This window comes from Anaerotignum lactatifermentans DSM 14214, from assembly GCF_900142265.1.
Taxonomy (GTDB): domain Bacteria; phylum Bacillota; class Clostridia; order Lachnospirales; family Anaerotignaceae; genus Anaerotignum; species Anaerotignum lactatifermentans.
This window is the reverse complement of record NZ_FRAH01000010.1, coordinates 1-57,671: the sequence shown is the minus strand read 5'-3', so window position 1 is coordinate 57,671 and position 57,671 is coordinate 1. Positions and strand designations below refer to the sequence as shown.

Sequence of the window (57,671 nt, the reverse complement as noted above, 5' to 3'; positions counted from 1 at the left end):
GGTTGCCAGAGCCTTTGGCATGAACGACGCAGCTTACAGAAAAGCTTTGACAGCACTTAGAGCCAAAATACATATCATTGAGAATCACTTGCGTGAAAAAGATTATACCTTCGATTATGAACAGCAGCCCTGTAAAGCGCTGTTCAAATACAAAATGGCTTTCTGGCGGAACGACAGGGAAAGATATCAAGCTTTTCTCTCCAAAGCAAGTACTGGAGATGCAAAGCTCCATGCAGATCATGTGGCACCCTATGAGTTGGTTGAATCTTATCTGAATACAAGATGGAATAGCACTTTTTCGGAAGAAAAGGCATCGCTGAATGCGACATGGGCTGCTTTGCCAGATTTTGGCGGAGAAGAAAATGCCCTTGCTGTCATTGATACTTCCGGGTCTATGTATTGCGGTAGAAACCCCATTCCTGCGGCAGTGGCACTGTCCTTGGGACTTTACTTCGCAGAACGGAATAAAGGGGTTTTCCGCAATCATTTTATTGAGTTTTCTGAAAGACCGCAGCTGATTGAAATCAAAGGGGAAACCTTTGTTGACAAACTGCAATATCTAACAACATTTGAAGAAATTGCGGATACCAATCTGGAAGCAGTTTTTGATCTGATTCTGCGGGCAGCGGTGAAAAATCAGGTTCCCCAGGAAGAATTGCCTGCAAAACTGATTATTATTTCAGATATGGAATTTAATGCCTGTGTCAATAAGGCTTCTAAAACGGTTTTCAAAAACGCCAAGAGAAGATACAAGGAAAAAGGATACCGCTTGCCGGAAGTTGTCTTTTGGAATGTAGCCAGCAGAAACCGCCAGCAGCCCGTAACCAAAAATGAACAGGGAGTTGTATTGGTTTCCGGCGCGACACCAAGGATATTTTCTATGGTAGCAAGGGGAAATCTCTCACCTTATACATTTATGATGGAAGTGCTGCAGAGTGAGCGTTATGCGCCCATTGCAGCATAGCTTCAAAAGGAGGGAAGCAGTATGTTAGAAATCAAAGGAAAAGTAAATACAGCTATTTGTTATGCGAAAGTCATTGAGGATGTTGCCATTGAACAGATTCGCCGGATGTGCGACTATGGTCTGACCGAAGGCAGCAAAATCAGAATTATGCCTGACGTTCATGCAGGAAAGGGCTGTACCGTTGGTACAACCATGACAGTCAAAGACAAGGCATGCCCCAATATTGTAGGGGTAGATATTGGATGTGGGATGTATACCGTAAAACTAGCGGAAAAAGAAGTGGACTTTGCGAAACTGGATGAAGCCTGTCATTATATTCCTTCTGGCAGAAACGTGTGGGAAGGCAGAATGGAACGGTTTAACCTGACAAAACTGCGTTGTTATCGCTCTTTGCGGGATGCAAAAAGACTGGAACGCTCTCTGGGAACATTAGGCGGCGGAAACCATTTTATCTTGCGCCCAAGATGGGCGGTAGTCATTGCGTAATAGGACACGACATCTCAAGAAAACTGGGATGATGTCACCGACCTTATCTGGAATCGAAAGTGAACAGGGAGTGTAGCATGGTCGGAAAGGTACAAGTCGGTTAGTTGGAAAACCGCGACTGAGTATCGAGACATAACATTCGTATGAGGATTAAGACTGTTCTGTTTGAATGTCGAACGCAAGTAGTGCTATGGTTCACCAACAGGAAACCAACTGAAACCTGTTGTTTCTCTTTGCCAAAGGACAACTATAAATTCCAATGGTATGGCAAACTGATATCGATGAAGTCAGAATGCTGGTTTTCGCATAAGAGAAATACACTTGTAGATACAAGGAAAGCGCTAAAGACAAATCCGACAACGAATACCCTATGGCTATCGTACTAACTGGGGATTACCTAAACAGGAATGCCTTTCATGAGGCTATGAGCATAGACTCTGAATATCCTGCATGGTAACGGAGCAACCGTAGTAGTTAGAGACGGAGAAAGACCGTTACAAGGCGAAGGGTTGCAGTTTACTCTGTTCATATAACAAAAGAAAGGAGCGAAATGCTTTATGCAAAATTCAGAAGTTATTTTGAACAATCTCGCAAAACAGGCAGAAAAGCCTGAGTTCAAGTTCAATAGGCTCTATAGAATTCTGTATAATCCAGATATCTATGTAAAAGCCTACAGTAATATTTACAGCAATAAAGGTAGTTCCACGAGTGGAGTTGATGAAAAAAATGCTGATGGTTTCAGCAAAGATAAAGTAGAAAAAATTATTGCTACTATTAGAGATGAAAGCTATCAGCCAAACCCATCAAAAAGAACCTACATCCCTAAGAAAAATGGTACAAAGCGCCCCCTGGGAATACCCAGCTTCACAGATAGACTTGTACAAGAGGCTTGTCGAATGATAATGGAAGCAATCTACGAACCCTCATTTACCAATACTTCTCACGGATTTAGACCTAATAGAAGTTGCCATACAGCTCTCACGGTCATAAATAAAACTTTTACAGGAGTAAATTGGTTTATCGAGGGAGATATTAAGGGGTTCTTTGATAATATTGACCACCATGTGCTTATTGGAATTCTGAGAAAGAAAATTGTAGACGAAAAGTTTATTCGCCTAATGTGGAAATTTCTGCGAGCTGGTTATGTTGAGGATTTTAAATTCAACAAAACCTATAGTGGGACACCACAAGGGGGCATCATTAGCCCTATTTTAGCAAATATCTATCTCAATGAGTTCGACCTGTTTATGGAAAAGCTGAAAAAGGAATTCGATAATGGAAATCCAAAGCAACAACAGAGAAATCCCCAATATCGAAATCTGGAATACAGGCTTAGTAAAGTCAGAAAGCAAATGGACAAGTGTGAGGATGATGACAAGGAGGGTTTGCTATCAGAATATAAACAGCTACGTAAAGAAATGATGACAACTCCACATATCAGCGACCACAATGGATATAAAAGTCTAAAATATGTCAGATATGCAGATGATTTTCTAATCGGTGTGAATGGTAGTAAAAAAGATTGCAAACAAATCAAGGAGCAAATCCACGATTTTATGCAAAAAGAATTGAAATTAGAACTCTCAATTGACAAAACACTGATTACCAACAGTAGTGATTATGCGAAATTCCTTGGCTATGAAATTACCATTGGTGGCAATGAACGAACATATCAAGTAGGAAAAACACAATGTCGTAGTGCAAGGCGAAATATTCGTCTGTTTATGCCTAAAGATGTAATTATCAAGGCAATCAATGAAAAAAATATGGTCATGGATATAAACGCAAACAAGTGGAAAATGAATGCAAGACCTTTACTCATAAACTTGAGTGAACTCGAAATTGTAAGCATCTACAATGCTGAAATTAGAGGGCTGTATAATTATTATCAATTAGCAGAAAATGTCACGCATAAAATGTGGCAATATCGATATGTAGCAGAATATAGTTGTCTTAAAACATTGGCTGCCAAACATAAAAGTAGTGTACGCAAGATGATTAAAAAACTACGTATTGATAAATACTGGGGAGTTAAATATCAAACCCAAAATGGAGAAAGAATCTGTTATTTCTACAGAGATGGTTTTCGACGGAAGAAAATTCCATTCAAAGGCGACCCAGACCCTATCACCAATATAATGATGTACATGGGTAGAACAGAACTTGAACAAAGAATTAATGCTAATGTTTGTGAATGGTGTGGAAAACATGATGACCACTGTGAAGTACATCATGTCAAAATGCTAAAAGACCTCAAAGGAAAAACATTCTGGGAAAAATTAATGATTGAACGTAACAGGAAAACATTAGTATTGTGCCATGAGTGTCATAACAAAATAGCCCACCCACATCTATAAGATTGAGTAAATGGAGAGCCGTGTACATGGAGACATGTAAGCACGGTTCGGGAGGGGGTTATTGGAAACCTAATAGAGTAATCTACCAAGGCGCCGATAGCCTACCTCACGAAGTCGATCAGGCAGCAGACGGAACTTGCTATCTGGTGATTCATTCCGGCAGCCGCAATCTGGGAAAACAGGTGGCTGAAGTATATCAGCAGCTTGCCATTGACCTGCATATGGGAAAAGAGGATTATTTCCGTCAAAGAGAAGAAATCATTCGTACATACAAGGCAGAAGGCAGACGAGCAGAGATTCAGGATGCTTTGAAAGAATTGAAAAACAATTATGAAACGCAGGAACTTTTGGTTCCAGAAGATATTTGCTGGCTTTATGGAACATTCCTGGATGATTATTTGTATGACGTAGAAATCTGCCAGCGTTTTGCAAAGAGGAACAGGGAAAGAATGGCAGAAATCATTCTGGAGAGAACGGGTATGACTGCTGTGGAATCTTTCCATACCATTCATAACTATATTGATATGGATGAAATGATTCTCCGCAAAGGTGCCATTGCGGCTCACGCTGGAGAAAAGGTTCTCATTCCCATCAATATGCGGGATGGTTCTATCATTGCAGTGGGAAAAGGCAATCCAGAATGGAATGATTCTGCGCCCCATGGAGCAGGGCGTGTCATGTCCAGAGCAAAAGCAAGAGAAACTCTGAATATGGAATCTTACAAGGAAGCCATGGCAGGGATTTACACAACTTCTGTTAACGAGGACACACTGGACGAAGCGCCTATGGCTTACAAATCATTGGAAGATATTCTGGATGTCATCGGCGAAACAGTGGAAGTCATGGATGTGATGAAGCCCATTTATAATTTCAAAGCATCCAATGAAGACGCACCTTGGATGAAAAAGAAGGAGGAAACCGATGGAACAGACGATTGTCAGAAAACTCCGTGAAATTGAGAAAAATGAACATGTTCGCATCCTTCTTGCAGTGGAATCCGGCAGCCGCGCATGGGGATTTCCTTCTACTGACAGCGACTATGATGTACGGTTCATTTATATTCGTCAGAAAGAGGACTATTTGCGTTTAGAAAAAACGCGGGATGTCATTGAATTGCCCTTGGATGACGTTTTAGATATCAATGGATGGGATTTACAGAAAACATTGCGGCTTTTCCGAAAATCGAATCCTACGCTGTTTGAATGGTTTTCTTCACCCATTGTATACATGGAAACACCTTTTGCAGAAACGTTCAGAACCATGATGGGAAATTACTTTTCCACAAAGAGAAGTCTTTATCATTACATCCATATGGCAGAGAAAAACAGACGAGAGTATCTGGAAGGAGACATGGTCAAAGTCAAAAAATATTTTTATGTACTTAGACCTGTATTGGCATGTCGATGGATTCTGGAGAAGAAAACACCGCCTCCCATGCTTTTTTCAGAACTGATGGAGGCAGAACTTCCAGATACATTGCTGGCAGATGTGAACAGGCTTCTGGATTTAAAACAAAATTCACCGGAAGTCAAAATGACTGCGAAAGTGGATAAAATCAATACATATCTGGAAGATTCCATTGCAGATATCCAAAATATTTTAAAATCTTTGGAAGAAACAAAACTGGTTGATTGGCAGGAATTGGATGATTTATTTTTGCAGCAATTGCAGACTATGTAGTAAAACGGCACAAGAAGTATTTTCTGTGCCGGTTTTTTATATGTTCTTGACAAATGACAAAAATTCAGCTAAGATATGTCGTAAGCGACGGATTAGGGGGTCATGATATGGATATCATCGAATTTAAGATTCTGAACACAGCCATTGAAAGAGTGCTGAATCAGGAGTTAGCTGAACTGGATATTACATATATGCAGGCATATGTGATTGGTTATTTGAACATGAACCGTACACAGGAAATATGCCAGAAAAACATTGAACATAGTTTGGGTTTGACACATCCAACGGTAAGCAGTATTTTAAATCGTCTGGAAGAGAAAAAACTGATTATGACAGAACCTTTGGAAAGTGACAGACGCTATAAAAAAATTGTTCTTACAGATAAAAGTTCGGCAATGACAACTGCTATTGAGGAGAAGATCGGCAAAATTACAGAACGTATCTTTGCAGGGCTGTCTATGGATGAAATCGAATCTCTTTCCGGCGTGATAAAAAAATTAACCAAAAACATCAAATAAAAAAATTTACATTAATAGGTCGCAAGCGACTTAAAAAGGAGGAATATTTATGAAATATTTGGTTACAGGTGCAGATGGCAAACTGGCAGGCAGAGTGGCAAACAATATGTTGGAAGCAGTTGCAGGAACAGATTTGATTTTTACATGTCCGAATCTTGCCAGAGTGCCTATGGAAAAGAAAACTGCTTGGGAGGAAAAGGAGTAACTGTAAAAGAAGCCAATTATGATGATGTGGAACAAATGACAAAGGCTTTTGAGGGAGCAGACAGACTATTCTTTATTTCCAGCATTATCAATGGACCCAAAAGAGTGGAACAGCATAGAAAAGTCATTGAGGCATGCAAAAAAGCCGGTGTGAAACATATTACTTATACATCCTTTTTTGGCGCAGATAGAGAAGGCTATAACCAGTATGTGCTGCCAGACCATAGAGCCACAGAGAAAATGCTGAGAGAAAGCGGCATTGAACACAACATTATGAGAAATAATCTTTATATGGAAAATTATTTGACCACTTCTGTTATGCTGGCAATGTTGAGTGGAAACGTATGGGGTACTACCGCTGGAGAAGGAAAGGTCACAAGTATTGCAAAAGACGACAGTGCAAGATGCGGTGCGGCTCTGCTTCTTGGAAAAGGCGAACCTAATCGAGCATATGACCTGACCAGTACCATTCCCTTAAGTCAGAGAGAAATTTGTAACATGATTGCAGAAAAATCAGGGATTCCTTTTGAATATAAGCCAATGACAGAAGAAGAATTCAGAGCATATCTGGAAGCACTGCATATTCCAAGAACAACAGACGGGGATTTTTCTCAGGCGCCGGTTCCTTTTTGCAGTAACGATATGATCACCAATGAAGCAGGTATTTCCGAAGGACAGATGGGCGTTGTCACCCATGATGTGGAACTTCTGACAGGCAGAAAACCTTTGGAAGTATACGATTTGCAGGATCAGTATAGTTATGTATGGAAAAACAAAGTGCGTCATTGGAAAGATTTGATTTAAAAAATATTTTTTTGAGCAAATAGGTCGTAAGCGACGGAAAGGAGGACAAAATGCAGAATCAGAAAGTGTTGCAGAATCCACTGGCAGTGGATTCTGTATGGAAGTTACTTGGCAAATATGCCATTCCGTGCGTCATTTCCCTGTTGGTGAATTCCCTTTATAACATGGTCGATCAGATTTTTATCGGGCAGGGCGTAGGGTATCTTGGAAATGGCGCAACAAATATCATATATCCGCTGACAGTGATTGTGCTGTCCATCGCATTGATGCTGGGCGATGGCGGTGCATCTTTTTTAAGTCTACGCCTTGGAGAAGGAAAAAAAGAAGAAGGGGCAAAAGGGATTGGCAGTGTCATCACATTTTCTGTTGTGGTGGGGATTATCATTGCTGTTCTGATGGCTGTTTTTCTGGAGGATCTTGTTTATCTGTTTGGGTGCACAGAAACCCTTTATCCCTATGCCATGGATTACGGCAGGATTATCATCATCGGTTTGCCTTTTGTTTTGGTCGGAACGGTTTTTACTGCCATTGAACGAGCAGACGGCAGTCCCCAGTATTCCATGGTTTCATTATTGGTTGGCGCAGTGACCAATACCATTTTAGACCCGATTTTCATTTTTGTTTTTCAGTGGGGTGTCAAAGGTGCGGCATTGGCAACAATCATCGGGCAGATTTTTACTTTTTTGATGGGGCTGAATTATATCAGACGCTTCCGCTCTATTCATCTCAAAAAATCGGATTATAAGATTCATTTTCATTCCTGCAAAAAAAGTAATGGGATTGGGTATTTCCAGTTTTATTACACAAATGTCTATTGTCATTGTGATGGCTGTCATCAATAACCTGCTGACAAAATATGGCGCTCTTTCGGAATACGGTTCTGAAATTCCCATAGCTGTTGTAGGTATCGTCATCAAAGTCAATCAGCTGGTTATTGCAGCAACAGTCGGGATTGCTTCCGGTGCACAGCCCATTATTGGATTTAACTATGGCGCAGGCAATATCAAACGGGTGAAACAGACATTCCGATGTGTTGTGATTGTGGCAGAAATACTGGCAGTGATTGCTTTTGCGGCATATCAGCTTGTACCCGTTCAGATTATTTCCATTTTTGGTAAGGAAAGTGGATTGTATAACCAGTTTGCGGAATTATGTTTCCGTATATTTTTGCTGGCAACTATTTTCAATGGTTTTCAGACAGTGGCAGCATTGTTCATGCAGTCCATTGGCAGAGCAGTAAAATCTGCGGTCATTTCTTTGTCCAGACAGATTATCTTTTTGCTGCCGGCAGAATTTATTCTTAGCAGTATTCTTGGAATTTTAGGTGTGTTGTGGGCAGGACCTGTGGCTGATACCCTTGCCTTTATACTGGCAGTAGCGATTGTAAGCAGAGAACTGAAAAAATTAGAGAAAGAGGTGTAACCATATGCAGTACAAGATTATTACCATCAGCAGAGAATTGGGAAGCGGAGGAAGAATCATCGGAAAAAAGGTGGCAGATCAGTTAGGTTATCATTTCTATGACCGTGAAATTATTGACCAGACTGCAAAAATTTCCGGTTTTTCCAAGGAACAGATACTCCATTCAGAAGAAAAAATCACAAATAGTTTTCTGTACAATGTTGCAATGGGAACAGGTTACGGATTAGGCGTTTTAAGTGGAAACGGCAAAGAATCCCTGCCATTAAATGCGCAGATTTATTTGGCACAGCGTCAGGCAATCCAAGCATTAGCCAAGAAGGGACCTTGCGTCATTGTTGGCAGATGTGCAGATTATATCCTGAAAGACGAACCGGGAGTACTCAGCTGCTTTGTCTATGCGGAACTGCAAAATCGGGTCAACAGAGCAGTCAATGAATATGGCATGGACGCAGAAAATGCAGAAAAACAGATTTTGCAGACAGATAAATCAAGGGCTGTATACTACAATGCGGTAACTGACCAGAAATGGGGAGATTACAGCAATTATGACTTAATGATAAATAGTGAAAAAGTCGGCATCGATATGGCTGCCAAATTGATTGCGTTTCTGGCAATCGGCAGCAATCAGGATACATGATAGCTAAGAAAATTTTGGAAAACAAGAAATCTGGTGAAGTAATTCAAATACGAAATGAATGAGAATCAAAAAATAATCGCAAATTTAGGGATTATGCATCATACCATTCGAAAATTTGCAGATACAAAATTTATGGAAATACAGAATGGATTATCAGGCATGTATGTTTTTGTCCTATTGTATTTAGCACAGCAGGAACAGGCGTACAAAAAAGTCTTTCAAAAAGATCTGGAACAGTAATTTCAAATTTCCAAAGCCACTGTGTCACGCATGCTTTCCAGAATGGAGCAGAAGAATCTCGTAAGAAGAAAGGGAAATGCGGAAGATGCACGGTTTAAATGGATTATTATGACAGCGTATTCCAGAAAAATGATTCCTGACCTCAAAAAGGCAGAAGAACAGTTAGAGTGTACCGTTCTGGATGGGTTTTCTAAAAAAGACAAAGATGTACTGCTAAGCTGTATTGCAAAAATGGAGCATAATCTCTTGAAATCTAATAAATAAAGGAGTGTCACTATGCTGAAATCCTTATTGAAAAGCGTAAGGCAGTATAAAACTGCATCCTTGCTTACGCCCATACTGGTTGCAGCTGAAGTCGTTTTGGAATGCCTGCTGCCCTTTATCATGGCAGAGTTAATCGACGAAATGACAGGAGCTTCCATGACGCCGATTATCAAATATGGCAGTGTACTGATCATCATGGCGATACTGTCATTGATTTTTGGGGTATTGTCCGGGAAGACAGCGGCGACAGCTTCCTGTGGGTTTGCAAGGAACTTAAGACAGGATATGTATTTTAGAATACAGGAATTTTCTTTTGCGGATATTGATCAGTTTTCGACATCCTCTCTTGTCACAAGAATGACGACGGACGTAACGAATATACAAAATGCCTACCAAATGAGTATACGAATTGCGGTCAGAACACCTTTGATGCTGATCTTTTCGATTATCATGAGTATGAACATCAATGTTCGCATGGCAGTGATTTTTGTAATCATGTTTCCTATTCTTGGGGCAGTATTGTTGGGAATTTCCATGTATGTATATCCAATATTCAAACGAATTTTTAAGAAATATGACGCAATGAATAATTCCGTGCAGGAAAATATTGCCGGAATCCTTGTTGTCAAATCCTTTGTGCGGGAGGATTATGAAAAAAGAAAATTTGAGCATGCTTCGGAAGAAGTGCGGAAGGACTTTACCAGAGCAGAAAAAATTCTGGCTCTGAACAATCCTTTCATGATGTTTTGTATTTATATTGCCATGCTTCTGGTTAGCTATTTTGGGGCAAATATTATCATAAGTACGGTTTCTGTAGACTTAACAACAGGTGAGTTATCCTCTCTCATCAGTTATGGCATCCAGATTCTGGCGTCCATGATGATGCTGTCTATGGTATTTGTTATGACTTCCATGGCGACGGAATCAGCAAACCGTGTTGTGGAAGTGATCGAACATGAAAGCGTTCTGGATAAAAATCCTGAAGGCATCCAAGAAGTGAAAGATGGCAGCATATCTTTCCAGAATGTAAATTTCAAATATTCAGAAAAAAGCGAAAAGAATGCCTTAAGCGATATTAATATTGATATCAAAGCAGGGGAAACTGTAGGTATCATCGGCGGAACCGGCTCCGGGAAGACGACACTCATCCAGCTTATCTCAAGGCTTTACGATGTAACAGAAGGGGCTGTTCTGGTTGGCGGAGAAGACGTAAGATCCTATGATCTTACAGCGCTGAGAAATGAAGTGGCAGTGGTCCTTCAGAAGAATGTCCTCTTTTCTGGAACCATCAAAGAAAATCTGAGATGGGGAAATGCAGAGGCATCTGACGAAGAATTGGTTCGTGTATGCAAACTGGCGCAGGCAGACAGCTTTATCCAGCGTTTCCCGGATAAATATGATACTTATATTGAGCAGGGCAGAACCAATGTTTCCGGGGGACAGAAGCAGCGTTTGTGTATTGCAAGGGCGCTTTTGAAGAAGCCAAAGATTTTGATTCTGGACGATTCCACATCGGCAGTGGATACCAAAACAGATGCACTGATTCGCAATGCCATGTACAAAGAAATACCGGAAACAACGAAAATCATCATTGCACAGCGCGTATCATCGGTACAGGATGCGGATAAAATTCTGGTGATGGAAGGCGGTAGGATTGCAGAACAGGGAACTCATGAAGAACTGCTGCGCCTGAATGGCATTTATCGTGAAGTATATGATTCACAGACAAGGAATAGGGGGGATGAATGATATGCGTGAAATAGAAAAACATGCCGGACGTGGAAATACATTTTTCAGACTAACGGCCTATTTAATGAAACATTATAAACTGGAACTCATTGTGGTAATGGTTTGCATTGTCATCAGCTCCTGTGCGTCTGTTGTTGCGACGGTGTTCCTGCAAAGGCTTATTGATGAATGCATCACACCAGGGATTACATTGGGAATGGGGGCTGTGTGGTCACAGCTTGTTTCCATCCTTACAACCATGGCAGTGGTTTACATTTTAGGTGTCATTGCGGCATTTACCTATACACGTATCATGGCAATCGTCACCCAAGGAACATTGAAGCATATGCGAAATGATATGTTTTCAAATATGCAGACATTGCCAATTCAATATTTTGATACAAATTCCCACGGGGATATTATGAGTACATATACCAATGATACAGATGCCATCCGACAGCTGATTGGTCAGAGTATGCCCATGCTTTTGCAGTCTTTTCTGACGGTATTGGCTATGTTTGTCATGATGCTTTGTTACAGCATCTGGCTGACACTTGCAGTATGTGTATTTCTTATATTTATGCTCTTTATGACTCAGAAAGTAGGGGGCGCAAGTTCCCGTTTCATGATGGCACAGCAGGAATCTTTGGCAAAGGAAGAAGGCTTTGTGGAGGAAATGCTCAATGGGCAGAAGGTCATACAGGTGTTTTGCCACGAAGAAGAAAGCAAGAGTGATTTTGTAAAAATCAATGACCAGCTTTTTTCCGACAGTGAAAAGGCATTTCAATTTGGGAATATTTTGATGCCAATTCTAAACAATGTAGAGAATCTGATGTACGTGTCTTTGGCAATCATTGGCGGTTTGCTTCTGCATTTTCAGGTAGGTAATCTGTCTTTGGCTGGCATCGGAACTATATCTGTGGGTATCATTATTTCCTTTTTGGGTATGGCAAGACAGCTTTCTCAAACAATCGGACAGGCATCCATGCAGGTTTCTCTCATTGCCATGGGGCTTGCCGGTGCAAAACGTGTTTTTCAGTTAATGGATGAAAAATCGGAAACAGACCAAGGCTATGTGACATTGGTCAAAGGGAAAAAAGACGAAAAGGGAAAAATTACAGAAACAGACGAAATGACAGGTACATGGTTCTGGAAGCAGCCTGACAAGGAAAGTGGTCAGGTAATCTATCGGGAATTGACCGGCGATATCCGTCTGGAGCATGTGGACTTTGGGTATGAACCCAGAAAGCTTGTTCTTCGAAATATATCCTTGTTTGCCAAACCAGGTCAAAAGATTGCTTTCGTTGGTGCAACCGGTGCGGGAAAAACAACCATCACCAACTTGATCAATCGCTTTTATGACATAGCAGATGGGAAAATCTATTATGACGGCATTGATATTTCGAAAATCCGCAAGCCTGATCTGCGGAAGTCCCTGGGTATTGTATTGCAGGATGTAAACTTGTTTACCGGAACCGTGATGGATAATATTCGATATGGTAAATTAGATGCTACCGACGAAGAATGTATTGCGGCTGCGAAACTGGCAAATGCAGATGATTTTATCAGAAGATTGCCGCAGGGCTACCAGACAGTCCTGACAGGGAATGGTTCCAGTCTTTCCCAAGGACAGCAGCAGTTGATTTCCATTGCTCGTGCCGCGGTGGCAGATCCGCCTGTCATGATTCTTGACGAAGCCACATCTTACATTGATACACGTACAGAGGCATTGGTACAGGATGGTATGGATAATCTGATGAAAGGTAGAACTGTTTTTGTCATTGCCCATCGGTTATCAACCATTCGGAACAGCCAAGCCATTATGGTACTGGACCACGGCAGAATCATTGAACGCGGCAGTCACGAGGAATTGATTGCGCAGAAAGGCACTTATTATCAATTGTACATAGGAGCATTTGAACTGGAGTGATATGCATTTTAGATGATTCTATGAAAAGAAAAACAACTTTAGCAGCGAGATGATATTTCGCTGCTTTTTTCTTTGTTGAGACATGAGCAGTATCATAAATTTCGAAAGAAATTCTTACAAAACGAGGGCTTTCCTATTCTTTATTCCTTTCTATGATATGATAAACATATAGATGTATTTTTCAAGATACATTAAAAGAGGCATTGTTTGGATGATTGGGAAAGAGGGATGACTATGAAAAAGTTTGATTGCAGTATTGGGAAAAAACTGGCAGTTCCGCTTCTTTGCTTTGCGTTTCTTTTGCCAGCAGGTGAGTGCGCATTGGGGGCAGAACCGCTCAAATGGACAGAAAACAAGGCTGATGTACGTATTTATCAAACAGAATTATCAGATTTTTATGAAATTTCTTTTTTGAATTTAGATTCAAATTGCGAGGAGAGCACTTATGAAAGAGATGTAAAAAATGGTATCCGTCTGCTGATGATTAACGGCGGATTTGTACCGGAACCAGAAACCGTGCTGCAAGATGGTGTTGTGTATGCCCCTTTGGAAAAAATCGCAGAACCTCTGGGCATTACCTATGATCTGACCGATGAGTCTGGAAATTATCTGACATTGAAAAAAGGGGACACCACCCTTGTTTTTCCAAGATACAATGAAAGTACCGTGCTGCTGAATGGTCATGAAATGGCTGCATCTTATTACCTGTGTGATTACGATTATTTGTATGTTCCACTGCGCTTTGTTGCGGAGACCTTTGGTGGAAAGGTACAGTATGTGGATGACTACGAAAAAACTTATTGTCATGAAGATAATTCGGAATCCCCCAATTGGGTAAAAGTCAGTGTCATTGCCATTGAAATGCCGAACGGAACAAAGCCCCAATATGTTTCCAAAGATGGTCTGGAAAAAATCACTGATGTTTCTGTTCAGTATCAGAAGGATTTGATTGCTGCAAAAGAAGAAACAAATCAGGAAATTGAGCAGAAGTTTTACTATGATGCTTCGGCAGTGACCTATACCGGGAAAAAACTTGCCAGATTTTATGTATATGAGTTAAAAGGGTTCGAAAATTTCCCAATCTATTTCAATGAATATACAGGAGAAATTTATAGCGAATCAGCGGGTCTGGCATTTGCAGGCTTGCATAAAGGATTCATCAACATTGGTTTTATGCTTTCATAATGGAGGAAGCGAGGGAAGGACAATGAAAAGAAGCCTCGTTTTTCTGGCGACTGCTTGTGCTTTATGTGTGGCATGGGTGCTTTGCAAAGGAATGCAGGCTGATACCCGAACCGTTGAAATAGAGGGAGAAGCCATTCCATATATTTGCCAGAATGAAAAAGTGTATGTTTATCTAAAAGATTTGCTGGACTCTGGATTTTTTGTGGATGCTGCAGAAAGTCGTACACTGGAAACCAGATCGGGCATGGTATCAGAAATCGTTTTGTGGCAGGAGGATATTTATCCAAATGAAGATAAAAAAAGGCGATATCCCACATGTGCAGGATGGATGGAAATATGAAACATATATCAATGGTCTGCAGATTGGCACTTATGCCTGCCAGGGAGAATTGCTTGTTGATGCGGAAGAGTTGATTGGACAGCCTGTTTCATTCAAAGAAGATGCATCCATATCGGAAAAAACTGTTTTATATGACCAGAATGGAAATGAGGAGGTTTTACCTGAGAATCTGGAACAGATTACAAAAACAAATAGAAATTCTGTCCATGGCAATCCAGAAGCGCCAAATCGTTTTTCTTTTGAAAACTGTTCCCAGTATCTGATGCGGGCAGAGAAAAATACAGCACATAGGCTGGGGATAGACGTAATGCAGAAAGGGGATATTCTGAAAACAAAGAAGGGCTCTTTCCCTTTGGAAGAAGTGAAAGCGGGAGAATGTGCAGGCGTTTCCATTCTGACCATGCAGGAAGAATATACAGAACTTTCTTCTATGCTGAATGAGTTAGGAATTTCCTATTCTTTCAACAATGGAAAGCTGGAATTGCAAGGAAAAGGAAATGGGAAAACCATCAACCAGAAAAGTACCGATGCCATGGGCACCATTCCCCAATATCCATATCGTATGTTTGCCATGACATTGGAACTTTCTAATGGAGATAAGTTGGACTGTTTATACGATGGTGAGAAGCTTTTTGCCGCAAACAATGATTTGGAACAGACCGATATTTGGAAAGAATACGGATATGTTTATGAAAATGGCAATTGGACTCCATTGAAATAAAGGTGTTGTTGTTAAAAAAGAACAGATTCTCTGTCACATCTTGTCTATATAAAATTTACAAGAATCTTGTCACGAAACAGAATGAAATAAAATGTTTTTGACAAAAAAACAATAATCTTTGTGAAAAACACAAATTTCTAAAGATTTCCATTTGACACACAAAATAAAGTATGCTAGTATCAACTCGTGGATTATATGACTGACGGAATCGTGGATCTAACCACATGGAGTATAATCGTTACCACAAGCCGACCGTCTGGGCAGGAAAAGCCCGGGCGTGCGGCTTTTTCTATTTCAAAAAATTGGATAGAAAGAGGTGATGATATGCAGCAAGGCAGAATCCATTCCATTGAGTCCATGGGACTTGTGGATGGACCTGGAATCCGTACCGTTCTTTTTCTGCAGGGGTGCCATTTGCGGTGCCGCTACTGCCATAACCCTGATACATGGCAGCTCTCCGGCGGAAAAGAAATAGATGTAGGTCAAATTATGAAGATGCTGAAACGTTATCGTCCCTATTACGGCAATACAGGTGGTGTCACCTGTTCCGGTGGGGAACCTTTGTTGCAGGCGGATTTTGTAACGGAATTGTTCAAAGCCTGCAAAGCCGAGAATATTTCCACTTGTCTGGATACGGCAGGCTATGGAAATGGCTCTTATGATATATTGCTGGATTACACAGATCTGGTGATCTTTGATATCAAGCATGTGATATCGGAGAAATACCACAAACTGACAGGAGGCGATTTTTCCATTGCGAAAACGTTCTTGGAAACGGTCATTGCAAAGAATATTCCTCTTTGGATCAGGCATGTGGTGGTACCAGACTTGACCGATGGGGAAGCGCATATTCGGCAATTGGGGGAAATGATTCAGACAATTCCTAATGTAGAGAAAGTGGAACTGTTGCCTTACCATACCATGGGCGTGGGAAAATACCATGCTTTAGGCATTCCATATTCTCTGGAAGGCGTTCCGCCTATGGAACAGAAAAAAATACAGTATCTTCAAAATTTGTTGACGGAAATGATTGCATAACATGTGGTTAGAAAGGATGACGCAGAAATGAATACAATGGCTTGGCAGGGTTTTCAGACAGGAAAATGGACAAAAGAAATTGATGTCAGAAACTTTATTCAGAAAAACTATACCCTTTACGAAGGTGATGACACTTTCCTGGAAGGGGTTACAGATAGAACACAGAAAGTATGGGATAAATGCCATGAACTGATTTTGGAAGAAATGAAAAAAGGCATTCTGGATGTGGAAACCAATATCGTATCCGGTATTGACAATTTTGCACCGGGATATATTGACAAGGAAAATGAGGTTATTGTGGGCTTGCAGACAGATGCGCCCCTGAAACGGATTGTTAATCTTTATGGTGGCATGAAAATGGCAAAAAGTGCCTTGGAACAGTACGGCTATGAATTGAATCCCCAGCTGGAAAAAGACTTCCATGCTTATCGGAAAACTCATAACGAAGGCGTATTCGACGCATATCCAAAGAGAACAAAAGTAGCAAGACACGTAGGTCTTTTAACAGGTCTGCCTGACGCTTATGGTCGTGGTCGTGTCATTGGTGATTACAGAAGAGTTGCACTGTATGGCGTGGATTTCCTCATTGGCGAAAAAGAAAAGGAACAGGACATGTTTGATGGTCCTATGACAGATGAAAGAATCCGCTTGAGAGAAGAAATCAGCATGCAGATTCAGGCACTGAAAGAAATGAAATCCATGGCAATGAAATATGGTGTGGATATCAGCGAACCTGCGAAAAATGCCAGAGAAGCCGTTCAGTTTTTGTATATGGCATATCTGGCAGGGGTAAAAGAAAACAATGGTGCCGCTATTTCCTTGGGACGTACATCCACATTCCTGGATATTTACATCGAAAGAGATTTGCAAAACGGTGTTATCACAGAAAAAGAAGCGCAGGAACTCATTGATCAGTTCATCATCAAATTAAGACTGGTGCGGCACCTGAGAACACCGGAATATAACGAACTGTTCGGTGGAGATCCCACTTGGGTGACAGAAGCCATTGGCGGTGTCAGCATCAACGGCAGACCTCTGGTTACAAAAAATTCCTTCCGTTATCTGCATACCCTGACCAATCTGGGAACAGCACCAGAACCCAATATGACTGTTCTGTGGAGCAGAGATCTGCCGGAAGAATTCAAGAAATACTGCGCAAAAATGAGTATTCAGACAGATTCTATTCAGTATGAAAACGATGATGTCATGCGTCCTCTTTATGGCGATGATTACGCCATCTCCTGCTGTGTATCCGCTATGCGTGTGGGCAAACAGATGCAGTTCTTCGGCGCAAGAGCAAATCTGGCAAAATCTCTGCTGATGGCGTTAAACGCAGGCGTGGACGAACTCCAGAAAGTGCCTGTAGTTCCCGGAATCGAACCATTGAAAAACGAAGTTTTAGATTTTGATGAAGTTTGGGATCGTTACAAAAAGGTGCTGGACTATGTTGCAGAGCTTTATGTGGATACCATCAATATCATCCACTACATGCACGATAAATATGCCTATGAAGCAAGCCAGATGGCGCTTCATGACGGCAATGTGGAACGACTGACCGCTTTTGGCATGGCTGGCATTTCTGTTGTGGCAGACTCTCTTTCTGCCATCAAGTTTGCCAAAGTAACACCTGTGCGGGATGAAAATGGTGTGACTGTAGATTTTAATGTAGAAGGGGATTTCCCGAAATACGGCAATGACGACGACCGTGTGGATGAACTGGCAGTGGAAGTGGCAACATATTTCTCTAACGCATTAAAGAAACATCCCATCTACCGCAATGCAAAACATACACTGTCTGCTTTGACCATCACAAGCAATGTCATGTATGGTAAAAAAACAGGTACAACACCTGATGGTAGAAAACATGGGGAACCTTTGGCTCCCGGTGCAAACCCCATGCATGGCAGGGACGAAAATGGCGCACTGGCTTCCTTGAATTCTGTTGCAAAAATTCCTTACAGAAATGTATGTCAGGATGGTGTTTCCAACACATTCTCTATTGTTCCTGATGCATTGGGAAAAGATGAAGCGCAGCGTATTGAAAATCTGATTCATATTCTGGATGGTTATTTCTATCAGGGCGCACATCATTTGAATGTCAATGTTATGAATAGAGAAATTCTTTTGGATGCCATGGAACATCCTGAAAAATATCCTACACTGACCATTCGTGTTTCTGGTTATGCCGTAAACTTCAATCGTTTGTCCAAAGATCAGCAGAGAGAAGTTATCATGCGTACATTCCACGAGGCGGTATAATTAGGAAGAAATAGAATTTGTTTACGACAAAAAGCCAAACGCTTTTAAGAAGGGTTTGGCTTTTTTGTATAAATGTTTGTGCAAGGGTGTGAAAATATTGTAAAAAAATCTTACATTAATTTACATTTATAGAAATAAGTGGTAGTATATAGCGATGCTGAACAGAGGTGCTTCTGCTATACTCAAAGATGTCTGAAATACATCAGATAAAGATATGCATTTGGTATCGGCAACGGATTTTGGTCAAAAGTCTATGATTCATAACAAATATAGGATTACATTTTTAGGTAAGAATAGAAAAGAAAATAAACGAACTGAAAAAGAAAAAATCAATCCTTTTGTGAATCATTCAACCGTTGCTGGCAAAGGTCAATACATGTTTTTAACCAATGGCAGCTTGTTTCCTCTCTGGCAACTGCACCACCAAGGACCAGGTAATCACTAAAATAGGGTTCTTCCGTAGGTGGAATTGCATCGAACTTCTGTATGATCCGTTTTAGTTTCTGCAATTTTGCTTGATGCAGGGCTAATTGGTGTTCCAATAGTTCAATGCGTTTTTCCGGTGGAAGACAACTGGAAAAGTATAATTGCAATCGAAATTCGTCTTTGGTATTTGGCTGCAATGGAAGTTTTTTGGATTCCCAATGCAGGAAATCGCTGCGTCCTTCCTCTGTAATGGAATATACCTTCTTTTCCAATACAGTGCCGGAGATTTCAACTTCATATTTGACCAGACCTTTTTGTGTCAAAGACTTTAATTCTGGATAAATCTGGCTGTGTTTTGCGCGCCATGATCCCAGAAGGCTGTGTTCAATTGCTTTTGTCAATTCATAGCCTGTCATCTCTTGGCGGTTTAATAACCCAAGGATGGCATATTTTAACGTCCCCATATATTTCACTCCTTAATGTATTACTATGCCATGAAAACTAGATGTATTATATCACAAACAAAGAAACATTTCTAGAATTACATGTAAAAAAAAACATGAAATTTTGAACATGTAAATATTGACATGTTGCAAATGGAGTGATAATATGAGTGCGTGTTTGAAGAGTATCATCTTTACACGGAAACACCCTGGGTTTTGAAGCGTAAAAGGAGTGTGATGTGGTTGGAAGAGGATTGTGATTGGAAAGTCCAAAATAGGTCGCTGGATTTAATGAAAATTGAAGTCTGGTGTGCCGAAAAACCTGAGGGGATACAGATGTATTTCCCTCATAATGGTGATATGAAATCATAGAATGAAATTTTTGTAAACGCTCTTATGAAAAGAACCGGCAAACAGATGCGTCAGCAGAACTGGTTTGCTGTGTGAACAGAAAGAAGGGATGCGGTGGCTAAAATTGAAAAAAAGAAAAAGCACCATTGGAAAGTACAGAAAAAAACAACATCCCAACGGAAAAAATCAAAAAATGTTTGGTAATTCTATTGTTTGAATTGCCCTGCATGTTCTAAAAAGATATTGGGTATAATTTCCTACAAAATAAAATCATTTCTGCCGATTTCGGAGAAAAAGACGAAAATAAAAAACACTTACATGACCCACAAGAAATTACTACAATATTTCTTGTGGACAAAAAAGGCAGTAATGGAAATAAAAGGAGGATAATTATGCCGCAGAATAAAAGAGAAAGTTTGATTTATACCGTATTGATGTGTTTTGTAATGGTGTTTTGGATGAGTATGTATAATGTTACACTCCATATGGGCAGTCCGTCATTGGATGTATTGAGAGAAGGTTGGCTTGGTTTTCCCATCGCTTACATATACGCTATGTGCTTTGACTGGTTTTTGGTTTCTAAACTGGCAAAAGGCTTTGCCTTCCGTTTTCTGGTAAAACCTGAAAGCAGTACACTGCGTAAGGTCATTTGCATTTCCTCTTGTATGGTAGTACCCATGGTCATTGTCATGAGTTTGTATGGCGGTTTGGAAATGTGCGTCAGAACGGGAGAATGGGGACAGCTTGGTATGATTTGGCTGACCAATATCCCCAAAAACTTTATCATGGCTTTGCCATTCCAGCTGCTCATTGCAGGACCCATTGTTCGGAAAGTATTCCGCAGTGCTTTTCCGGTAGGGAGTGTACAGTAATCGTAAAAAAGGAGTAATCATATGGGAAGTTTAGCAGAAGAACTGATGAACGAGCTGAACTGTGAAACGGCATTTACCATTCCTGTGTTTGGCGGGATACCGGTTCCCGAATCCGTGGTAGCTACATGGATCATCATGGCTTTTCTTGTAGTGGCTTCGCTTTACCTGACCAGAAATCTGCAAATCGTGCCAACAGGAAAACGTCAGGTTTTTGTGGAATCCTGTGTGACATTTTTACAGGATTTTTTCACGGGGATTTTTGGTGAACATGGCAAAAGATATGTGCCATATCTGGGAACGGTGCTTCTGTTCATAGGCTGTGCAAACCTCATCGGTCTTTTTGGCATCAAACCGCCAACAAAAGATCTGAATGTGACAGCAGGACTTGCCATCATGAGCATTGTGCTCATTGAGTACGCAGGCATTCATCAGAAAGGTGTGAAAGGCTGGGTTAAAAGCTTTGCAGAGCCTATGCCAATCATTACCCCCATTAATATTTTGGAAATCTTTATCAAGCCGCTGTCTCTTTGCATGCGACTTTTCGGGAATGTATTGGGTGCATTTGTTGTTATGGAATTGATTAAAATTATTGTACCAGCAGTCATTCCAGTGGCATTCAGCCTGTACTTCGATATTTTCGATGGACTGATTCAGGCTTATGTATTTGTATTCTTGACCGCTTTGTTTATCAAAGAAGCCATAGAGTAATAAAAAGATGAAATTAGGATATTCAAGGAGGAAATAAAAATGACAACTTTAATCGCGATTGGTGCAGGTATTGCAGTATTGACAGGTATTGGCGCAGGTATCGGTATTGGTATCGCTACATCTAAAGCAGTAGAATCCATTGCAAGACAGCCCGAAGCAGAAAGCAAAATCAGCAAAACACTGCTGCTTGGTGCTGCACTGGCCGAAGCAACTGCAATTTACGGCTTTGTTATCGCATTGCTGATTATCCTGTTCTTAGGCTGATAAAAGGAGAATGTGGAAATGTTAACGCTGAATTGGAATATTATTTGGACTTTTGTTGATTTGATCGTACTGTATGTCCTTATGAAAAAATTTCTGTTCGCAAGGGTACAAAAAGTTCTGGATCAGCGGCAGGAAATGATTCAGGGACAGATGGATTATGCCAAAGAGCAGGAAGCATTGGCAAACCAGAATCTCCAGCAGGCACAGGAAACCGTGGAAAATGCCACAAAAGAGGCAAGGGAAAAGGCGCAGCGCATTTTGGAAGCAGCCAGCAAAAAAGAAAAAGAACAATTGCAGGCTTCTGAAGAAGAGGCAAAACGCATTTTGATTTCATCCAGAAAGCAGGCTGAGCAGGAACGGAAAAAACTGCTGGCAGATACTCAGGATGAAATGGTTACCATTGCCATGCTTGCAGCTAGAAAAGCAGTGGGAAACAATATCAACGAAGAAAAAGAAAAAGCGCTCTTTGAAGATTTGCTGAAGAAGGTAGGTGAAGCGTGATGGCAGAAAATTTCACAAAAGAATTTTTTGAAGAAAATCGAATTTTGAAGGCGATCATTCATTATGCCAAAAGACCTTCTGAAGGAGATTTACAGGAGCTGAAAAAAATCCTCCAGAAAACATACAATGCTACAGACGTGGTACTGGAGGAACATCAAAATGATGACATTCTGGGCGGTTATATGCTCCAGATTGGGAATAAAGTTTTTGACAATACATTCAAACTGACTTTTGATAAACTGGAACGTCAGCTTCGGAAAGAAAAAGGCAGAGAAGATATCATCTCTATTATGAAAAGTGATATCAATGGTTTTGAAGATGAATTTTCCATTGAAGAAGGCGGCTATGTACACCATCTTCATGATGGGATTGCTGCGGTAAAAGGTATCTCCAAAGCCATGTATGGTGAAATCGTATTGTTTGAAAACGGTCTGAAAGGTCTGGTACAGAATATTGACGAAACAGAAATCCTTTGCATGGTTCTGGGTGATGAACAGACTTTGACAGAAGGTACCCGTGTGCTGCGTACCAAACGCAGAGCCGGTATTCCCGTAGGGGACAGCATTCTGGGACGTGTTGTAGATGCCCTGGGTGCGCCCATTGACGGTAAAGGTGAAATTGAAGCAAAAGATTGGTATATGCTGGAAAGAAAGGCTGCCGGCGTTATTGAAAGACAGTCTGTCAATGTTCCTTTGCAGACAGGTATCATGGCGATTGACTCCATGTTTCCCATTGGCCGTGGTCAGAGAGAATTGATCATCGGCGACAGACAGACTGGTAAAACAGCCATTGCAGTAGATACCATTCTGAATCAGAAAGATAAAGATGTCATCTGTGTATATGTAGCCATTGGGCAGAAAGCCTCTACCATTGCACAGGTAATGACCAATTTGAAAAAACACGGTGCTATGGATTATACCGTTGTTGTTGCGGCAACAGCCAGCGCACCGGCGGCATTGCAGTATCTGGCACCTTATTCCGGTACTGCCATTGCGGAATACTTCATGGATCAGGGAAAAGACGTTCTGATCATTTATGATGACTTGTCAAAACATGCGGTGGCATATCGTGCACTGTCACTGTTGCTGGAACGTTCTCCAGGACGTGAAGCATATCCCGGTGACGTATTCTATCTGCATTCCAGACTGCTGGAACGTTCCTGTCGAATGGATGAAGCCCATGGCGGCGGCTCCATTACAGCACTGCCCATTATCGAAACACAGGCAGGGGACGTTTCTGCGTACATCCCTACCAACGTTATTTCTATTACCGATGGTCAGATTTATCTGGAAAGCGATTTGTTCTTCGAAGGCTTCCGTCCTGCGGTTAACGTAGGTCTTTCCGTATCCCGTGTAGGTGGTGCGGCGCAGACAAAAGCCATCAAGAGCGTCAGTGGTACTCTGCGTATTGACTTGGCACAGTATAAGGAAATCGAATCTTTCTCCCAGTTCAGTTCTGAACTGGATACCAGCACAAGAGAACAGATCGAATATGGTCAGCAGCTGATGGAATTGCTGAAACAGCCTTTGTATCAGCCAAAATCTCTGGAAAGACAGGTTATTACCCTTTGTGTTGCCACTAGCAGAAAACTCCTTGGTATTCCCAAAGAAAAAGTTGCTGGTTTTGTATCTGACTTTTATGGATACATGGAAGAAAATAAACCTGAAATTCTGGAATTTATCAGAAATGAAAAACAATTTACACCGGAACAGAAAGAAGCTGTTCTGGCAGAATTAGACGTATTCAAGAAGGAGCAAGGATATGGCAAGCAGTAAAGAAATTCAGGATCGTATGAAAAGTATTTCAGACACCATGAAGATCACCAATGCAATGTATCTGATCTCCTCATCCAAATTGCGAAAAGCAAGAAAAAATATGGAGCAGGTGTATGATTACTTTCATACCATTCGCCGAAGCATTGGCGATATTTTGCATCATATACCAGAAATGGAACATCGCTTTTTGGAACCTGTAGATGGACCCGATTTTGCCGCAAAACGGGCTTATATTGTTATCACGGCAGATAAAGGTCTTGCCGGGGCATACAATTTGAACGTGGAAAAGAAAGCAGAGCAGGAATATCACGAACATCCAAATGCCCGTTTCTTTGTTGTTGGGCTGGTTGGTCGTCATTATTTTCAGCACAAACAGATTCCCATCGAAGAAGACTTTTTGTATTCTTCCCAAAAGCCTACCTTGCAGCGGGCAAGACAGATTACAGTTGACCTGCTGGAAGAAGTGCGTAATGAAAGCGTACAGGAAGTGTACATCATTTTCACACGTATGAAAAATGGCTTGCAGTCAGAACCTGTCATGATGAAACTGCTGCCCCTTTCTCGTGAACAGTTTCATCATAAAGATATGGGTCTGCCGGAAGGTGACGAACCGGAAGTACCGGAAGAATTTTTTCCGGATGCGGTTTCTGTGTTCAATCAACTGGCACCTATCACCATGCAGGGTATTATTTTCAGTGCATTGACAGAAAGTTACTGTGCCGAACTCAATGACCGTATGGTTGCCATGGATGGCGCAACCAAAAACGGAACGGAAATGTTACAGCAATTGCAGCTGCAGTACAACCGCTTGCGGCAGGGCAGTATCACACAGGAAATCACAGAAGTCATTGCTGGTGCGAAAGCCCAGAAAAAGAAGCGGTTGTAAAGGAGGAACTGGTGTATGGAACAAGGAAAAATCATACAAATCATGGGTGCTGTTGTGGACGTACGTTTTCCACAGGAGCATGTACCCAAAATTCAGGAAGCACTGACTGTTGTGGTAGAAGACCATACACGGGTAATGGAAGTAGCACAGCAGTTGGGGGAAGGCGTCGTGCGCTGTATCATGATGGATACCAGCGAAGGTCTTTCCAAAGGATTAGAAGTTACCGCAACAGGTGCCGGTATTACGGTTCCTGTTGGCGAAAAAGTATTGGGCAGAATGTTTAACCTTTTAGGGGAACCCATTGACGGCGGAGAACCTGTACAGTCAGAAGAACACTGGTCTATCCACCGGAAAGCCCCTGATTTTGAAAAACAAAGCCCCGCAGTAGAAATACTGGAAACAGGCATCAAAGTTATTGACTTGCTGGCACCCTACGCAAAAGGCGGTAAGATTGGTCTGTTCGGTGGTGCTGGTGTTGGGAAAACCGTATTGATTCAGGAACTGATTCATAATGTAGCAACAGAACATGGCGGTTATTCCATCTTCACAGGCGTTGGGGAACGTTCCAGAGAAGGCAATGACCTGTATTGGGAAATGAAAGACTCTGGTGTTTTGAGTAAAACCGCACTGGTATTCGGTCAGATGAATGAAGTACCAGGTGCCAGAATGCGTGTTGCAGAAACAGGCTTGACTATGGCAGAATATTTCCGTGACAGAGAACATCAGGACGTACTGCTGTTCATCGATAATATTTATCGTTTTGTACAGGCTGGTTCTGAAGTATCCGCATTGCTGGGTCGTATGCCTTCTGCCGTTGGTTATCAGCCTACACTGGCAAATGAACTGGGTCAGTTACAGGAACGTATCACTTCCACAACAGATGGGTCTATCACTTCTGTACAGGCAGTATATGTGCCTGCCGATGACTTGACTGACCCTGCGCCTTCCACTACATTTGCCCATCTGGATGCCACAACAGTATTGTCCAGAAAAATTGTGGAACAGGGTATTTATCCCGCTGTTGACCCCTTGGCATCTTCCTCCAGAATTTTGGAAGCGGACATCGTAGGGGAAGAACATTACCAGACAGCTATGAAGGTACAGCAGATGCTGCAGAAATATCAGGAATTGCAGGATATTATCGCAATTCTGGGTATGGATGAACTGAGCGATGAAGATAAACAGACTGTTTATCGTGCAAGAAAGATTCAGCGTTTCCTGTCTCAGCCATTCTCTGTGGCTGAAAACTTTACAGGCGTTAAAGGTGTATATATCCCTCTGGAAGAAACCGTACGCGGATTCAAAGCCATCGTATCCGGTGAAATGGATGACTATCCAGAAGCAGCATTCTTCAATGTAGGCACCATTGATGATGTGAAGAAGAAAGCAGAACTGATGGCACGGGGCGCATAAGGAGGCGGCAATATGACACAGTTTCAGTTGAAGATTTCCTCCAGCAGTGGTCTGTTTTACGAAGGTACCTGCGAAAGTTTGGTAGTGCCTACCAGCGATGGGGAATATGGTGTTCTGGCAAACCATGTTTCTATGGTAATCGGTGTTGCCATTGGCATCCTGCGTTATAAAATGGATGGAAAATGGTATTATGTGGCTGTTGGACAGGGATTTGCTCGTGTCGTAGGGAATACAGTCACCATGGTCGTAGACAGTGCCGAAAGACCGGAAGACGTTGACGCAAAACGTGCGCAGGAAGCAAAAGAACGTGCGGAAGAACGCATAGCTTTGCAGACAAGCCGAAAAGAGTATTATCGCGGTCAAATGGCTATGGCCAGAGCTATGACGCGTTTGAAAATCAAAGAAAAGAAATTTATGTGATAATTTTGATGAAGTAGTAGTATGGAATGAAAAGGCAGAGCCGTGGACGGTTCTGCCTTTTCTGATGTGATATGGGAAAATTAAATTTGACGGAATGGAAAACAAGGACCATAATGGAATCAGTACAGATTGTGAGGAGAGGATTGAATGCGGATATTGGTTGTAGAAGACGAAATGGATATGAACCGTTTGTTGGTAAAGACACTGAAACGAGAAGGATATAGCGTAGACGGCTGTTTTGATGGAGAAGAAGCTTGGCTCCACCTCATGGGTGCGGAATATGATGCTGTGGTACTGGATGTGATGATGCCCAAAAAGGACGGCTATACGCTGATACAGGAACTGCGTGATAAAGGAAAAGACATTCCTGTATTGTTTTTGACTGCAAAAGACAGTATTGCGGACAGAGTGAAAGGATTGGACTTAGGGGCAGACGATTATTTAATTAAGCCCTTTGATTTTGATGAGCTTTTGGCAAGAATTCGAGCAATGACACGAAAACATGTTGGGAATAGAAACAATAGTTTTACAGCGGGGAATTTGACGATGGATGTGAAAAGCCATGTTGTCACAAGAGATGGGAAAGAAATCACTCTGCTGCCAAAGGAATTTTCTATTCTGAAATATCTTTTGCGGAACAAGGGGAATGTTGTATCCAGAGAACAGATTGAAGATCGTATTTGGAATTATGAGTATTCGGGCAATTCCAATAATGTGGATGTGTATATGAGTAAATTACGGAAGAAAATTGATGATGGATATGACACAAAACTTATCCATACCATCCGCGGCGTTGGCTGGGTACTGCGCGAAGACGAACAAGGGGGAAAATCATGAAACGTGTTTCCATTAAGCTGAAAATCACCATCTGGTATTTCATCCTTATGACCATTATGAGCGTGCTGATGATTGGTTTTCTTTGGTTTGTCAGCAATGCGGTTACAACCCAGACAGCCATGAACAATGTATCTCAGGTGGTGCGCAGCAATTTAGATGAAGTGGATGTAGCAGATGGAAAATTGCAGTTGGGTAATGAATTCCAGTTTTATCAAAATGGTGTATACACTGTAATCTATAGCCAGAAAGCATCTTTGCTGGCAGGACAGATACCCGCGTCTTTCACTGTTTCAGAACCCTTTGAAAATGGCTTGACGCGCATGGTTTCCAATGGAGAGAATCGGTTCTATGTTTTTGATCTTTGGTGCCCATTTGGCTGGGATGATGGTGTGTGGGTAAGAGGGGTCATGGAAGTATCTGAAGATACTCTAATGATACGAAATCTGGTTATGAGTTCCGCTGCAGCCATGCCTATCTTTATTCTGCTGGCTACCATTGGCGGTTATTTGATTGCAAAGCGTGCTTTCCGGCCGCTGGAACAGATGATACAAAAAGCAGATACCATTAGCGAAGCATCTGACTTGTCTGCACGAATGGAAATCCCGGAAGGAAATAATGAATTTACCAGATTGGCAACGACTTTTGATAAAATGTTTGAAAGGCTGGAAAAATCTTTTGAAGCGGAACAGCAGTTTACTGCCGATGCTTCCCATGAATTGAGAACACCTACTTCTGTTATCAAAAGCGCCTGTGAGTATGCGAAAAAATATGAAGAAACGCCGGAAGAACGAGCAGAAACCATTGATATGATTTATCGGCAGGCAGTAAAAATGTCGGATTTGATTTCTGAACTCCTCAGCATTACCCGATTGGATCAGGGAACGGAGTCTGTGAAATTTGCTCCGGTGAAATTTGCCGATTTGATTCATAAGACTTGTGAAGAAAATGGATATGACCTTACAAGATTCCATTTTGCATTGGATGATACCATTATATTGCAGCTGGATATGTCTTTGATGGGACGGCTGATTCAGAATCTGGTGGAGAATGCCATCAAATATGGAAAGCCCGATGGACAAATCTGGATAAAGCTGGAACAAAAGGGCAATGAGGTTTTGTTCCATGTGCAGGATGATGGTATCGGTATCGCCAAAGAAGAGCAGGAAAAAATCTGGAAGCGTTTTTACCAAGTGGATGCTTCTCGTACTGGCAAACGTGGTGCAGGACTGGGGCTTTCTATGGTGCAGAAGATTGCGGAACTGCATCATGGATATATGGAACTGGAAAGTACACCGGGAAAAGGCAGTACATTTACACTTCATTTGCCAGCGTCACAGAAATAAAAAAAATTAAAAATTCTTTCCAAATTTCATGTTTCTTTCATGTTTGCAGGTTATGATAAGTACAACAAAGAAAACAAACATAACCGAAGCAAAAAGGGAGGCGTTTATATGAAATATTTAGGTAGATTGACAGTAATGGCAGCGGCAGCGTGGATGATGACAGGCTGTGTACAGCAGACAAAACAGGCAGAATATCTGGGCGTTGATGCAGCAAAAGCCATTGCGTTGGCAGCGGCAGATATTACCGAAAGTGACGCCGTGTTTACCACAGCGGAATTGGAAGAAAAAAATGGACTTTCCTATTATGAAATTGATTTTACTGTAGGCGGACAGGAATATGATTATGATATCGATGCCATCAGTGGTAAGATCATTGAGAACCAGACAAAGGCAGTGGACGATACAGCAGCAAATGAAGCTACCACAGCAAATACCACAAATGCTGCTTCTGACGGACAGGTGACACTGGAAGAAGCTAAGGAAATTGCACTGAATCATGCTGGATTGACTGCCGATGGAGTAACTTTCATCAAGGGCAAACTGGAACGTGATGACGGCAGAGAAAAATACGATATCGAATTCTATACTTCTGATTTCAAGGAATATGACTACGAAATCGATCCTCAAACAGGAGAAATCCTTTCTTATGACTATGACGCAGAAGATTATGCACCTCAAAAATTATCTACAGGAAACAGCAGTGCCATTACAGAAGCAAAAGCTAAAGAAATTGCAGTAGCGCAGGTTTCCGGTGCTACAGTGGATGACATTCGAGAATGGGAAGCAGATTATGATGATGGACGTCTGGAATATGAAGGTAAAATCTATGACGCAGATACAGAATATGAATTTACCATTGACGGATACAGCGGTTCCATCATTAGCTGGGAAACAGAACCTCTGCGCCGCTAAATAACAATCAATTACAGCAAAAACGGTTAAAGCCTCTTGGTTTTAGCCGTTTTTTTGTATTGGCGTAATTTTAAGGAATGCGTAAGAAAAAGGTCTTGACTATGAAATATTACTGATGTAATATTTAGAAAACTATTTTTTTGGTTTGAAATATTACATTTGTAATAAAATGAGGTGGAATGAATGTATAGAAAAAGGTTACTTGTTTTATGTGTGCTTGCTGCAACTTTGGGATGTTCCTGTGCAAAGGTAGAAACAGAACTGCCCATAAAATCGAATGTTGATACGCAAACATCTTTTGATGAAGAAAAATCCTCTCAAATTATTGCCATTTCTTTAGAAGCAATGAAAGAACAGGCTAGCAATCCTTCTGAAACGAAATTAGAGAAGGTAAAACAGGTTATGCAAAGACTGGAAGAGCAGGGATATGCTGCTGTAGACAGCAAAAATCAGATCAATATGGTTTGTGCAGATCAGGCAATTGATTTTTGTCAGGCAGTGGAAGAAAAGCATCAGGATGATTTTATGCTTACGGTGATTTCAGACACTTTAAAGTGGACTATATATGATTTTCATTGTGAAGATGGAACTGTTACCGTGGCAAGAAATATCTATCAATTTGAAGATGGCAATATGCAACTGGAAGATTCAGCCATTTACACCGCTTCAGATTGGAAATACACAGCGGAGGGTTATATCATGTTTTCCGGAAGCTGGTATTCAGAGGCATATTATCTTTTCACACTGAGTGATATGCAGGAAAGGGTTGCTCTGCGCGTCCTTCCTTTGGATGAGAAATACCGCGCATTGAATGAAACTTATATGATGCCCATTAGTTATGTAAAAAACAATATGTTTCTGATGGACTGGAGTGAGGACGATTTTTCTGCCCTTGATTTTTATGATCTGTTTGATATTTTTTACCGCCAGATTTACGGAAAAGAAGTGCCATATGGACCAAGTGATAACTTAGGTATGGGTACAGTATATCAAATTCCAAAGGAGGAATTTGAACATACCATTATGACATATCTGAATATCGACAGCCAAACATTACAGCAGAAAACATTGTATCGTGTGGATACAAAAACGTATGAATATCGTCCACGAGGGTTTTATGAGGCAGAATATCCAGAGCATCCATACCCAGAAGTGGTTGATTACACGGAAAATGCGGATGGAACCATTACGTTGCTTGTCAATGTGGTATTTCCCTATGAGGGTTTATCCAAAGTCTTTTCTCATGAAGTGGTGGTGCGCCCGCTGGAAAATGGCGGTGTGCAATACGTTTCCAATCATGTGATACCGTCAGAAGATAACGTAGAAGAAAGCTGGTATAAGCCGCGGCTGACGCTGGCAGAATGGGTGAAAGTTTATGGAGCGGAATAAAACTGAAATGATAAAAAGGCAGGCGAATAACTTATGAAAGAACAGATTGAAAAACTTTATGAAAAATACAAACGAGGGAAATTAAAAGCAGTTATCATATGCGTAATTGCTTATTTTGCCATGATGGGCGTTGTCAGCATGTTTTTAGGCAGTCCCTTTCCTCATAAAACACAAATTCTGTTTATGGAAACCATGGCAAATGGATGGATTAATACCCATGGATATTTGCTGATTCTTTGCGGCATTATTGGAATTATTGTGGGCATGGGCAGTATTCTATATCAAATCATTCATGATTTTGAGAAATTCGATAAGATTCTCTTGGAAGAGTGTGATACAAAAAAATATCTGGAACTCATGGAATATGCTGTATCTTACGGAACAGAAATTAAACCAAAAGATTTCCAGAAATCAGTTTTTACACTGGTGCAGCAGCGGTATGTATTGGCGCTGATGGCAGAGCATCGTTTCCCTAAGGCAATGGCTTATCTGCAAAATCATTGGCAGGGCAAGAAAACGACAAACCTTTACCGAAATACAACATTGAGTGTGCAGCTGGCATCCTCTTTTGAAAATAGAAGCGAGGAAGAATTTGCAGGACTGTATCAAAAGGGTGAAAAACTATTCCGTAAAAATGGAATTTTCTTAGGGAAAAAATTGTTTTTGGAAGGGAAGTATGCTGACGCAGTGGAACTCCTCCAGAACATCCAAAAGAAAACAAATTATCAAGAAGTGCAAAGACAATATATGTTAGCCATGTGTTATGAAGCATTGAAAGAAACGGAGCAGGCGTCTATCTGCATGGAATATGTCGCAAAATACGGAAATACCACGCCATGCAGATATGCAGCAGAACAATGGAAGAAAGAAAATGCTTCTATAATATTGTCTGAATTGATGACAGAATAATTGAGAGATCACTCGGGGCTATTATATAAAAAACAAAGAAAGCTGGAATTCCTAAATTAGTAAAGAATTCCAGCTTTCTTATATTAATCTTTTATTTTATGGCAAAATATGCTGATCGGATAGGATGGAAAGTGCGATTCCAGATGCGCGACTGCCTGTAGCATTTGCATCAGACTGAATGTTGCAGGCAAAGATGTATGTGTGTTGACCATCTTCTACAGAACCCACAAACCAGCCATTTATATCTTCGCCGTTGACTCTTCCTGTCCCTGTTTTTCCGTATAATGCAGTGTCAGAAGAAGCAGAAAGTTGGATGGCTTCTTTTACGGCTTCGATATTTTCAGGTGCAAAATCAAATTCATTTTGATATAGTTTCGTCAGCAGTTCCACTTGTTCGATGGGAGAAATCTTCAGGGAAGATTCCATCCAGTAGGAAGAAATATCTCCTGTGACATCGCCATTGCCATATCCGATTTTCTGGAAATATGCAGCAAGACAATCACTGCCAAGCTGGGCATCTAAGGTCTGAAAATACCAGTTTACAGACGCTGCCATGGCAGAGGATAATGTTTGGTCGGCATTCCAAGCGGAAAACGGATTCGCTTGCCCATCCCATGCCATGAAAGAATGGTCAGGCGTTATGATGCCTTCTTCCAGCGCGAATAATGCATCATAAATTTTGTAGGTGGAATCAGGGGAGATGCGCTTTTCCGCCTGTTCCATATTGTAAATCTGCCATGCATCTTCTTCCAAATCATACAGCACAAAAGAGCCTTCATCATCTCCAAAATAGGTTGAAAGGTCAACAGAAGTGATATTTTGGGAGGTTGTATTCCAGTCATACTGGTCTTGTTCTGCACCATAAATAGAGAATGCCGGAGAGATACCCCATAAAAACAGCGCAGCACTTACGAGAATACATATACTTTTCCGCTGTTTCTTTTTTGTTGGCATTTCATATTGAACAATATGCAGGATACGCCTTTTCATTTGTTTTTTGCTGTTTATAAGACTTGCGGCTGCTGGAAAGGTTTCCAGTGCGTTTCTTTCTGCAAAACGCAGCAGAGTGTTTCCGTATTCCAAGTGCTGGGGCATATCCAGCATTTCCAATACAGCTTCATCACATGCAATTTCCTGTATGCTGCGCATTTCTTTGAAAGCGAAACCAACGAATGGATGAAACCAATACACAATACCAGCTAGATTGATGAAGTGATTTACCAGATTATCTTTATGTTTCTCGTGTGCCAATTCATGCATCATTATGAGTCGTAAATCCTCCTCACTAGAATCGTTCATTATGGAAATAGGGATATAGATTCGTGGTTTCCAAACTCCAACCAGTATGGGAGTGCGCAGAAATGCAGTGCTAAAAATAGGAATTTCTTTTGTAATACCGCATTCTTGCAAGCAGGAAACAAATAATTGGCGTACATTGTCATTCTGCACAGGCAGAGCAGATGTTTCTAGTGTTCGTAGATGCAGGTAGGAACGGCATAACTTGATGGCTGTAATGATCATCCCGCAAAGCCAAATGCTTGCTAAGAACCATCCTAAAAAAGAATCGGAATCTTGATTGACTGAAACAGTAAAGTCATTTGCGAAGTTAAGAGCAAAATCTTTGGTTTCTCCAATATTTGAAGTGGGAACAGCCGTTGTTTTGGAAAAGAGAAAACTGTTTCCCATCGTTGGTACCCATTCCCAAATGCCTTTCAGCGAAAAGGGAAGAAAGGGTACAGCCAGCAGACATAAAAATAAAAGCCAAATATGATATTGCCTGCGAGGCGGCAATGTTTTTCTGCATATGTGCTTCAGTAAAAATAATATGCCGATGACTCCGCAGAGATAGATATTGCAGATCAGAAAACGAATCATGAAAAGAAACATATCATTCGCCTCCTTTTCTGGAAAGAAGGGTGCGCAGTTCTTCAATGTCGGACTTCGATAATTCATCATCCTCCAAATATGCAGAAACCATAGCTGAAATATTGCCGTTAAAATAACGGTTTAAAAAAGAATCGCTTTCCTGTTTGAGATAATCCTGTTCTTGGATAAGGGGTGTATACACAAATACCCGACTTTGTTTTTCGTAAGTGATGGCGCCTTTTCCCGCAAGGCGTTTGATAAGTGTATGGATGGTTTTGGGGCTCCAATCGGTACACTGTAATAATTTATCTGTAATCTCATTGGTGTTAATGGGGGCATATTTCCAGATAACTTTCATTACTTCATATTCTGCTTCCGAAATTTGGGGAAGTTTTTTCATAAATATCACCACTTTTTAATCTTACAACTGTAATATATATTATAATTTCTACTTTGTCATAAGTCAATTTAGAAAAGCGTAGGGAGATATGTTTGATATGTTTTTATCAAAAAATATATGCAATATGTATTTTAAGATTGTAGGCATATGGTATAAAAATGCCGAAATTACAAGGTATTGTAAGATTTCAACCAGAAATGAAAAGTGAAATTTACCAATTTTTTGATAGACAAATGTATGCAGATGTGTTATATTGTTGGCGGATGGTATTCGGAAAGAAGCTGTACCGCGATTATTTTATTTTTTATAATGATTCAGGATCGTATTGAAGACAAGCGATACCGGAAATGACAGATTTTTTATGCCATCACTACCCGGAGAGGAGTGAAGGGCATGAAAGTTGGTTTTATTGGTGCAGGGAAGGTAGGTTTTTCCCTGGGAAAATATTTGAAGTCCCACGGCGTAGATGTAGTGGGTTATTACAGCAAAACACCAGAATCAGCCAAATCAGCAGCAGATTTTACAGAAACAAAAGTCTATGTCACTATTGTGGACATTGTGCGGGATAGTGACACCCTTTTTGTGACAGTGCCGGATGGGCAAATTTGTATGGTTTGGGATTGCATAAAAAATCTGGATATAAAAAATAAAAATATTTGTCATTGCAGCGGCTCGATTTCATCAGCCGCTTTTTTTGATGGTGAAAAACTTGGTGCATCCGTATATTCCGTACATCCGCTATACGCCGTAAGCAGTAAATATGATACATACAAAGAATTGGGACAGGCTTATTTTACACTGGAAGGATCGGCTGACCATCTACAGGAAATGAAAGATTTGCTCCGGGATGCTGGCTGTAAAGTCATTGTGATGGACAGTGAAAATAAATCTCTGTACCATTGTGGTGCTGTTGTTGTCAGCAATTTGGTAACAGGACTCTATTCTTTGGGCGTACATATTTTGGAAAACTGCGGTTTTGAAGAGAAGGATGCGCAAAAGGCTTTGATTCCATTGTTTTTGGGCAATGCACAGGCTGTTGCGGAAAAAGGTCCTGTGGACGCACTGACTGGACCAGTGGAACGGGCAGATGTTTCTACCATAGAAAAGCACATCCAATCTATTCAAAACATTTCTGATGCAAAAGCAGGAGCAGATTTAATGAAAATCTATCTTCTTTTGTCAGAGCAGTTATTGGCGATAGCAGGAGAAAAACATCCCGAAAGGGACTATGTAAACGTTGCGGAGGTTATCGATGATGAAAAACACAGTATCCACATTTAGAGAACAGAAGGCAAAAGGCGAAAAAATTTCCATGCTTACTGCTTATGACTATTCCACAGCAAAGCTGATGGACGAAGCAGGTATCAACGGTATTCTGGTTGGGGATTCCTTGGGAATGGTTATGTTGGGTTATGAAGATACGCTTCCTGTAACTATGGAAGATATGATCCATCATACAGCCGCTGTGTGCCGCGGTGCAAAAAACACATTGGTTGTAGGAGATATGCCTTTTATGTCCTATCAGGTATCCGTTGAAGAAGCTGTTTACAATGCAGGCAGACTCATGAAAGAAGGCAGATGTCAGGCGGTGAAACTGGAAGGCGGCGCAAGTGTATGCCCGCAGATCAGAGCCATTACAAACGCTTCCATCCCCGTTATGGCGCATATTGGTCTGACACCTCAGTCCATCAACGCTTTTGGTGGTTTCAAAGTACAGGGCAAGAGTGAAGAAGCAGCGAAAAAACTGCTGGAAGATGCCAAAGCCGTAGAAGAAGCAGGTGCTTTTGCAGTGGTATTGGAATGTGTTCCTGCAAAATTGGCTGAACTGATTTCTAAATCCATCTCCATTCCTACTATTGGCATTGGTGCAGGCGCAGGATGCGATGGTCAGATTTTGGTATATCAGGATATGCTGGGACTGTTCTCTGACTTTACACCAAAATTCGTAAAGAAATACGCAAATGTTGGAGAAATGATGACACAGGCGTTCCGGGATTATATTGCAGATGTGCAGGAAGGTTCTTTCCCGGCTCCCGAACACACCTTTGCCATTTCTGAAGACGTCATCAAAAAGTTATATTAAGGAGAAGAAAAATGAATATTGTAAAAACCATTTCTGAAGTAAGAAACGAAGTAAAGAACTGGAGAAAACAGGGGTTGTCTGTTGGTCTGGTACCCACCATGGGCTATCTGCATGAAGGACATAAAAGCCTCATTGACAGAGCATGCAAGGAAAACGATAAAGTGGTTGTCAGTGTGTTTGTCAATCCTACACAGTTTGGTCCCGGTGAAGACCTTGCCACATACCCCAGAGATATTCAGAGGGATGCGGCTCTCTGCGAAGATGTAGGCGCTGCGTTGATTTTCAATCCTGAACCGGAAGAAATGTATTTTGATGACTTCCATACTTATGTAACAATGGAATCTCTTTCTGATGAACTGTGCGGTAAAACAAGACCCATTCATTTCAGAGGGGTCTGCACAGTGGTAAGCAAACTGTTCCATATTGTTGCGCCCGACAGAGCATATTTCGGTCAGAAGGACGCACAGCAGCTTGCTATCATCAAACGTATGGTAAGAGATCTGAATTTTGACATTGAAATCGTAGGCTGCCCTATCGTCAGAGAAGCAGATGGACTGGCAAAAAGCTCCAGAAATACTTATCTGAATCCCGAAGAAAGAAAAGCTGCCCTTGTGCTGAGCAAAGCGGTAGGTTTGGGACAGGAACTGATTCAGAAGGGCGAAAGAAATGCGGACGTTATCGTTGAAAAAATGAAACAGCTCATCGAAGAAGAACCTCTGGCAAAAATCGATTACGTGCAGGCGGTAGATGCCATTTCCATTCAGCCTGTTGCAGAAATCAAAGGAACTGTATTGGTTGCCATGGCAGTTTATATCGGCAAAACAAGATTGATTGACAATTTTATCTATGAAGCATAAGAGATTCTTTTAAAAATATATCGATTCAGAAAATAATGTAAAAAGAAAGCTGGAATCCTTGAATCAAAGGGTTTCCAGCTTTCTTCTATTTATCTGAATGATACAAGGAATGCGTTCTTCTAACGGGACCATCGCAGTTTCTTTTAAGAAATTAAGGAAAAGCACTATTTTCTCAAGTGGAAGCTGCTTTTTTGTTTGCAAAAGGAAAGGGAGAAAACTTTTCAATTTTCCCCTTTAAATTACAAAACTATGATAGGTGATGTATTATCCAGCTTGGTGTGTAGTTTTTGCTTGCTCCAGATATTGTTTTTCCAGATAGTTGATGATAGCTGAGCGAAGAAGAATACCCACTACTTTATTGTCAGATACAACAGGTACTTTTTTCACACCTGATTCGCCCAATAGTTTGCAGACTTCTTGGATGGATGCGTCTGCATCAATGGTAATGGCTTTTTTGGTACCGATTTCCAATATATTCAGATGCATGATGGTGTTGATTTTTTCACGGAATTCAGCATCAGGGTCCCAAAGATATTCCATAAAGAGTGTGGAACTGTCTGTTGCCATGGGAGCCAGTTTTCCTTCTTTCATATATCACATGATGTCGCCATCACTGATAAAACCAATGGCAGTACCTTCTTTGGAAAGAATGGGAGCACCGCTGATATTTTTTTCGGAGAAGAAGGCAATGGCATCATAGACAGTTGCGTCTTCCTGCAAAGCATATACTTCTTTTTTCATATAAGGTGCCAATGTATGGACTTCTTTTTCAGGTGCTTCTGCAGAAGCTGCTTTTCTAAGTTTCCGATAATACCGGTCGGAATAAACAATATAGATAATCCCGCCAACCACATAAGCGATGGCTGTCAACGCAAAGCCTTTCTGCAAACCGATGCTTTCCTGTAAGCATCCCATCAACAGGGAGCCGATGCCAATGCCGATGTCGTAGGAGAGTAAGTAGGTAGCATTGGCAACGCCTCGTTTTGGCGCAGGTGTTGTACCAGTAACGAAAGATTGGAAAAGTGGCTGCAAAATGCCATAACCGATACCGAAGAAGAACCCTGTAATCAGCAGATGTGCACCTGTTGTCAGGAAGATGTAACTGGTCATGGTGATTACCAGAATGATCAGACTGATGTAAACAAGCACACGATGTTTGCCGGCATCAATCATTTTCTGTGTAGAAATTTTAGACAACAGCATACCGATCACAAGGCAAATATAGAAGTAAGGAAGAAAAGACATGAGATTTTTTTTCCTGCGCCAAAATGGAAGAGTATGCGATGACTGCCCCGTAAGGAATCATGAGGAAAGTCATGTTGAACATAAAGGGCAGTGCGGGATTATAGATGGAATCTTTGATGGAGAATTTTTTCCGTTTTACTTTGGGATATTTGATTCTGCAGCAGGACACGCAAATCAAAGCAATGACGGAAATGGCAAAGACTGTCAGGAAAGAAGCCTTGCTGTCCAGATGGTTTTGTACCTGAATGCCCACATAAGGACCTACTGCCATCCCAATGGAAATGGTGAATGCAAATCTGCTGATGCCTTCCGTAATTTTTGTGGGAGGCAGTACATCGCTGGCAAGTGTCATTGTGGCAGAACCGCAGACAGAATATACAGCGCCCATATACAGACGGATGACAATCAAAGCGCCAAAAATGGGGAATGCGATAAAGCTGGGAAATGCCAGACAGAACAAAGCCAGAAACAACAGATAAACACGATAACGGTTAAAGTTATCCAGCAGATATCCCGCAATGGGACGGAACAGAATGGTTGCAACGGACATGGCAGTCAATACAATCCCGATGCCAGAGCCGGTGATGCCGATTTCCTGACAATATACCGGAATGATGGGGATGGAAGCATAAAAGGCTGCCAGTACCAAGAGGTTGGTAATAAAAAGCAATATAAACTTTTTATTCCAGATTTTTTGAATGGTTTCCATATGAATACAACTCCTTTTTTAACCAAAACTAGTGGCAATTGCCACTAGTTTTAATATAGCAAAGAATGGTTCACAAGTCAATAACTAGTTGCAATTGCCACCAATTAAGATTATAATGTTTCTGTAAAAAGGAGGTTTTATTATGCCAAATATCATTGAAAGTCCCTTTAAATCCATTTCGATTTTATATCGAAAATCCCATATGTGGCTCAATAACTGTTGTTTGCAGCATAATCTGACAGCAGCACAGGCTGTTGTGATTTTAATCATTTGTGATTTCAAACAGCTGACACAAGATGAAATTACAAAGCGCTTGGCTCTGGATAAAAGTGTTATTGCAAAAACGGTTACAAAGTTGGTGGAGCTGGGATTTCTGACTCGTACGACCAATGCAAAAGATAAGCGGACATTTGACATTCAGCCAACAGAAAAGTCATGGGAGGTATATCCTTTTATTAAGGAAGAGATTGAAGCTACCTTTCAGCGGATGACCCAGCGCATGACAGAAAAGGAACGGGCAGAGTTTAAAAGACTTTTGTCGATGGCAGCAGAAGCGTCCATTGATCAGGAGGACTGAAAAATTAGTTTTGTCTAAATGAGAGAAACAAAAAGGATATATATTGTAATATGAAATGATATATGCTAAAATAAAGATAAATTTTAAGATTTGTATTTATTAAGGAGTGAGTGTATGCCAAAGGTAGCTTATTCCGAAGAAGAACGGCAGCAGATTCGAGATGATTTGATTCGAACAGCTTTGGAACTGATGGCAGAGCAGGGGATTCAGCATACCACAGTGGAACAAATTTATAAGAAGGTCGGCATATCCCGCACGTTTTTTTATTCTTTCTTTCCTACCAAAGAGGATTTGGTCATTGAAGCCCTTTATTATCAGCAGCCCAAAATCATTGCTTACGTAAATCAGCTGATGTCAGATCCAGCTTTGAAATGGCATGATGCCATGAGCCGGTTTATATATTCCTGCTGTAAGGGCGCAAAAAGCGGCTTCGCCATTATGAGTATGGATGAACAGCGAATGTTATTTCAGCGGCTGTCAGAAGAAAGCTATAGAATGTTTCGGAAAAAGCAGGCAGTTCTTTTTGGAAAAATACTGGAATGTTTCGGAATTGAACCCAGCAAAAAGCGCGTGGATTTGTTTATCAATCTGTGTTTGACCATCATCCTCATCCACCGTTCTGTTCCTGAGAGATTACCATTTTTTGTACCGGAAGCAGCAGAAGAAACCACAAAATTCCAGATTGATGCGGTCATCGATCATTTGGAAAAATGGAAGGCATAGTGCCATATTGACAAAAGCATATCCGTCCGAGTAATCTGACGGATTTCTTTATACATAAAATAAATACAAATTCTAAAATTTATTTTTATTTTAGTTCGTAAACTGCTGCGATGATGTCATTTTATTGTGGCAGATAAAAATATTATTTTAAATGTTTAGGAGGGAACAAATATGGGATTTTTCGGAAAATTGTTTAAAGGACCTGAAATTGACATGGAGAAAAGCAATGCCAATGCGAAGAAAATGCGTCAGCTTTTCAATCAGGTAGTGGAAAACGGAGATACATATCAGCTGATCTTCGGGTATACGGAAGACGTTGCATGGTTCAATTATGGTTTTGTCCATGGCAGCAAAACCCAAATTGGCAATCTTATCGTAGGCTGGAATGAAGAAACGAAAACCATTGTTGTGGTTCCTACAGTTCCAGACCTTTCTGGCTGTGGTGATCCTGTATATTACCGTCACTCTGAAATCCTGAAGGCATATCGGAATAAATATCCTACCGATGCGTTTATTATTTATCCTGATAAAAAGGCATACATCGGTATCAATGCTTATGATTGGTTGGAAGATGAAAAACTGTATGTATATGTATCTCAAGAAAAAGAATTGGCAGCCTTTACAGAATTTTTCATGAATCAGTACGCAACGAAATGAGGCGCATAGATTGTTAAAAGAAATTGGCGGTATTTTTGTTTTTCTTTTGGTCATCGTAATTTTTGGAAACATTTGGTTTCATTTCATAGAATCTATATTGCAGAAGATCAAGAAAATCATTCACCGACATGAAAAGCCTCCTGTGTGGCATCCTCTTCCAAAGGAAGATACGCAGCAAGATGAAAAAGATGCCTGAAAATGGGGGAAGGCGCATCGGAGAATGTCATTGAAGAACTGCATATTGTAAAAACAGCGAAATTGGCTGGAATAATTCCTATGATTGTTAGATACTCCTTGTTTTTTTTATGACAAGGAGTATTTTTATGGAGATTTGATTCAAAGAAGTATTGATATTTAGATATATCCTGCTTTTAGAGAGATTTTTATTGAAATTAGAAAATTGCGTTCTATTTAGATGGATATTTGTTACTACAAACCCTCCCAAAATAGAAGATTAGGATTAGATTATTTTTGCAAAAAAGGTTGACTCTCCAGTTACTGTATCAGGTAAACTGTATTCATATTGGTATTCTGGATGTTTTTTTATCTATTTTGAATTTTATAATACAGCTTATTTTGAAAACAGAAAGCCAGTTTCTGCTGTTTTCGATGATCTGAGATATTTGAAATTCTCAAAGAAAGGACGGCGATATTTCATGGATAACAGTTGGTTACGTTCTGTACCAAAAGAATTACAAAGTTTACTTTTGGAAGACTTACTACAAAGTTCCCTTGTGGGTATTAATATTACAGATGGGGAAGGAAGAGTGTTGTTTTTAAATGACATCCACAGAAAAATCACCGGTCATGACCCACAGTTATACTTGGGGCGCACCATGAAAGAAATTGTAGAAGATAATTTGATTTCAGAATCAGCCACACAAATTGCGCTGGAAAAGAAACAAACGGTATTTATCAATCAGGTATCATCCCATAAGAATAAATATTTTCAGGTCAAATCTGTGCCGTTGATGAATGATAAAGGTGAAATCCTGTATGTGCTCAATTATTTGCTGGATGCATCAGAATTGATCAAATTGCGAGATAAGCTGGAAAAAGCAGAAAAGAATAACGAACGACTCATTACCAGCAATGAACTGCTGCGTCAAAAACTCAATCAATCCGGTGAAATCATTTATCGAAGCAAAAAGATGGAACGTGTTGTGGAAATGGCAACAAGAGTAGCAGAATGCGACGCCTCTGTACTCATTACAGGACCATCCGGTTCCGGCAAAGAGGTCATTGCCAACCTGATTCATTCCTATAGCAGACGCAACAAAGGTCCTTTTATTAAAATCAATTGCGCTGCTATTCCAGAACATCTGCTGGAAAGTGAGTTGTTCGGTTATGAACCGGGTGCATTTTCAGGGGGGAATCCCAAAGGGAAAAAGGGACTGATTGAAAGTGCTCAGGATGGTACATTGCTGTTGGATGAGATTGGGGAACTGCCATTGCCGCTGCAGTCTAAGCTTCTTCGGGTGCTTCAGACACAAAAAGTACGTCATGTTGGTTCCAATAAAGGAATCGAAGTAAACTTCCGTCTGTTGGCTGCTACCAATGCAAATTTAAAGGAAATGATCGAACAGAAAACATTTCGGGAAGATCTTTATTATCGACTTAATGTCATTGATATTGTCATTCCTGGACTGGATGAACGTCGAGAAGATATTGTGCCGCTCTTGAATCACTTCTTGGATTTGAATAATGAAAAATATCATGCCAAGAAGATTTTTAGCAATGACGCTTTGAAATTCCTTGCAGGATGCAGTTATCGCGGAAATGTGCGGGAATTGCGCAACGTAGTGGAAAGAATGGTAATTATGAGCAGAGAAGATGAGATTACGCTGTCTGATGCTTCCATTGCCTTCGCGGCTATGAATGTAAATGAGCAGGGATTGCCAGAAGAAGCTGCGGAAACGGAAGATTTCATCTTCGGAGAGGGGAGTTTGAAGGAAAAAGTGGCTGCTTATGAAAGAAAATTGTTGCAGCAGTATATGGCAAAATATAAAAGCGGTGCAAAAGTCGCAGAAGTTTTGCAGACAGACCAGTCTACAATCTCGAGAAAGTGTAAAAAGTACAATATCGTAGGAGAAGCATAACAGAAATTGATTGCATATTTGCATAGTAATTTGCGTTTTTGCAAGTTCTTTGTGAATATGCATTTTTTTTGGCTGAATTTAGCCATTTTCTGGTAATTGCAAAATTGCATTGGTTTATGCAAAACTGCAAGATTCCCATTGAAAAGGCATGGGAGTCTTTGAGAAATGGGATTTTATTTGTATAATAGGAATGATTCTATTTGAACAAACCAAGCTTTTTTGTTTCTTTTGTATATGAAATTGGTAAATCTTTTGGTAAATATATCTACAAAAAAACTTTGAAAAGTGAATGGTTTTGGCACGGGAATTGCTTTTTATATAGGCATGAAGAGGGGATCTTTGATACCATCTTAAAAAGTTTACATTTAGAAAGGAGAGATTATAGTGTACAAATGTAATGTAAATCGAATGGAGGATAAAATTAAAACTTTTTCTCAGTTTGGCGATGCTGGTCATGGGGGAATCACCAGATATTCCTTGTCAAAAGAAGCAGAAATGGCAAGAGATGAATTTGTAAAGAGAATGAAAGCCATCGGTGCTGAAATTGAAACAGACGATTTGGCAAATATCTATGCAACCATTCCGGGCTCCGATCCAAATGCAAAAAGAATCGTAATGGGTTCTCATTGCGACTCCGTAAAAAACGGTGGTAACTACGATGGTATTCTGGGGGTAATGGGTGCCATGGAAGTTCTGGAAACTGTTGTTGAACAGAACATTCCTCATAAACATCCATTGACAGCAATGATCTTTACAAACGAAGAAGGTTCTGAATTCCCGCCTTGCATGATGTGCTCCGGTATTCTGGCACATGATTATATGCCTGAAAGATTCAAAGACAACTTCGAATACAACAAAATGATGGCTTCCAGATCCATTCTGGACCCCAATGTGACTTTTGGTGAAAAACTCAGCCAGTTTAAATATAAAGGCGACATCAAAAACAGAATGTCTCCCGATAAATATAAAGCGCTGTTTGAACTGCATATTGAACAGGGACCTATTCTGGAAGATGCAGGAAAAGATATCGGTGTTGTTACCTGCGTACTGGGTCAGATGATCTACAGAGTAAAATTCTATGGTTTTGCTGCACACTGTGGCACATTCCCTATGAAAAAGAGACACGATGCATTCCACGCAGCAGCAGAAGCGCTTTGCTGGCTCCATGAAGAAATCGATAAACTGGGGCATGAAGATCTGGTATATACAACTGGCGAAGTTGTAATCCATCCTTGTGTAAATACAGTCATTCCTGATTATTTCGATTTTTCCATTGACGTAAGACATGAAAATCCGGAAGTTCTGGATCAGGTTCGTGAAATCCTGTTTCAGCTGCCTAAGAAAAAATGGCAGCAGTGTGACTGTGAAGTTGTTCTGGGCTGGAACCGCGATACAGTTTACTGGAATAAAGAATTGGTTGGTTATGTAAGAGAAGCAGTGGAAGAACTTGGCATTTCTCATATGGATATCAATTCCGGCGCTGGTCACGATGCGCAGTACATTTCCTATATGATTCCTACCACAATGATTTTTGTACCTTCTGATAAGGGTCTGTCCCATTGTGAACCGGAACATACTTCTGTTGAGCAGTGTACAGATGGGGCTTCTGTTATGCTCAACGCAGTACTGAAACTGGATCAGGCGTCTGAATAAAAAATTCTGAATAACATATATCGAAAATTGTATGACTTGGAAGGAGAGAAGCAGTATGAAAACTTTGATTAAAAACGGTATGATTCTGACTACAGAAAACGAATTCAAAAGTGATATTCTGATTGTTGACGAGAAAATTGCTGCCATTGGCAAGAATCTCTCCGAAGAAGGTGTCGATAAAATCATTGACGCAGAAGGAAAATATGTATTCCCTGGCGGTATTGACCAGCATGTACATTATTCTTTCGTATATCAGGGCAGTAAAGTAAGAGGTTTTGAAACTTCCAATGCACCTGCTTTGGGCGGCACCACAACTGTAATCGAATTCGTAAATCAGGTACAGGGCAAAGGTCTGCTGGAATCCATTGATGAATTTAAAACAAAAGATGTAGACGGTATTGCCATGGTTGACTACGGTTTCCATATCGTTATGACCGATCCTCGTCCGGAAGTCATTGAAGAAATTCCGAAACTGGCTGAAGCTGGTTATCCTACACTGAAATTATTTATGGCATATAAAGGACAATTTTTCCATGCCGACGATGATGCCATCATCCAGGCTCTGACAAAAGGGAAAGAAGCCGGCATCACTGTTATGGTTCATGCAGAAAATGGTGATATCGTTGACTTCCTGACAAAGAAACTTATTGCAGAAGGCAAAACAGGTACATACTATCACGCTGTTTCCAGACCTCCTGTATGTGAAGCAGAAGCTACACGCCGTGCGATTTATCTGGCTGAAATGGCAGATGCACCTATTTACATCGTACACGTTACATGTAAAGAAGCATTGGATGAAATCAGAGCTGCATATCAGAGAGGACAGTCCGTATATGGTGAAACATGTGCCCACTATCTGCTCTTTGATGAATCCGTACTGGATCAGCCCAATTTCGAAGGCGCAAAATATATCTGTTCTCCCGCACTGCGCACCAAAGACCATCAGGAACCTTTGTGGGAAGCCCTGAACAAAGGCTGGCTCAATGCGGTAAGTTCTGACCACTGTGGTTTTGATTTTGCAGTACAGAAACATATGGGCTTTGGCGAAGGCAAATCCTTTGCAGATGTTCCTAACGGTGCACCTTCTGTACAGAACAGAGTGAATGCTGTATGGACATATGGTGTATGCGAAGGCAAACTGTCCAGACAGGAATTCGTAAATGTTATTGCAGCTTCTCCTGCAAGAGTCAATGGTTTGACAGAAAAAGGTCACATTGCAGTAGGTTATGATGCAGATATCGTTGTCTTTGACCCCGATTACAGAGGCGTTATGGGCGTTGCAAACTCTCTGGAAGGCGTAGACTACAGCATTTACGAAGGCATGGAACAGAAAGGCAGACCGGAAACAGTACTGCTGCGAGGTCAGGTTATCGTTGAAAACGCAGAATATGTAGGTAAGAAAGGTCAGGGCAAACTGGCAAAAGGCAAACCTTTTGGCTCTGCTTATGACAAATTCAAAAAAGCATAAACAAGGAGGAATCAGATGAAGTCAATTACTTGTTTGGGCATTTCCACAGCCGTATGCTGCGCTGTATGGTCCTTTTTATCACCGGAAGTTGGATTGTTGAGCTGGGCTGGATTCGCTGGATGCACATCTTATTTTGCCTGCCCTGATCACGGATGGAAAGGCGTAAAATCTGCCTTCTTCTGTGTCATGAGCGGTATTGTCTATGCACTGCTTACTTTGTACTTGAATAAAGTATTTCCCTCTTTCGCCGTAAGTTTGGTAGTTGCATTGGTGACAGTACATCTGATGTGTATCCAGAGTAAGATTCCTATTCTGGCATATATCCCTGGTACATTCTTTGGTTCCTTCTCCACATTTGCTGCCGGTGGTGATCTGATCATCATTCCCTGCATGATTCTGGGGATTATCTTAGGTCTTTGCTGTGATAAAGGCGGCGCATGGCTGTTCAAGCTGGTTGGAAAAAAAGAAGATGTAGAATTAGAAGAAGCAGAATCCTAAGGGATTCATAACAGAAAAGGGAAGCAATGATATGCTTTCCTTTTCCTTTCTGAAAATAACAATATATTAGATTTTTGATATGATAAGGAGGCGGTAATATGTATTATTCCAATATGAAATCTGTAGATATCAGCAAATGTATATTATGTCATGACGCGGTGTGCACAAAAGCTTGTCCTGCCATGGACCCAGCAAGAATCATTCGTGCACTTCGTTTCGATAATGCTGCAGGTGCATCTATGATGCTGCCCAAAGAAGATGTATGTCTGCATTGCGACGGCAAATGCCAAAATGTCTGTCCAGCAGAAGTTCCCATTCAGAAATTGATGTCTGGTCTGCGGAAGGAATTCCCGGAACAAAAAGAAGTTCCCGGTTTGGACGACGTAGATTTGAGCTGCGATATCTGCGGTGTAAAATTGGAAAATCCGTTCATGTTATCTTCCTCCGTTGTTGCCAGCAACTATGAAATGACAGCCAGAGCCTTTGAAATGGGTTGGTCTGGTGCTGCTTTTAAAACCATCTGTCTGATGGATATTCGTGAGGCTTCCCCCAGATTTTCAACAGTAAAAACAGGTGAAGGTTCTTTCTATGGCTTCAAAAATATCGAACAGCTTTCTGACTATGAATTAGAAGAAAACCTGAATTTCTTCAGAGAACTAAAAAAGAATTATCCCTCCAAAGTGATTCTGGCATCCATCATGGGCAGAAATGAAGAAGAATGGACATATCTGGCAAAGGTTGTGACAGAAGCAGGGGCTGACGTCATCGAATGTAACTTCTCCTGTCCAAACATGGAAGCGAAAAATACCGGTGTGGACGTTGGGCAGGACCCTGAAACTGTAAAACGTTATGTACAGGCTGTGCGCAGAGGGACAAATATTCCGATTTTAGCCAAAATGACACCCAATGTGGCTGATATGCGTCCTGCTGCAAGAGCCGCTATTGAAGGCGGTGCAGACGGGATTGCGGCAATCAATACCATTAAGAGTATCATTAATGTAGATTTGGATACCTTCACAACCGCACCTACCGTAAATGGCAAATCTATGGTTGGCGGTTATTCCGGTGTTGCTGTAAAACCCATTGCACTCCGTTTCATTTCCGATATGTATAAAGATCCTGCGATTCGTGGTCACCATATCAGTGGTATGGGTGGTATTGAAACTTGGCGCGATGGTATGGAATTTATTGCCCTTGGTTCTGGAAGCTTGCAGGTAACAACAGCAGTTATGCTCTATGGTTATCGCATCATTGATGATTTACTGTTGGGAACAAAAATCTACATGGCTGAAAACGGCGTAAAATCTATTTCTGAACTTATTGGTCGCGCAGTAGATGGCATCGTAGAAAACGACGAAATCGAAAGAGATACCATCGTTTATCCGAAATTCTACAGAGATCATTGCGTTGGATGCGGTAGATGTTATATTGCCTGTCGGGATGGCGGTCATCAGGCACTGAGTTTTGATGAGGAAACACATCGTCCTACTTTGATTCCTGATAAATGTGTAGGTTGTCATTTGTGTGCACTGGTTTGTCCAGAACATGCGATCCGCGGCGATGGTAAACGTATGGGAAAGAAAAAGAAATAATAATTTCTTTCTATAAAACATTTCTGTAAGATTTATAATAATGGGTAAGGCACAAATCCTGAAAAAGGTTTTGTGCCTTTTTCAGTTTTATCATTTTATTTTTGGTTATCAATTACACGAAATGTGCATAAATATCACAAAAACAGGTGAAATATAATGAAATTTATGCTAAAATATAATATAATTGTGAAAAACAGGAGGTGCGGCTATGTTTCGTATCGCGGTTTGTGATGATAATGATGCAGTTTGCAGTGCAATTGAAAACACTATTGATGGCTTTTTTAAAACAGAAAGCATTCATTATGAAATTGACAGTTTTCAATCGGGAGAAGAATTGTTGGAAGAACTGAATGATCATGTTAAATATGATTTGATCTATTTGGATATTGAATTAGCGCAGTTAAACGGCGTAGCAGTGGGACGTTATATTCGAGAAAATCTTCTGGATGACTATACACAGATTGCGTTTATTTCTGCTAAGCCATCCTATGCTTTGGAATTGTTTCAAATTAGACCCATACATTTTTTGGTAAAACCATTTACGCCCAGACAGGTTATTGGTATTTTGGAAAAAGCTATGGAACTGCAAGGCCGTCAAATCAAAATTTTCAGTTATAAAACTGGAAAGGTTGAAAACAGGATTCCCTTTAAGGATATTATGTATTTCAGCAGTGAAACCAAAAAGATTATTGTTCATACGCGAAATGGAAAAGATTCTTTTTATGGAAAACTGTCAGAACTGAATCTACCTGATACAGAATTCATACAGATCCATAAATCTTTTATCGTCAATAAGCAGTACGTGAAGCGTTTTAAGTTTGATAGTGTGCTGTTGAGCAACGAGGAAGAGTTGCCTATCAGCAGAGCTTATCGGAAAATAGTCAGAGAAAATCTTATGTCATAATGAAGTGAGGAAATAGAAATGATATTGGAGTATCGTCATATAATTTATTTGATTGCGAATATATTTCGTGTCTTTAGTATTAATCTGTTTTTAGAAACCATTTTCTCTAAAAACAATTTACGGTGTTCCCAGGAATTAAAGCGTACAATTTTTATATTGTATTATATTTCCAATAGCTTTATTTATTTGCATTATCGAATTCCCATTATCACAGTGTTTTCTAATTTGTGTTTGTTTTTCTTTCTGACTTTGCCTTACTACAGCACAATGTGTAAAAGAATATTTGTAGTATTTTGCATCTTTTTATTAGGAATATTATGCGAAACCATTGTTTCAAGATCGTCAATATTGATTTTGGGGCATATTCCTTCTATTGAAGTGATTACATACACCATAAGCAATTTTCTGTTTTACATTGTAGTGATTTTGACAAAAAGTATTTTGGGGCGGGAAGAACGTATCTATCAAAAAGGACGTTGGGCAGTATTGATTATGATACCAAGTATTTCTGCTTTCACAGATATTTTGGCTTTATATGGAGGGTATGAACAGTGGATTACTGTCAGTGTGATTTTCTGTTTGTTTTTAATCAATATAGCTTTTTTCTATTTATATCAGATTGTTGTATCCAATTATGAAGTTGAAATACAGAATCAATCATTGATGCTGCAAAACAAAGCGTATCAACAGCAATTGGATATGATTCATGCTACAGAAGACAGTCTGAAAAGAGCCAGACATGATTTTAAGAATCATTTGATTGCATTGGAAGAGCTTTCGAAATCCCATGAAAGAACAGATCTGCAGGAATATTTTCAAAAACTTGGCAGAGAGTATCAGTTATCTGAAGACTATATCTGTACTGGCAATACCATATTGGATGGTCTAATGAATCATAAACTAAAAATTATGACGGCAACAGGAGCGGTGATTGATACAAAAATGCAAATCCCTGAAAATCTTGATATCAATTCTTTTGATCTTGTGGTGGTGATTGGCAATTTGTTGGACAATGCCATTGAGTCGCTAAGCAAGCAAAAGAAAGGAAGTTTCCAAATAGAGATCAGTTATCGGCAGGGGACACTTTTGATTAACGCAAAGAATACATATGAAGGGGAAATCATCCGAAAAGGCGAAACATTGATTTCTACCAAAAAGAATGCGACAGAAGCCCATGGTATTGGGTTGAGCAATGTACGACGTGTCATCGAAAAATATGATGGGGAAATGATGATTGATACAGAGGATAATTTGTTTAATGTGCATATTATTGTGTATATATGAATAAAAGGAACTGCATTATACGACAAATGTGCTTTCTTTGTCAAAAATGGAAAATACATGGGTAATTTTGGCAGGTTTTAGAAATGCGTAAAAATTCATTTATAATAGAGTACGCAATATATCTTTTATAGAATAACGGAGGGTGATTTTATGAAAAAATGGAATTGGTTTAATTTCAAAACAGATATGTGGAAAGTAGTGGCATCTTTGGCACTGATCATTACCACAGTTTCTGTAAATACGACATGCATGTTCGAATATTATCAGCCTAAAATGCCGAAAGGAAGCGAAAAACTGAAACATATCTAAGGCATTGAGGGTACGAGGTGATTTCTATGACAGAAAAAATAATGGAAAATGTATGGAAAGGAATGAAAACCACAGGTAACGTCGATGAAGAAGATAAGGAAATATACTTGTTTGGTTTTTATCAGGGACTGATTTTTCTGTTAAATTTGGTGACGGCTCTGTTGACTGGAATCATCTTGGACATGTTTCTGGAAAGTGTGCTGTTTCTGATTTGTTTTATACCGCTAAGAATTTTTGCAGGAGGATATCATGCAAAAACACAATTCAGATGTTATGTGATGTCGACAGTGACGACGGTGATCCTTTTGTATCTGATTGCGTTTTTGCAGAAGAATATGGGGGTTGAAGCAATAGCGTTATATATCATTGCAACATGTATCATTTGGAAATTAGCGCCTGTTCAGGATAAAAATAAACCATTAGACTTAGACGAGCAAAAGAAATACCGCAAGAGAGTCCACAGTTTGCTGATTATTATCAGCTGTATTTCGGGATGTCTGTATTTTTGGGGAATTTATGTCGTTCCGGCGGTGGTTGTATGCGTTGTTTGCCAGTTGTCCATTGTTCTAATATGGGGAAAGTTGAAAAATCATGCACACGGCTGTACATCAACTGTGTGAGAAAGAACAGAACATATGGTAGGAATAAATGTGCCCATTTCATCTCGTATCGGAAAAAAGAATGTGAAAGGGACCATGTTCCTAATATGCGCAAAGCAAACACTAATCAGCTGTGACTTTGTCCGAAAAAGCGGCTAGAAAAGGTTCTTCTATGAAAAAACATAGAAGAACCTTTTTCGTTATTGAAAATTTTGATGGAATAAAAAAGATAGCTGAAATCCTCGAATGAAAAGGGACTTCAGCTATCTTTTTATATGAAATTGCTTTTTGCAGTTCTATTGAAAATCAAGATGAAAGGAATGGTGCAACTGATGCGCAACCATCAAACTATGTTATGCCATATGCATCATACGGAATATCAAGCTTTTATACTTTTCCAATAAAGATTCAAGTGTTTCTGAATTATACTCCCGATACAGTGTCGGATTTTGTAAAGAGTGCGAGGTGGAAGTATTGATGATCCGTATTAGTTCTTTATCATGAATGATATACAAGTGGGGACCAATTCCAGTTTCATAAGCACTGTAATTCTTCAAAAATATCTTTTTATCATTGGCATAAACAGAAATGTGCGGCATGAAGTCACTGGCAAATATATTTTCATCCAGAATGACAAATTTAATATTCGGATTCTTTTTGGATACCTCGATGATGTTCTTAATATGTGAAATTCTTTCTTCACCCCGCAATTGATAGTGGATATCCGTATAATAGATTTCTCCAGAAGTGATGTATTCATATAACGAGGAAAGAAGAAAGAAAAAACAGATTTCCTGATTTTCAAAAATTTCTTCCCATGTAATCTGCAATGTACGAATCATAGATTCTGTGATATCCAACTTTGCATTGGATTTTGCTGTTTCCACAATATGGTCAATGGTTTCCGGCGGCAGGAGAAACTCAAATCCGTACGTATTAAAAAAGTGGAATTTGCTGCCGGAATAAAATTCCGTCCGATAAGAACGGTTGATTTCTTTTGATGTGCAGGAACGGAGCAAAAGATCCTGTGAAGTCATCTTCTGAGAGAAAAAAGAAAACAACGTTTTTACATCATTGGAGTTTGTAATATTTACAGAGAAATCCAGATTGCCATGTTCATCTATAGATAGTATGTCAGCAAAGGCATCTTCAACCACAATGGCATTGGTTTGTTTTAAATTCTTTCCATTATAGAATTCAAAAAACACTGTTTTATTTTTACTTAACAAAAGATACAGCTGTTTCATATAGTAAGCTGGATTTCTCTCAAATTCTTCTAAATCCAGTGCAGCCAGACAGCGAATGCGATTTTGCGGGCTTTTGGATACCATTTCTAATGCATTTAAATATTGAAAGGATTTGCAGATATCAATGGTCCACACAATCGTGAGTTCTTTTTCTGTTTGCAATAGTGTCTGACGAATATTACGGATCATATTTTCCAGAACCTGTGTGTGGGAAAAGAGATTGCTTTCCATGGATGGTTTCAGCACTTGCGCAGACTTGCTGTCCTGTGTAGAGGAGTGGCGATAGCAGACACTTAGAGCTGTTTCAATAGAATCTGATAAGAAATCGAAGATATCCTCCGTATCTGTTTCTTTTTTTTCAATCATATCAGAAAAAGAAATGAAAAAATCTTCCACCCGATCCTGCATCACAATTTCGTTTGCAAATACTTTGGACAATTTTTTGTTGATGACAGAAATGGTACGTGTTGTTGGAAGAATCCCCTTATTGCACCATTTGCTGATATAAGAAATGTCATAACCCGTTTCGTTGGCAATGACCATGATTTTTGTATTGGTAAAAATAATCAGTTTTTTTAAGAATTCACCATATGTCATATTGTTTTCCCCCAAAAGTTCTTCATGGCATGTCATGCAAAAACAGAAACCTTGTTTCCATATATTCGCTTACACTGAGAAAATGAAATATCCCCCAATATTTTTTTCAACAGTTACATTTTTTACAGCAGATTTTAAGATGTTTGCGTGCTGTCATTTTCGATGCGGTTGAATTTTTCCAATCAAATATCTGATTCTCACTTTCAAATCTGTTCAAATTCTACTGTTTTTACGAAAGTGATTTGATGAAATTATAGCATAGCTTTTCCAGTATGGCAAAAAGTTTTTCAAGATTTTAGTACAAATTTCGCTGAATTAATCAAGTTTATCGGAAAAAGTAAGATTTATTTAATAATATTGAAGTTTTATTTGAATTTTTGAATCAAAATCAGTCAATATATTGTGTTTTATTTCAAACAATCATATGGATATAATGGGAAATACAAAACAGCAATGCTGCTGGTGATGCTCGCCGGAGCAATTGTTGTAAAACGACTGTAAAACATGAACAAACAGATTTTATGATTTTGGAGGGAAAATTTATGAAACCAATGAGAATGCACCATGTAGGTATTGTACTGCCTGAAAAGAGTTATGCACAGGATCTAATCGATATGTTCGGTCTGGAAGTAGATTACACAGGATTTGTAAACGCATATTCTGCAGACCTGATTTTCACAAAGTACGGTGAAAAAGAAAGCCCCATTGAATTTATCATTCCAAAAGAAGGGGTACTGACAAAATTCAATAACGGTAAGGGCGGTATCGCTCACGTAGCTTTTGAAGTGGATGACATTGAGTCCTGCTCCAAAGAATTGATCGAAAAAGGCTTCGAAATGCTGGAAACAGAAGCGGTAGAAGGGACAAGCGACATTATTGTCAATTTCCTCAGACCCAAATACTCCCACGGGATTTTGGTTGAGTTGGTTCAGACAGTAGGCGAAATCCAGAGAGACTAACGGATTCTAAGCAGCGCGAGGGCTGATGCTTCGGTCAGAGCGCTGCTTTGGCTTCAAAAAGGAGGTCGTAATATGCTTCAGTTATTTATGGCAATTTCACCGATTCTCATCGTCATGATTGGTATTGTCGGATTGAAAAAGCCTGCCACAATCGTTTCCGCAATCGCACTGATTTACACTATCTTTGTCACAATGTTTTATGGGAAATTCAAGCTGGAAAATGCAGTCCTTTTCTCAGAAACAACAAAAGGTATTATCGAAGGGGCAAAAATGGTATTTATGATCTGGTCAGCCTTTCTGATTTTGAATATGCTGATCAACACGGGTGCCATGGACAAGATCAAAGAGATCATTGCGAACCTGACACTGGATAAGCGGAAACAGTTTATCATCATTGCGTTTTGTTTCGGCGGATTTCTGGAAGGGGTAGCTGGTGCCGGAACACCAGCAGCCATTGCAGCTCCATTTTTGGTAGCTCTTGGCATCCCACCTGTATTTGCGATTGTTGGCGCACTTGTTTTTAATGGAATTGCCGCATCTCTTGGCGCAGCGGGGCTGACAACCATTGGTGGTTTTGCAGCGTTTCTGGATGTTGTTGATGTGATGGATATTTCGAAATATACCTCCTTCATCCATTTCTTTGGTGCATTATTGGCACCGATTCTGGTACTTGTAATTTTATGGGGCAAAAAGGTCTTGGACAAAGGCATCGTTAAGTTTGCACTGGCAACAGGCTTTGCTTATGGCTTCTTTATGGTTTTGGTTGCTACTTTTGTTGGGGCAGAGTTCCCCACAATCTGCGCAGGTCTTGGTTCTTTGATCGTTGCCATCGCTTACATCAAGTTATTTTGTAAGAATGAAAGCATTCCTGAGGAATATCAGTATGTGATTGATGAATCGACAGGGAAAAGTACTATGCCTGCTTGGAAAGCATTGTCTGCTTACGCAATTTTGCTTGTGGCTTTGCCGGCAGTCAGATTCTTTGCGCCTTTGTGGTTTATCAAACTTGGTTTTGCAGTATGGATTGGTATTACTATCACTTGCGTTTGTCTTGTATCATCCATCATTCTGCAAGACGTAACTTCCATGCCTGGTTATATGAAAACATCTTTTTGTAGCGTATTTGGTGCATTGATTGCCATGGCATCTTTGGTTGCGCTGTCTAACCTGATGAAAACAAGTGGTATGCTGTCTGTTATTGCAACATTTGCTTCGATGGCTTCCAGAATTTCTCTGTGCTCTTCGATATTCCGTTCTCTATGGGAGATCTGGTCATACGTTATAGACAAAGTCAGTAAGGTGATAACAACGTCATATGTTTTTTCCAGCATAGGATTATCAGCAGCAATGATGAAAGACCATTCGAAATCCATTGATGCAGCAACATAGTCATTGCTGTTGGAAGCGTCATACATTTCCTGCTGTTTTTCAAAGGCTTTGCGAAGTTTGGAAATCAAAACCGGCATTTTTCCGTTATCACGGCAAACTTTAAAAGCACCCAGTAAATGAATGAGCACAACAGAGCACAAATCATTGATCAGCTTCTCATTCAAATCTGTGACATGATATTTTTGATTGGAATTGATGGTAATCAGTCGCTCTGTTTCCAATTGAGATAAGGCTTCTCGGATAGGGGTGTTGCTGATACCAAGTTCTTTTGACAGATGCACAATGTTAATAGGCTCACCCAAAGAATATTCTCTGGATAATATTCTGTTTTTGATGATTTCATACACCTGATCTCTCATTGAAATTCGTTTGAGTGTCATAAGACAAATCCTCCATCTATGTGTTATTCATGCTGTAATCATTTTCGCAATAATCATACATTATAAAAAAAGAGTTGTCATTCTTTCACATAAAATAACAACTGTAATATTATAGGTGTGATAATTTTTCTATAAATATAAAATTTATATTAAAAGTATACACCTGGAAAGGAAAAATCGTCAAGATGAATATACCACAAATTGTGGAAAAACAGAAGAAACTACAGTAATTCCTCTATTTTTATGCCTGTATATTTTTAAAATCAGAACAATCTATCATGCATGAAATATTTTTCGTACATACATTATGGAATACAGAAAATCAGACAAGAAAAAGAACAAATTTCTCTATTTTAGAGAATCAAGGAATCAAGCAAAAGCGCTTTTTGTAAAAAGTAAATTTAATATTTAGCGAATTACTTTCGACTAAAATGAAGTGGATACGGCTCATTTTTCAAGTAAAATAGGGGGTTATGGCTTGGCTAAAGTTTTTATCATATTACTTCTATGGAGGGGAATAAGATATAACACGATAAAAGTGTGCACAATGCCTAGTAGAGTTACTTGGAAAATAGTTATAAATAGAACGCAAATTTTGCTTGTTTTTATTGCAAAAAAACCAAAAAAATGGGATAATTCTATGTAGGTTGTTGTCATATTTATGAAAATAACCGAATTCCTATTTTTTTGCGCGCAAATATCGTTTTTTCTGTCTGTTATTACCTAAAAAAATTAAAATTAGACTCAAATTTAAAAATATCAACAAAAACATTGACAGATTGTATAAAATCATGTACTATATAGTCAAAAGTGCACTGTGCATAGTTTGAGATAGTACAAAAAAGGTAGGTGCAGGGTGTTTGTGAAAAAGTTATGTAATATCGTGTAAATTCCGTAAGGTTTTATATCATTTAGATACTGCTTGTATCTGAACGGAAAATATGGATCGTGCAAAAAAAGAGGAGAAAACATCGTATTAGTGGTTGGATTACGATGCTACTTAAAAAAAGAGGAAGGAGGAAAGAAATGAACTGAACCCAAAAAGTTAGACAATATTTTCAAATTAAAATTGTTTAAGAAGCCAGAAGGGCTTGTTGTCTGTAAATTGCAGGTGGCAAGCCCTTTAACTTTGCTTTGATTCGATGGTTATTATAATAATCTAAATATTCCACCAGTTCCTGCTTGAAATGTTCCATAGATTGAAACTGTTGAAGATAGAGAAGTTCGCTCTTGAGCAATCCAAAGAAATTTTCCATGACAGCATTGTCCAGACAGTTACCCTTTCGGCTCATACTTTGCCGGATTCCTTTTTGTTTGAGCATTTGGCGGTAATATTTGTTTTGGTACTGC

The 57,671-nt window shown here is 40.1% G+C and carries 56 protein-coding genes, 3 pseudogenes and 1 riboswitch (1 of these 60 running past the window's edge); of the genes and pseudogenes, 50 read left to right on the top strand and 9 right to left on the bottom strand.

Annotated elements, in window-relative coordinates; all coding sequences use genetic code 11:
- From BUB35_RS04435 to pflB, 19 genes and pseudogenes are all read left to right on the top strand, one after another.
- Window positions 1-964: the 3' portion of a DUF2828 family protein gene (locus BUB35_RS04435; RefSeq protein WP_200777567.1), read on the top strand. The gene continues 503 nt to the left of window position 1, outside the view; 964 of the gene's 1,467 nt are visible here — the last part of the coding sequence; the start codon falls outside the window, past its left edge; the stop codon is at window positions 962-964.
- Window positions 965-985: 21 nt separating this feature from the next.
- Window positions 986-1,417 (top strand): annotated as a pseudogene (locus BUB35_RS04430) (RtcB family protein); the annotation flags it as partial.
- 590 nt (window positions 1,418-2,007) lie between these two features.
- A complete protein-coding gene (locus BUB35_RS04425; protein ID WP_072849605.1) occupies window positions 2,008-3,807 on the top strand; it encodes a reverse transcriptase domain-containing protein in 1,800 nt (599 codons plus the stop codon).
- Between the two features lie 110 nt (window positions 3,808-3,917).
- Window positions 3,918-4,760 (top strand): annotated as a pseudogene (locus tag BUB35_RS04420) (RtcB family protein); the annotation flags it as partial.
- Entirely contained in the window at window positions 4,729-5,487 is a 759-nt protein-coding gene (locus BUB35_RS04415; RefSeq protein WP_072849603.1) for a nucleotidyltransferase domain-containing protein, read from the top strand. The pseudogene BUB35_RS04420 and the gene BUB35_RS04415, both read left to right, overlap by 32 nt.
- Window positions 5,488-5,594: 107 nt before the next feature.
- The gene (locus tag BUB35_RS04410) at window positions 5,595-6,005 is read left to right on the top strand and encodes a MarR family winged helix-turn-helix transcriptional regulator (protein ID WP_072849601.1); all 411 of its coding nucleotides are present in this window, start codon (window positions 5,595-5,597) and stop codon (window positions 6,003-6,005) included.
- Window positions 6,006-6,054: 49 nt separating this feature from the next.
- The gene (locus tag BUB35_RS19485) at window positions 6,055-6,210 is read left to right on the top strand and encodes a hypothetical protein (RefSeq protein WP_242949201.1); all 156 of its coding nucleotides are present in this window, start codon (window positions 6,055-6,057) and stop codon (window positions 6,208-6,210) included.
- Window positions 6,192-7,013: an NmrA family NAD(P)-binding protein gene (locus BUB35_RS04405; protein ID WP_242949200.1), complete on the top strand. Its 822-nt coding sequence runs from the start codon at window positions 6,192-6,194 to the stop codon at window positions 7,011-7,013. The genes BUB35_RS19485 and BUB35_RS04405 overlap by 19 nt, the downstream gene beginning before the upstream one ends.
- 50 nt (window positions 7,014-7,063) lie before the next feature.
- On the top strand, window positions 7,064-7,855 hold the full coding sequence (locus tag BUB35_RS19480; protein WP_242949199.1) for an MATE family efflux transporter: 792 nt from the start codon (window positions 7,064-7,066) through the stop codon (window positions 7,853-7,855).
- Window positions 7,821-8,435 carry an MATE family efflux transporter gene (locus BUB35_RS19475; protein WP_242949198.1) on the top strand — a complete coding sequence of 205 codons (615 nt, stop codon included), beginning with the start codon at window positions 7,821-7,823 and terminating at the stop codon, window positions 8,433-8,435. The genes BUB35_RS19480 and BUB35_RS19475 overlap by 35 nt, the downstream gene beginning before the upstream one ends.
- 4 nt (window positions 8,436-8,439) lie before the next feature.
- Window positions 8,440-9,072, top strand: coding sequence for a cytidylate kinase-like family protein (locus BUB35_RS04395; protein WP_072849599.1), 633 nt, complete (start codon window positions 8,440-8,442; stop codon window positions 9,070-9,072).
- Between the two features lie 246 nt (window positions 9,073-9,318).
- Entirely contained in the window at window positions 9,319-9,576 is a 258-nt protein-coding gene (locus BUB35_RS04385; RefSeq protein ID WP_276326382.1) for a MarR family winged helix-turn-helix transcriptional regulator, read from the top strand.
- Window positions 9,577-9,588: 12 nt separating this feature from the next.
- Entirely contained in the window at window positions 9,589-11,325 is a 1,737-nt protein-coding gene (locus BUB35_RS04380) for an ABC transporter ATP-binding protein (RefSeq protein WP_072849592.1), read from the top strand.
- 1 nt (window position 11,326) lies between these two features.
- On the top strand, window positions 11,327-13,234 hold the full coding sequence (locus BUB35_RS04375; protein ID WP_242949197.1) for an ABC transporter ATP-binding protein: 1,908 nt from the start codon (window positions 11,327-11,329) through the stop codon (window positions 13,232-13,234).
- A 234-nt stretch (window positions 13,235-13,468) separates the two neighbouring features.
- Complete coding sequence (locus BUB35_RS04370; protein WP_072849588.1) at window positions 13,469-14,419, top strand: stalk domain-containing protein; 951 nt, start codon at window positions 13,469-13,471, stop codon at window positions 14,417-14,419.
- Window positions 14,370-14,759, top strand: coding sequence for a hypothetical protein (locus BUB35_RS04365; RefSeq protein WP_143158939.1), 390 nt, complete (start codon window positions 14,370-14,372; stop codon window positions 14,757-14,759). Before BUB35_RS04370 ends, BUB35_RS04365 begins: the two co-directional genes overlap by 50 nt.
- Window positions 14,707-15,480, top strand: a complete 774-nt coding sequence (locus BUB35_RS04360; RefSeq protein WP_072849583.1) for a hypothetical protein — start codon at window positions 14,707-14,709, stop codon at window positions 15,478-15,480. The genes BUB35_RS04365 and BUB35_RS04360 overlap by 53 nt, the downstream gene beginning before the upstream one ends.
- 185 nt (window positions 15,481-15,665) lie before the next feature.
- A riboswitch (ZMP/ZTP riboswitch) is annotated at window positions 15,666-15,749 on the top strand.
- A 55-nt stretch (window positions 15,750-15,804) separates the two neighbouring features.
- Window positions 15,805-16,518, top strand: coding sequence for a pyruvate formate-lyase-activating protein (gene pflA, locus BUB35_RS04355; RefSeq protein ID WP_072849580.1), 714 nt, complete (start codon window positions 15,805-15,807; stop codon window positions 16,516-16,518).
- A 27-nt stretch (window positions 16,519-16,545) separates the two neighbouring features.
- On the top strand, window positions 16,546-18,777 hold the full coding sequence (gene pflB, locus BUB35_RS04350; protein WP_200777566.1) for a formate C-acetyltransferase: 2,232 nt from the start codon (window positions 16,546-16,548) through the stop codon (window positions 18,775-18,777).
- Window positions 18,778-19,106: 329 nt separating this feature from the next.
- Here the strand turns inward: pflB and BUB35_RS04345 are convergent, their stop codons facing one another.
- Window positions 19,107-19,667 carry a PadR family transcriptional regulator gene (locus tag BUB35_RS04345; protein ID WP_072849578.1) on the bottom strand — a complete coding sequence of 187 codons (561 nt, stop codon included), beginning with the start codon at window positions 19,665-19,667 and terminating at the stop codon, window positions 19,107-19,109.
- Window positions 19,668-20,389: 722 nt separating this feature from the next.
- Here BUB35_RS04345 and BUB35_RS04340 point away from each other — a divergent pair.
- The 13 genes from BUB35_RS04340 to BUB35_RS04280 all read left to right on the top strand — a co-directional run bounded on the left by BUB35_RS04340 (window position 20,390) and on the right by BUB35_RS04280 (window position 32,226).
- Window positions 20,390-20,869 (top strand): DUF2798 domain-containing protein, encoded by a 480-nt coding sequence (locus tag BUB35_RS04340; protein ID WP_072849576.1) that lies wholly within the window; start codon window positions 20,390-20,392, stop codon window positions 20,867-20,869.
- A gap of 21 nt (window positions 20,870-20,890) precedes the next feature.
- Entirely contained in the window at window positions 20,891-21,577 is a 687-nt protein-coding gene (locus BUB35_RS04335) for a F0F1 ATP synthase subunit A (RefSeq protein WP_072849574.1), read from the top strand.
- Window positions 21,578-21,616: 39 nt separating this feature from the next.
- A complete protein-coding gene (gene atpE, locus BUB35_RS04330) occupies window positions 21,617-21,841 on the top strand; it encodes an ATP synthase F0 subunit C (RefSeq protein ID WP_072849572.1) in 225 nt (74 codons plus the stop codon).
- An 18-nt stretch (window positions 21,842-21,859) separates the two neighbouring features.
- Window positions 21,860-22,342 (top strand): F0F1 ATP synthase subunit B family protein, encoded by a 483-nt coding sequence (locus BUB35_RS04325; RefSeq protein ID WP_072849570.1) that lies wholly within the window; start codon window positions 21,860-21,862, stop codon window positions 22,340-22,342.
- Entirely contained in the window at window positions 22,342-24,117 is a 1,776-nt protein-coding gene (atpA, locus tag BUB35_RS04320) for a F0F1 ATP synthase subunit alpha (RefSeq protein ID WP_072849567.1), read from the top strand. Before BUB35_RS04325 ends, atpA begins: the two co-directional genes overlap by 1 nt.
- A complete protein-coding gene (gene atpG / locus BUB35_RS04315; RefSeq protein ID WP_072849563.1) occupies window positions 24,104-25,003 on the top strand; it encodes an ATP synthase F1 subunit gamma in 900 nt (299 codons plus the stop codon). The genes atpA and atpG overlap by 14 nt, the downstream gene beginning before the upstream one ends.
- Window positions 25,004-25,018: 15 nt before the next feature.
- A complete protein-coding gene (gene atpD, locus BUB35_RS04310; protein WP_072849557.1) occupies window positions 25,019-26,416 on the top strand; it encodes a F0F1 ATP synthase subunit beta in 1,398 nt (465 codons plus the stop codon).
- 12 nt (window positions 26,417-26,428) lie between these two features.
- Window positions 26,429-26,836: an ATP synthase F1 subunit epsilon gene (gene atpC, locus BUB35_RS04305; RefSeq protein ID WP_072849556.1), complete on the top strand. Its 408-nt coding sequence runs from the start codon at window positions 26,429-26,431 to the stop codon at window positions 26,834-26,836.
- Between the two features lie 147 nt (window positions 26,837-26,983).
- Window positions 26,984-27,673, top strand: coding sequence for a response regulator transcription factor (locus BUB35_RS04300; protein WP_072849554.1), 690 nt, complete (start codon window positions 26,984-26,986; stop codon window positions 27,671-27,673).
- Window positions 27,670-29,016 (top strand): HAMP domain-containing sensor histidine kinase, encoded by a 1,347-nt coding sequence (locus BUB35_RS04295; RefSeq protein WP_072849552.1) that lies wholly within the window; start codon window positions 27,670-27,672, stop codon window positions 29,014-29,016. Before BUB35_RS04300 ends, BUB35_RS04295 begins: the two co-directional genes overlap by 4 nt.
- Before the next feature lie 108 nt (window positions 29,017-29,124).
- Window positions 29,125-29,928 (top strand): PepSY domain-containing protein, encoded by an 804-nt coding sequence (locus BUB35_RS04290; RefSeq protein ID WP_072849548.1) that lies wholly within the window; start codon window positions 29,125-29,127, stop codon window positions 29,926-29,928.
- A gap of 183 nt (window positions 29,929-30,111) precedes the next feature.
- The gene (locus BUB35_RS04285) at window positions 30,112-31,317 is read left to right on the top strand and encodes a DUF6070 family protein (protein ID WP_072849544.1); all 1,206 of its coding nucleotides are present in this window, start codon (window positions 30,112-30,114) and stop codon (window positions 31,315-31,317) included.
- A 33-nt stretch (window positions 31,318-31,350) separates the two neighbouring features.
- Window positions 31,351-32,226 (top strand): tetratricopeptide repeat protein, encoded by an 876-nt coding sequence (locus tag BUB35_RS04280; RefSeq protein ID WP_072849538.1) that lies wholly within the window; start codon window positions 31,351-31,353, stop codon window positions 32,224-32,226.
- Window positions 32,227-32,322: 96 nt separating this feature from the next.
- Here BUB35_RS04280 and BUB35_RS04275 read toward each other — a convergent pair whose 3' ends face one another.
- Both BUB35_RS04275 and BUB35_RS04270 read right to left on the bottom strand, forming a co-directional pair.
- Complete coding sequence (locus BUB35_RS04275) at window positions 32,323-34,101, bottom strand: BlaR1 family beta-lactam sensor/signal transducer (protein WP_330391082.1); 1,779 nt, start codon at window positions 34,099-34,101, stop codon at window positions 32,323-32,325.
- A 13-nt stretch (window positions 34,102-34,114) separates the two neighbouring features.
- Window positions 34,115-34,492, bottom strand: a complete 378-nt coding sequence (locus tag BUB35_RS04270; RefSeq protein WP_072849530.1) for a BlaI/MecI/CopY family transcriptional regulator — start codon at window positions 34,490-34,492, stop codon at window positions 34,115-34,117.
- A gap of 384 nt (window positions 34,493-34,876) precedes the next feature.
- Between BUB35_RS04270 and BUB35_RS04265 the strand changes: the two genes are divergently transcribed.
- The 3 genes from BUB35_RS04265 to panC are packed head-to-tail and all read left to right on the top strand — an operon-like array spanning window position 34,877 to window position 37,432.
- Window positions 34,877-35,773 (top strand): Rossmann-like and DUF2520 domain-containing protein, encoded by an 897-nt coding sequence (locus BUB35_RS04265; protein ID WP_276326381.1) that lies wholly within the window; start codon window positions 34,877-34,879, stop codon window positions 35,771-35,773.
- Window positions 35,748-36,575, top strand: a complete 828-nt coding sequence (gene panB, locus BUB35_RS04260) for a 3-methyl-2-oxobutanoate hydroxymethyltransferase (protein WP_072849616.1) — start codon at window positions 35,748-35,750, stop codon at window positions 36,573-36,575. Before BUB35_RS04265 ends, panB begins: the two co-directional genes overlap by 26 nt.
- 11 nt (window positions 36,576-36,586) lie before the next feature.
- Window positions 36,587-37,432 carry a pantoate--beta-alanine ligase gene (gene panC, locus BUB35_RS04255; RefSeq protein ID WP_072849526.1) on the top strand — a complete coding sequence of 282 codons (846 nt, stop codon included), beginning with the start codon at window positions 36,587-36,589 and terminating at the stop codon, window positions 37,430-37,432.
- Between the two features lie 264 nt (window positions 37,433-37,696).
- Here panC and BUB35_RS04250 read toward each other — a convergent pair whose 3' ends face one another.
- From BUB35_RS04250 to BUB35_RS04240, 3 genes are read right to left on the bottom strand one after another with little or no spacing between them, the layout of a single operon-like run.
- Complete coding sequence (locus tag BUB35_RS04250) at window positions 37,697-38,023, bottom strand: CBS domain-containing protein (RefSeq protein WP_072849521.1); 327 nt, start codon at window positions 38,021-38,023, stop codon at window positions 37,697-37,699.
- A 3-nt stretch (window positions 38,024-38,026) separates the two neighbouring features.
- Entirely contained in the window at window positions 38,027-38,677 is a 651-nt protein-coding gene (locus BUB35_RS19470) for an MFS transporter (protein ID WP_242949196.1), read from the bottom strand.
- Entirely contained in the window at window positions 38,622-39,386 is a 765-nt protein-coding gene (locus tag BUB35_RS04240; RefSeq protein WP_242949195.1) for an MFS transporter, read from the bottom strand. Before BUB35_RS04240 ends, BUB35_RS19470 begins: the two co-directional genes overlap by 56 nt.
- A 142-nt stretch (window positions 39,387-39,528) precedes the next feature.
- Between BUB35_RS04240 and BUB35_RS04235 the strand changes: the two genes are divergently transcribed.
- From BUB35_RS04235 to BUB35_RS04175, 13 genes are all read left to right on the top strand, one after another.
- Window positions 39,529-39,963 (top strand): MarR family winged helix-turn-helix transcriptional regulator, encoded by a 435-nt coding sequence (locus tag BUB35_RS04235; protein ID WP_072849518.1) that lies wholly within the window; start codon window positions 39,529-39,531, stop codon window positions 39,961-39,963.
- A gap of 114 nt (window positions 39,964-40,077) precedes the next feature.
- A complete protein-coding gene (locus BUB35_RS04230) occupies window positions 40,078-40,686 on the top strand; it encodes a TetR/AcrR family transcriptional regulator (RefSeq protein WP_072849513.1) in 609 nt (202 codons plus the stop codon).
- Between the two features lie 171 nt (window positions 40,687-40,857).
- Window positions 40,858-41,343: a hypothetical protein gene (locus BUB35_RS04225; RefSeq protein WP_072849510.1), complete on the top strand. Its 486-nt coding sequence runs from the start codon at window positions 40,858-40,860 to the stop codon at window positions 41,341-41,343.
- A 10-nt stretch (window positions 41,344-41,353) separates the two neighbouring features.
- Window positions 41,354-41,539 (top strand): hypothetical protein, encoded by a 186-nt coding sequence (locus tag BUB35_RS04220; protein ID WP_072849506.1) that lies wholly within the window; start codon window positions 41,354-41,356, stop codon window positions 41,537-41,539.
- Between the two features lie 460 nt (window positions 41,540-41,999).
- Window positions 42,000-43,442, top strand: a complete 1,443-nt coding sequence (locus BUB35_RS04215; RefSeq protein ID WP_072849502.1) for a sigma-54 interaction domain-containing protein — start codon at window positions 42,000-42,002, stop codon at window positions 43,440-43,442.
- Window positions 43,443-43,826: 384 nt separating this feature from the next.
- The gene (locus BUB35_RS04210; protein WP_072849498.1) at window positions 43,827-45,095 is read left to right on the top strand and encodes a Zn-dependent hydrolase; all 1,269 of its coding nucleotides are present in this window, start codon (window positions 43,827-43,829) and stop codon (window positions 45,093-45,095) included.
- 55 nt (window positions 45,096-45,150) lie between these two features.
- Window positions 45,151-46,563, top strand: a complete 1,413-nt coding sequence (gene hydA / locus BUB35_RS04205; RefSeq protein ID WP_072849495.1) for a dihydropyrimidinase — start codon at window positions 45,151-45,153, stop codon at window positions 46,561-46,563.
- Window positions 46,564-46,578: 15 nt separating this feature from the next.
- Entirely contained in the window at window positions 46,579-47,061 is a 483-nt protein-coding gene (locus BUB35_RS04200) for a DUF1097 domain-containing protein (protein WP_072849491.1), read from the top strand.
- A gap of 98 nt (window positions 47,062-47,159) precedes the next feature.
- Entirely contained in the window at window positions 47,160-48,653 is a 1,494-nt protein-coding gene (gene preA / locus BUB35_RS04195; protein WP_072849488.1) for an NAD-dependent dihydropyrimidine dehydrogenase subunit PreA, read from the top strand.
- Between the two features lie 208 nt (window positions 48,654-48,861).
- Complete coding sequence (locus BUB35_RS04190) at window positions 48,862-49,557, top strand: LytR/AlgR family response regulator transcription factor (protein ID WP_072849485.1); 696 nt, start codon at window positions 48,862-48,864, stop codon at window positions 49,555-49,557.
- An 18-nt stretch (window positions 49,558-49,575) separates the two neighbouring features.
- Window positions 49,576-50,841, top strand: a complete 1,266-nt coding sequence (locus BUB35_RS04185; RefSeq protein WP_084730561.1) for a sensor histidine kinase — start codon at window positions 49,576-49,578, stop codon at window positions 50,839-50,841.
- A 150-nt stretch (window positions 50,842-50,991) separates the two neighbouring features.
- On the top strand, window positions 50,992-51,150 hold the full coding sequence (locus BUB35_RS04180; RefSeq protein ID WP_072849483.1) for a cyclic lactone autoinducer peptide: 159 nt from the start codon (window positions 50,992-50,994) through the stop codon (window positions 51,148-51,150).
- 26 nt (window positions 51,151-51,176) lie between these two features.
- Window positions 51,177-51,770: an accessory gene regulator ArgB-like protein gene (locus BUB35_RS04175; RefSeq protein ID WP_072849479.1), complete on the top strand. Its 594-nt coding sequence runs from the start codon at window positions 51,177-51,179 to the stop codon at window positions 51,768-51,770.
- Window positions 51,771-52,102: 332 nt separating this feature from the next.
- Here the strand turns inward: BUB35_RS04175 and BUB35_RS04170 are convergent, their stop codons facing one another.
- Complete coding sequence (locus tag BUB35_RS04170) at window positions 52,103-53,593, bottom strand: hypothetical protein (RefSeq protein WP_072849474.1); 1,491 nt, start codon at window positions 53,591-53,593, stop codon at window positions 52,103-52,105.
- 542 nt (window positions 53,594-54,135) lie between these two features.
- Here BUB35_RS04170 and BUB35_RS04165 point away from each other — a divergent pair.
- Together BUB35_RS04165 and BUB35_RS19465 are read left to right on the top strand one after the other, a co-directional pair.
- The gene (locus BUB35_RS04165; protein ID WP_022364586.1) at window positions 54,136-54,552 is read left to right on the top strand and encodes a VOC family protein; all 417 of its coding nucleotides are present in this window, start codon (window positions 54,136-54,138) and stop codon (window positions 54,550-54,552) included.
- A 72-nt stretch (window positions 54,553-54,624) separates the two neighbouring features.
- A pseudogene (locus tag BUB35_RS19465) lies at window positions 54,625-55,506 on the top strand (L-lactate permease); the annotation flags it as partial.
- A 140-nt stretch (window positions 55,507-55,646) separates the two neighbouring features.
- Here BUB35_RS19465 and BUB35_RS20245 read toward each other — a convergent pair.
- Together BUB35_RS20245 and BUB35_RS04150 are read right to left on the bottom strand one after the other, a co-directional pair.
- Complete coding sequence (locus tag BUB35_RS20245; RefSeq protein WP_416385634.1) at window positions 55,647-56,300, bottom strand: GntR family transcriptional regulator; 654 nt, start codon at window positions 56,298-56,300, stop codon at window positions 55,647-55,649.
- Between the two features lie 1,094 nt (window positions 56,301-57,394).
- Window positions 57,395-57,671, bottom strand: a 277-nt coding sequence (locus BUB35_RS04150; protein ID WP_143158938.1) for an IS3 family transposase, incomplete at its 5' end; no start/stop codon positions are given.

Excerpts from the sequence above, each read along its gene's own strand:
- atpG (WP_072849563.1), top strand. The coding sequence starts at position 24,104 with ATGGCAAGCAGTAAAGAAATTCAGGATCGTATGAAAAGTATTTCAGAC.
- BUB35_RS04215 (WP_072849502.1), top strand. The coding sequence starts at position 42,000 with ATGGATAACAGTTGGTTACGTTCTGTACCAAAAGAATTACAAAGTTTA.
- BUB35_RS20245 (WP_416385634.1), bottom strand. The coding sequence starts at position 56,300 with ATGAGAGATCAGGTGTATGAAATCATCAAAAACAGAATATTATCCAGA.
- BUB35_RS04290 (WP_072849548.1), top strand. The coding sequence starts at position 29,125 with ATGAAATATTTAGGTAGATTGACAGTAATGGCAGCGGCAGCGTGGATG.
- BUB35_RS04410 (WP_072849601.1), top strand. The coding sequence starts at position 5,595 with ATGGATATCATCGAATTTAAGATTCTGAACACAGCCATTGAAAGAGTG.
- BUB35_RS04250 (WP_072849521.1), bottom strand. The coding sequence starts at position 38,023 with ATGAAAGAAGGAAAACTGGCTCCCATGGCAACAGACAGTTCCACACTC.
- panB (WP_072849616.1), top strand. The coding sequence starts at position 35,748 with ATGAAAAACACAGTATCCACATTTAGAGAACAGAAGGCAAAAGGCGAA.
- BUB35_RS04325 (WP_072849570.1), top strand. The coding sequence starts at position 21,860 with ATGTTAACGCTGAATTGGAATATTATTTGGACTTTTGTTGATTTGATC.
- BUB35_RS04270 (WP_072849530.1), bottom strand. The coding sequence starts at position 34,492 with ATGAAAAAACTTCCCCAAATTTCGGAAGCAGAATATGAAGTAATGAAA.
- BUB35_RS04235 (WP_072849518.1), top strand. The coding sequence starts at position 39,529 with ATGCCAAATATCATTGAAAGTCCCTTTAAATCCATTTCGATTTTATAT.
- BUB35_RS19470 (WP_242949196.1), bottom strand. The coding sequence starts at position 38,677 with ATGTCTTTTCTTCCTTACTTCTATATTTGCCTTGTGATCGGTATGCTG.
- atpE (WP_072849572.1), top strand. The coding sequence starts at position 21,617 with ATGACAACTTTAATCGCGATTGGTGCAGGTATTGCAGTATTGACAGGT.
- BUB35_RS04175 (WP_072849479.1), top strand. The coding sequence starts at position 51,177 with ATGACAGAAAAAATAATGGAAAATGTATGGAAAGGAATGAAAACCACA.
- BUB35_RS04165 (WP_022364586.1), top strand. The coding sequence starts at position 54,136 with ATGAAACCAATGAGAATGCACCATGTAGGTATTGTACTGCCTGAAAAG.
- BUB35_RS04295 (WP_072849552.1), top strand. The coding sequence starts at position 27,670 with ATGAAACGTGTTTCCATTAAGCTGAAAATCACCATCTGGTATTTCATC.
- BUB35_RS04375 (WP_242949197.1), top strand. The coding sequence starts at position 11,327 with ATGCGTGAAATAGAAAAACATGCCGGACGTGGAAATACATTTTTCAGA.
- BUB35_RS04230 (WP_072849513.1), top strand. The coding sequence starts at position 40,078 with ATGCCAAAGGTAGCTTATTCCGAAGAAGAACGGCAGCAGATTCGAGAT.
- BUB35_RS04280 (WP_072849538.1), top strand. The coding sequence starts at position 31,351 with ATGAAAGAACAGATTGAAAAACTTTATGAAAAATACAAACGAGGGAAA.
- atpC (WP_072849556.1), top strand. The coding sequence starts at position 26,429 with ATGACACAGTTTCAGTTGAAGATTTCCTCCAGCAGTGGTCTGTTTTAC.
- BUB35_RS04415 (WP_072849603.1), top strand. The coding sequence starts at position 4,729 with ATGGAACAGACGATTGTCAGAAAACTCCGTGAAATTGAGAAAAATGAA.
- BUB35_RS04335 (WP_072849574.1), top strand. The coding sequence starts at position 20,891 with ATGGGAAGTTTAGCAGAAGAACTGATGAACGAGCTGAACTGTGAAACG.
- atpD (WP_072849557.1), top strand. The coding sequence starts at position 25,019 with ATGGAACAAGGAAAAATCATACAAATCATGGGTGCTGTTGTGGACGTA.
- BUB35_RS04275 (WP_330391082.1), bottom strand. The coding sequence starts at position 34,101 with ATGATTCGTTTTCTGATCTGCAATATCTATCTCTGCGGAGTCATCGGC.
- preA (WP_072849488.1), top strand. The coding sequence starts at position 47,160 with ATGTATTATTCCAATATGAAATCTGTAGATATCAGCAAATGTATATTA.
- BUB35_RS04190 (WP_072849485.1), top strand. The coding sequence starts at position 48,862 with ATGTTTCGTATCGCGGTTTGTGATGATAATGATGCAGTTTGCAGTGCA.
- BUB35_RS04180 (WP_072849483.1), top strand. The coding sequence starts at position 50,992 with ATGAAAAAATGGAATTGGTTTAATTTCAAAACAGATATGTGGAAAGTA.
- BUB35_RS04225 (WP_072849510.1), top strand. The coding sequence starts at position 40,858 with ATGGGATTTTTCGGAAAATTGTTTAAAGGACCTGAAATTGACATGGAG.
- BUB35_RS04380 (WP_072849592.1), top strand. The coding sequence starts at position 9,589 with ATGCTGAAATCCTTATTGAAAAGCGTAAGGCAGTATAAAACTGCATCC.
- pflB (WP_200777566.1), top strand. The coding sequence starts at position 16,546 with ATGAATACAATGGCTTGGCAGGGTTTTCAGACAGGAAAATGGACAAAA.
- BUB35_RS04340 (WP_072849576.1), top strand. The coding sequence starts at position 20,390 with ATGCCGCAGAATAAAAGAGAAAGTTTGATTTATACCGTATTGATGTGT.
- BUB35_RS04170 (WP_072849474.1), bottom strand. The coding sequence starts at position 53,593 with ATGACATATGGTGAATTCTTAAAAAAACTGATTATTTTTACCAATACA.
- BUB35_RS04200 (WP_072849491.1), top strand. The coding sequence starts at position 46,579 with ATGAAGTCAATTACTTGTTTGGGCATTTCCACAGCCGTATGCTGCGCT.
- BUB35_RS04395 (WP_072849599.1), top strand. The coding sequence starts at position 8,440 with ATGCAGTACAAGATTATTACCATCAGCAGAGAATTGGGAAGCGGAGGA.
- BUB35_RS19480 (WP_242949199.1), top strand. The coding sequence starts at position 7,064 with ATGCAGAATCAGAAAGTGTTGCAGAATCCACTGGCAGTGGATTCTGTA.
- BUB35_RS04360 (WP_072849583.1), top strand. The coding sequence starts at position 14,707 with ATGAAGATAAAAAAAGGCGATATCCCACATGTGCAGGATGGATGGAAA.
- atpA (WP_072849567.1), top strand. The coding sequence starts at position 22,342 with ATGGCAGAAAATTTCACAAAAGAATTTTTTGAAGAAAATCGAATTTTG.
- BUB35_RS04370 (WP_072849588.1), top strand. The coding sequence starts at position 13,469 with ATGAAAAAGTTTGATTGCAGTATTGGGAAAAAACTGGCAGTTCCGCTT.
- BUB35_RS04285 (WP_072849544.1), top strand. The coding sequence starts at position 30,112 with ATGTATAGAAAAAGGTTACTTGTTTTATGTGTGCTTGCTGCAACTTTG.
- hydA (WP_072849495.1), top strand. The coding sequence starts at position 45,151 with ATGAAAACTTTGATTAAAAACGGTATGATTCTGACTACAGAAAACGAA.
- BUB35_RS19485 (WP_242949201.1), top strand. The coding sequence starts at position 6,055 with ATGAAATATTTGGTTACAGGTGCAGATGGCAAACTGGCAGGCAGAGTG.
- BUB35_RS04185 (WP_084730561.1), top strand. The coding sequence starts at position 49,576 with ATGATATTGGAGTATCGTCATATAATTTATTTGATTGCGAATATATTT.
- BUB35_RS19475 (WP_242949198.1), top strand. The coding sequence starts at position 7,821 with ATGTCTATTGTCATTGTGATGGCTGTCATCAATAACCTGCTGACAAAA.
- pflA (WP_072849580.1), top strand. The coding sequence starts at position 15,805 with ATGCAGCAAGGCAGAATCCATTCCATTGAGTCCATGGGACTTGTGGAT.
- BUB35_RS04345 (WP_072849578.1), bottom strand. The coding sequence starts at position 19,667 with ATGGGGACGTTAAAATATGCCATCCTTGGGTTATTAAACCGCCAAGAG.
- BUB35_RS04300 (WP_072849554.1), top strand. The coding sequence starts at position 26,984 with ATGCGGATATTGGTTGTAGAAGACGAAATGGATATGAACCGTTTGTTG.
- BUB35_RS04425 (WP_072849605.1), top strand. The coding sequence starts at position 2,008 with ATGCAAAATTCAGAAGTTATTTTGAACAATCTCGCAAAACAGGCAGAA.
- panC (WP_072849526.1), top strand. The coding sequence starts at position 36,587 with ATGAATATTGTAAAAACCATTTCTGAAGTAAGAAACGAAGTAAAGAAC.
- BUB35_RS04240 (WP_242949195.1), bottom strand. The coding sequence starts at position 39,386 with ATGGAAACCATTCAAAAAATCTGGAATAAAAAGTTTATATTGCTTTTT.